The sequence below is a fragment of the Aggregatibacter sp. 2125159857 genome, assembly GCF_017798005.1.
Taxonomy (GTDB): Bacteria; Pseudomonadota; Gammaproteobacteria; order Enterobacterales; family Pasteurellaceae; genus Aggregatibacter.
Genome location: NZ_CP072548.1, coordinates 1785250 through 1841614, shown reverse-complemented (window position 1 = coordinate 1841614; position 56365 = coordinate 1785250). Strand labels below are relative to the sequence as shown.

59 protein-coding genes and 2 pseudogenes (2 of these 61 running past the window's edge) are annotated in these 56365 nt (G+C 43.9%); 29 read left to right on the top strand and 32 right to left on the bottom strand.

Going from position 1 to position 56365, the window contains the following annotated elements; all coding sequences use genetic code 11:
• On the bottom strand, positions 1 to 225 hold the 5' portion of the coding sequence (locus J5X96_RS08995) for a copper chaperone PCu(A)C (protein ID WP_209363227.1). It extends 186 nt beyond the left edge of the window; the window shows 225 of its 411 coding nt (coding positions 1-225); the start codon lies at positions 223 to 225; its stop codon lies beyond the left edge, outside the window.
• A 127-nt stretch (positions 226 to 352) separates the two neighbouring features.
• Between J5X96_RS08995 and hflD the strand changes: the two genes are divergently transcribed.
• Positions 353 to 964 (top strand): high frequency lysogenization protein HflD, encoded by a 612-nt coding sequence (hflD, locus tag J5X96_RS08990; RefSeq protein ID WP_209363225.1) that lies wholly within the window; start codon positions 353 to 355, stop codon positions 962 to 964.
• 27 nt (positions 965 to 991) lie between these two features.
• Positions 992 to 2359, top strand: a complete 1368-nt coding sequence (gene purB, locus J5X96_RS08985; protein WP_209364805.1) for an adenylosuccinate lyase — start codon at positions 992 to 994, stop codon at positions 2357 to 2359.
• Positions 2360 to 2500: 141 nt separating this feature from the next.
• On the opposite strand, the pseudogene J5X96_RS08980 reads toward purB, so the two are convergent.
• Positions 2501 to 2908, bottom strand: a pseudogene (locus tag J5X96_RS08980) (metallophosphoesterase); the annotation flags it as partial.
• Between the two features lie 303 nt (positions 2909 to 3211).
• On the opposite strand from J5X96_RS08980, the gene yedE reads away from it, so the two are divergent.
• From yedE to hemB, 8 genes are all read left to right on the top strand, one after another.
• Entirely contained in the window at positions 3212 to 4423 is a 1212-nt protein-coding gene (yedE, locus tag J5X96_RS08975; protein WP_209363223.1) for a selenium metabolism membrane protein YedE/FdhT, read from the top strand.
• A gap of 51 nt (positions 4424 to 4474) precedes the next feature.
• Complete coding sequence (gene yedF, locus J5X96_RS08970) at positions 4475 to 4744, top strand: sulfurtransferase-like selenium metabolism protein YedF (protein ID WP_209363221.1); 270 nt, start codon at positions 4475 to 4477, stop codon at positions 4742 to 4744.
• Between the two features lie 719 nt (positions 4745 to 5463).
• Positions 5464 to 6714, top strand: a complete 1251-nt coding sequence (locus J5X96_RS08965) for a NupC/NupG family nucleoside CNT transporter (protein ID WP_209363219.1) — start codon at positions 5464 to 5466, stop codon at positions 6712 to 6714.
• Between the two features lie 126 nt (positions 6715 to 6840).
• On the top strand, positions 6841 to 7560 hold the full coding sequence (deoD, locus tag J5X96_RS08960; RefSeq protein WP_209363218.1) for a purine-nucleoside phosphorylase: 720 nt from the start codon (positions 6841 to 6843) through the stop codon (positions 7558 to 7560).
• Positions 7561 to 7851: 291 nt separating this feature from the next.
• Entirely contained in the window at positions 7852 to 8082 is a 231-nt protein-coding gene (gene tatA / locus J5X96_RS08955; protein ID WP_021615751.1) for a Sec-independent protein translocase subunit TatA, read from the top strand.
• Between the two features lie 3 nt (positions 8083 to 8085).
• Positions 8086 to 8739, top strand: coding sequence for a Sec-independent protein translocase protein TatB (gene tatB, locus J5X96_RS08950; protein WP_209363216.1), 654 nt, complete (start codon positions 8086 to 8088; stop codon positions 8737 to 8739).
• Between the two features lie 26 nt (positions 8740 to 8765).
• The gene (gene tatC, locus J5X96_RS08945; protein ID WP_209363214.1) at positions 8766 to 9533 is read left to right on the top strand and encodes a Sec-independent protein translocase subunit TatC; all 768 of its coding nucleotides are present in this window, start codon (positions 8766 to 8768) and stop codon (positions 9531 to 9533) included.
• An 18-nt stretch (positions 9534 to 9551) separates the two neighbouring features.
• Positions 9552 to 10574: a porphobilinogen synthase gene (hemB, locus tag J5X96_RS08940; RefSeq protein ID WP_209363212.1), complete on the top strand. Its 1023-nt coding sequence runs from the start codon at positions 9552 to 9554 to the stop codon at positions 10572 to 10574.
• Positions 10575 to 10751: 177 nt separating this feature from the next.
• On the opposite strand, the gene mog is transcribed toward hemB, so the two are convergent.
• The 6 genes from mog to ppa all read right to left on the bottom strand — a co-directional run bounded on the left by mog (position 10752) and on the right by ppa (position 15102).
• Positions 10752 to 11333 carry a molybdopterin adenylyltransferase gene (gene mog, locus J5X96_RS08935; RefSeq protein ID WP_209363210.1) on the bottom strand — a complete coding sequence of 194 codons (582 nt, stop codon included), beginning with the start codon at positions 11331 to 11333 and terminating at the stop codon, positions 10752 to 10754.
• 77 nt (positions 11334 to 11410) lie between these two features.
• Positions 11411 to 12076, bottom strand: a complete 666-nt coding sequence (locus tag J5X96_RS08930; protein ID WP_209363208.1) for a CDP-alcohol phosphatidyltransferase family protein — start codon at positions 12074 to 12076, stop codon at positions 11411 to 11413.
• A gap of 193 nt (positions 12077 to 12269) precedes the next feature.
• Positions 12270 to 12803, bottom strand: coding sequence for a tRNA adenosine(34) deaminase TadA (gene tadA / locus J5X96_RS08925; RefSeq protein WP_209363207.1), 534 nt, complete (start codon positions 12801 to 12803; stop codon positions 12270 to 12272).
• Positions 12804 to 12866: 63 nt separating this feature from the next.
• Positions 12867 to 13718, bottom strand: coding sequence for a thymidylate synthase (locus J5X96_RS08920; RefSeq protein WP_209363205.1), 852 nt, complete (start codon positions 13716 to 13718; stop codon positions 12867 to 12869).
• 16 nt (positions 13719 to 13734) lie between these two features.
• Positions 13735 to 14505: a M48 family metallopeptidase gene (locus J5X96_RS08915; protein ID WP_209363203.1), complete on the bottom strand. Its 771-nt coding sequence runs from the start codon at positions 14503 to 14505 to the stop codon at positions 13735 to 13737.
• Positions 14506 to 14574: 69 nt separating this feature from the next.
• Positions 14575 to 15102 carry an inorganic diphosphatase gene (gene ppa / locus J5X96_RS08910; RefSeq protein ID WP_006716839.1) on the bottom strand — a complete coding sequence of 176 codons (528 nt, stop codon included), beginning with the start codon at positions 15100 to 15102 and terminating at the stop codon, positions 14575 to 14577.
• Positions 15103 to 15257: 155 nt separating this feature from the next.
• Here ppa and mtr point away from each other — a divergent pair, with 155 nt between their 5' ends.
• Positions 15258 to 16502, top strand: a complete 1245-nt coding sequence (mtr, locus tag J5X96_RS08905; RefSeq protein WP_209363201.1) for a tryptophan permease — start codon at positions 15258 to 15260, stop codon at positions 16500 to 16502.
• 1 nt (position 16503) lies between these two features.
• Complete coding sequence (locus tag J5X96_RS08900) at positions 16504 to 17256, top strand: bifunctional 2-polyprenyl-6-hydroxyphenol methylase/3-demethylubiquinol 3-O-methyltransferase UbiG (RefSeq protein WP_209363199.1); 753 nt, start codon at positions 16504 to 16506, stop codon at positions 17254 to 17256.
• A 96-nt stretch (positions 17257 to 17352) separates the two neighbouring features.
• On the opposite strand, the gene leuD is transcribed toward J5X96_RS08900, so the two are convergent.
• From leuD to J5X96_RS08870, 6 genes are all read right to left on the bottom strand, one after another.
• A complete protein-coding gene (gene leuD, locus J5X96_RS08895) occupies positions 17353 to 17955 on the bottom strand; it encodes a 3-isopropylmalate dehydratase small subunit (protein WP_021615740.1) in 603 nt (200 codons plus the stop codon).
• 10 nt (positions 17956 to 17965) lie between these two features.
• Positions 17966 to 19375 carry a 3-isopropylmalate dehydratase large subunit gene (gene leuC, locus J5X96_RS08890; protein ID WP_209363197.1) on the bottom strand — a complete coding sequence of 470 codons (1410 nt, stop codon included), beginning with the start codon at positions 19373 to 19375 and terminating at the stop codon, positions 17966 to 17968.
• A 43-nt stretch (positions 19376 to 19418) separates the two neighbouring features.
• Positions 19419 to 19712, bottom strand: a complete 294-nt coding sequence (locus J5X96_RS08885; protein WP_209363195.1) for a YciI family protein — start codon at positions 19710 to 19712, stop codon at positions 19419 to 19421.
• Between the two features lie 78 nt (positions 19713 to 19790).
• Positions 19791 to 20867 (bottom strand): 3-isopropylmalate dehydrogenase, encoded by a 1077-nt coding sequence (gene leuB / locus J5X96_RS08880; protein WP_209363193.1) that lies wholly within the window; start codon positions 20865 to 20867, stop codon positions 19791 to 19793.
• Positions 20868 to 21034: 167 nt separating this feature from the next.
• Positions 21035 to 22582, bottom strand: coding sequence for a 2-isopropylmalate synthase (gene leuA, locus J5X96_RS08875; protein ID WP_209363191.1), 1548 nt, complete (start codon positions 22580 to 22582; stop codon positions 21035 to 21037).
• Positions 22583 to 23096: 514 nt separating this feature from the next.
• Positions 23097 to 24881: an ABC transporter ATP-binding protein/permease gene (locus J5X96_RS08870; RefSeq protein ID WP_209363189.1), complete on the bottom strand. Its 1785-nt coding sequence runs from the start codon at positions 24879 to 24881 to the stop codon at positions 23097 to 23099.
• A gap of 225 nt (positions 24882 to 25106) precedes the next feature.
• On the opposite strand from J5X96_RS08870, the gene J5X96_RS08865 reads away from it, so the two are divergent.
• The 3 genes from J5X96_RS08865 (at position 25107) to mreD (ending at position 27882) form a co-directional block, all read left to right on the top strand.
• Entirely contained in the window at positions 25107 to 26162 is a 1056-nt protein-coding gene (locus tag J5X96_RS08865) for a rod shape-determining protein (RefSeq protein WP_021615733.1), read from the top strand.
• A gap of 176 nt (positions 26163 to 26338) precedes the next feature.
• Positions 26339 to 27394, top strand: a complete 1056-nt coding sequence (gene mreC / locus J5X96_RS08860) for a rod shape-determining protein MreC (RefSeq protein WP_021615732.1) — start codon at positions 26339 to 26341, stop codon at positions 27392 to 27394.
• Positions 27394 to 27882 (top strand): rod shape-determining protein MreD, encoded by a 489-nt coding sequence (gene mreD / locus J5X96_RS08855; RefSeq protein ID WP_209363188.1) that lies wholly within the window; start codon positions 27394 to 27396, stop codon positions 27880 to 27882. The genes mreC and mreD overlap by 1 nt, the downstream gene beginning before the upstream one ends.
• Positions 27883 to 27971: 89 nt before the next feature.
• On the opposite strand, the gene ycfP is transcribed toward mreD, so the two are convergent.
• On the bottom strand, positions 27972 to 28517 hold the full coding sequence (ycfP, locus tag J5X96_RS08850; RefSeq protein ID WP_209363186.1) for an alpha/beta hydrolase YcfP: 546 nt from the start codon (positions 28515 to 28517) through the stop codon (positions 27972 to 27974).
• Between the two features lie 14 nt (positions 28518 to 28531).
• The gene (locus tag J5X96_RS08845) at positions 28532 to 29428 is read right to left on the bottom strand and encodes a RimK family alpha-L-glutamate ligase (protein WP_209363184.1); all 897 of its coding nucleotides are present in this window, start codon (positions 29426 to 29428) and stop codon (positions 28532 to 28534) included.
• A gap of 199 nt (positions 29429 to 29627) precedes the next feature.
• On the opposite strand from J5X96_RS08845, the gene J5X96_RS08840 reads away from it, so the two are divergent.
• Both J5X96_RS08840 and J5X96_RS08835 read left to right on the top strand, forming a co-directional pair.
• Positions 29628 to 29888, top strand: a complete 261-nt coding sequence (locus J5X96_RS08840) for a GrxA family glutaredoxin (protein WP_209363182.1) — start codon at positions 29628 to 29630, stop codon at positions 29886 to 29888.
• Between the two features lie 383 nt (positions 29889 to 30271).
• Positions 30272 to 30430: pseudogene (locus tag J5X96_RS08835) on the top strand (IS200/IS605 family transposase); the annotation flags it as partial.
• 135 nt (positions 30431 to 30565) lie between these two features.
• On the opposite strand, the gene ndk reads toward J5X96_RS08835, so the two are convergent.
• The 4 genes from ndk to J5X96_RS08815 all read right to left on the bottom strand — a co-directional run bounded on the left by ndk (position 30566) and on the right by J5X96_RS08815 (position 34993).
• Positions 30566 to 30985 (bottom strand): nucleoside-diphosphate kinase, encoded by a 420-nt coding sequence (gene ndk / locus J5X96_RS08830; protein WP_209363180.1) that lies wholly within the window; start codon positions 30983 to 30985, stop codon positions 30566 to 30568.
• Between the two features lie 11 nt (positions 30986 to 30996).
• Complete coding sequence (pepB, locus tag J5X96_RS08825; RefSeq protein ID WP_209363178.1) at positions 30997 to 32304, bottom strand: aminopeptidase PepB; 1308 nt, start codon at positions 32302 to 32304, stop codon at positions 30997 to 30999.
• Between the two features lie 90 nt (positions 32305 to 32394).
• A complete protein-coding gene (locus J5X96_RS08820) occupies positions 32395 to 34554 on the bottom strand; it encodes a cation-translocating P-type ATPase (protein WP_209363176.1) in 2160 nt (719 codons plus the stop codon).
• A 226-nt stretch (positions 34555 to 34780) separates the two neighbouring features.
• The gene (locus J5X96_RS08815) at positions 34781 to 34993 is read right to left on the bottom strand and encodes a heavy-metal-associated domain-containing protein (protein WP_209363174.1); all 213 of its coding nucleotides are present in this window, start codon (positions 34991 to 34993) and stop codon (positions 34781 to 34783) included.
• A gap of 90 nt (positions 34994 to 35083) precedes the next feature.
• On the opposite strand from J5X96_RS08815, the gene J5X96_RS08810 reads away from it, so the two are divergent.
• Entirely contained in the window at positions 35084 to 35470 is a 387-nt protein-coding gene (locus J5X96_RS08810; RefSeq protein ID WP_209363172.1) for a MerR family transcriptional regulator, read from the top strand.
• A gap of 70 nt (positions 35471 to 35540) precedes the next feature.
• Here the strand turns inward: J5X96_RS08810 and tsaA are convergent, their stop codons facing one another.
• Positions 35541 to 36278, bottom strand: a complete 738-nt coding sequence (gene tsaA / locus J5X96_RS08805; RefSeq protein ID WP_209363170.1) for a tRNA (N6-threonylcarbamoyladenosine(37)-N6)-methyltransferase TrmO — start codon at positions 36276 to 36278, stop codon at positions 35541 to 35543.
• Between the two features lie 110 nt (positions 36279 to 36388).
• Here tsaA and J5X96_RS08800 point away from each other — a divergent pair, with 110 nt between their 5' ends.
• The 6 genes from J5X96_RS08800 (at position 36389) to znuA (ending at position 42595) form a co-directional block, all read left to right on the top strand.
• Complete coding sequence (locus tag J5X96_RS08800; protein ID WP_209363168.1) at positions 36389 to 37294, top strand: 1,4-dihydroxy-2-naphthoate polyprenyltransferase; 906 nt, start codon at positions 36389 to 36391, stop codon at positions 37292 to 37294.
• Between the two features lie 48 nt (positions 37295 to 37342).
• Positions 37343 to 37843: a ribonuclease E activity regulator RraA gene (gene rraA, locus J5X96_RS08795; protein ID WP_209363166.1), complete on the top strand. Its 501-nt coding sequence runs from the start codon at positions 37343 to 37345 to the stop codon at positions 37841 to 37843.
• 188 nt (positions 37844 to 38031) lie between these two features.
• The gene (locus tag J5X96_RS08790; protein WP_021615716.1) at positions 38032 to 39423 is read left to right on the top strand and encodes a DASS family sodium-coupled anion symporter; all 1392 of its coding nucleotides are present in this window, start codon (positions 38032 to 38034) and stop codon (positions 39421 to 39423) included.
• A gap of 145 nt (positions 39424 to 39568) precedes the next feature.
• Positions 39569 to 40687 carry a murein transglycosylase A gene (gene mltA, locus J5X96_RS08785; RefSeq protein ID WP_209363164.1) on the top strand — a complete coding sequence of 373 codons (1119 nt, stop codon included), beginning with the start codon at positions 39569 to 39571 and terminating at the stop codon, positions 40685 to 40687.
• The gene (gene tcdA / locus J5X96_RS08780; RefSeq protein WP_209363163.1) at positions 40687 to 41457 is read left to right on the top strand and encodes a tRNA cyclic N6-threonylcarbamoyladenosine(37) synthase TcdA; all 771 of its coding nucleotides are present in this window, start codon (positions 40687 to 40689) and stop codon (positions 41455 to 41457) included. The genes mltA and tcdA overlap by 1 nt, the downstream gene beginning before the upstream one ends.
• Positions 41458 to 41557: 100 nt before the next feature.
• Positions 41558 to 42595 carry a zinc ABC transporter substrate-binding protein ZnuA gene (gene znuA, locus J5X96_RS08775; RefSeq protein WP_209363161.1) on the top strand — a complete coding sequence of 346 codons (1038 nt, stop codon included), beginning with the start codon at positions 41558 to 41560 and terminating at the stop codon, positions 42593 to 42595.
• A gap of 98 nt (positions 42596 to 42693) precedes the next feature.
• Here the strand turns inward: znuA and rsmD are convergent, their stop codons facing one another.
• A complete protein-coding gene (rsmD, locus tag J5X96_RS08770; protein ID WP_209364804.1) occupies positions 42694 to 43290 on the bottom strand; it encodes a 16S rRNA (guanine(966)-N(2))-methyltransferase RsmD in 597 nt (198 codons plus the stop codon).
• Positions 43291 to 43369: 79 nt separating this feature from the next.
• On the opposite strand from rsmD, the gene ftsY reads away from it, so the two are divergent.
• The 3 genes from ftsY to ftsX are packed head-to-tail and all read left to right on the top strand — an operon-like array spanning position 43370 to position 46488.
• The gene (gene ftsY / locus J5X96_RS08765) at positions 43370 to 44854 is read left to right on the top strand and encodes a signal recognition particle-docking protein FtsY (RefSeq protein ID WP_209363159.1); all 1485 of its coding nucleotides are present in this window, start codon (positions 43370 to 43372) and stop codon (positions 44852 to 44854) included.
• 39 nt (positions 44855 to 44893) lie between these two features.
• A complete protein-coding gene (ftsE, locus tag J5X96_RS08760; RefSeq protein ID WP_209363157.1) occupies positions 44894 to 45544 on the top strand; it encodes a cell division ATP-binding protein FtsE in 651 nt (216 codons plus the stop codon).
• Positions 45545 to 45552: 8 nt separating this feature from the next.
• Positions 45553 to 46488 (top strand): permease-like cell division protein FtsX, encoded by a 936-nt coding sequence (gene ftsX, locus J5X96_RS08755; RefSeq protein WP_021615709.1) that lies wholly within the window; start codon positions 45553 to 45555, stop codon positions 46486 to 46488.
• A 106-nt stretch (positions 46489 to 46594) separates the two neighbouring features.
• Here the strand turns inward: ftsX and J5X96_RS08750 are convergent, their stop codons facing one another.
• Both J5X96_RS08750 and J5X96_RS08745 read right to left on the bottom strand, forming a co-directional pair.
• Entirely contained in the window at positions 46595 to 47350 is a 756-nt protein-coding gene (locus J5X96_RS08750; protein ID WP_209363155.1) for a DeoR/GlpR family transcriptional regulator, read from the bottom strand.
• A gap of 61 nt (positions 47351 to 47411) precedes the next feature.
• Positions 47412 to 48281: a rhomboid family intramembrane serine protease gene (locus tag J5X96_RS08745; protein WP_209363153.1), complete on the bottom strand. Its 870-nt coding sequence runs from the start codon at positions 48279 to 48281 to the stop codon at positions 47412 to 47414.
• Between the two features lie 41 nt (positions 48282 to 48322).
• Between J5X96_RS08745 and J5X96_RS08740 the strand changes: the two genes are divergently transcribed.
• Positions 48323 to 48640 (top strand): DUF5389 domain-containing protein, encoded by a 318-nt coding sequence (locus J5X96_RS08740; protein WP_209363151.1) that lies wholly within the window; start codon positions 48323 to 48325, stop codon positions 48638 to 48640.
• Here the strand turns inward: J5X96_RS08740 and glpE are convergent.
• The 3 genes from glpE to tpiA all read right to left on the bottom strand — a co-directional run bounded on the left by glpE (position 48610) and on the right by tpiA (position 50495).
• The gene (gene glpE, locus J5X96_RS08735) at positions 48610 to 48960 is read right to left on the bottom strand and encodes a thiosulfate sulfurtransferase GlpE (protein WP_209363149.1); all 351 of its coding nucleotides are present in this window, start codon (positions 48958 to 48960) and stop codon (positions 48610 to 48612) included. The two genes, J5X96_RS08740 and glpE, sit on opposite strands and share 31 nt — an antisense overlap.
• Before the next feature lie 25 nt (positions 48961 to 48985).
• Positions 48986 to 49546 (bottom strand): TIGR00645 family protein, encoded by a 561-nt coding sequence (locus tag J5X96_RS08730; protein WP_021615704.1) that lies wholly within the window; start codon positions 49544 to 49546, stop codon positions 48986 to 48988.
• Between the two features lie 157 nt (positions 49547 to 49703).
• Entirely contained in the window at positions 49704 to 50495 is a 792-nt protein-coding gene (gene tpiA / locus J5X96_RS08725) for a triose-phosphate isomerase (protein ID WP_209363138.1), read from the bottom strand.
• Positions 50496 to 50670: 175 nt separating this feature from the next.
• Between tpiA and J5X96_RS08720 the strand changes: the two genes are divergently transcribed.
• On the top strand, positions 50671 to 51117 hold the full coding sequence (locus J5X96_RS08720) for a GNAT family N-acetyltransferase (RefSeq protein ID WP_033002467.1): 447 nt from the start codon (positions 50671 to 50673) through the stop codon (positions 51115 to 51117).
• A gap of 113 nt (positions 51118 to 51230) precedes the next feature.
• Here the strand turns inward: J5X96_RS08720 and rfaD are convergent, their stop codons facing one another.
• The 5 genes from rfaD to J5X96_RS08695 all read right to left on the bottom strand — a co-directional run.
• The gene (rfaD, locus tag J5X96_RS08715) at positions 51231 to 52157 is read right to left on the bottom strand and encodes an ADP-glyceromanno-heptose 6-epimerase (protein ID WP_209363136.1); all 927 of its coding nucleotides are present in this window, start codon (positions 52155 to 52157) and stop codon (positions 51231 to 51233) included.
• 321 nt (positions 52158 to 52478) lie between these two features.
• Complete coding sequence (locus J5X96_RS08710) at positions 52479 to 53408, bottom strand: phosphatidate cytidylyltransferase (protein WP_209363134.1); 930 nt, start codon at positions 53406 to 53408, stop codon at positions 52479 to 52481.
• Complete coding sequence (locus J5X96_RS08705) at positions 53408 to 54040, bottom strand: 1-acyl-sn-glycerol-3-phosphate acyltransferase (RefSeq protein ID WP_209363132.1); 633 nt, start codon at positions 54038 to 54040, stop codon at positions 53408 to 53410. Before J5X96_RS08705 ends, J5X96_RS08710 begins: the two co-directional genes overlap by 1 nt.
• Before the next feature lie 10 nt (positions 54041 to 54050).
• Complete coding sequence (locus tag J5X96_RS08700; protein ID WP_209363130.1) at positions 54051 to 54659, bottom strand: CDP-alcohol phosphatidyltransferase family protein; 609 nt, start codon at positions 54657 to 54659, stop codon at positions 54051 to 54053.
• 17 nt (positions 54660 to 54676) lie between these two features.
• A protein-coding gene (locus tag J5X96_RS08695) for an SLC13 family permease (protein ID WP_209363128.1) crosses the window boundary here: on the bottom strand, positions 54677 to 56365 show its 3' portion. Its footprint extends 174 nt past the window's final position; only the last 1689 of its 1863 coding nucleotides appear in the window; the start codon falls outside the window, past its right edge — the gene reads right to left on this strand; the stop codon is at positions 54677 to 54679.

Below are 56365 nucleotides of genomic sequence, written 5' to 3'. Positions count from 1 at the left end.
GCCATTTTGTGTACCGTGCAAGACCAAATTTGCCGATTCACTGCTTTGTACCATCGCCAGATTCACAGCTTCGTTGCCATCATTATGCAGTTCCATAAAAATTGCGGTGGGTTCACCGGCTTGTTGGGTGGCAAAAATGATTGGGTTTGTCACGGTAACTTTTGCCAATGCGCTAAGAGGCAAAAGTGCAGTCATAAAAAATAATGTTTTGTAAATGCGTTGCATGGTTTTCTCCTTTTTCATCTTTTTTGAGTTTATCGACCTTGCTGATTGCCTTTCCACTATAGCAGAAAAATGCTATATTACCGCTCACTTTTTCGTATTCTTTTTATTCAATTCTCATTAAACCTCAATGGCTAATTATTACGACAGTACACTCGCCCTTTCCGGCGTCTGCCAAGCAGCGAAACTCGTGCAACAACTGGCATTAAATGGCGAAGCGGACTCAACCGCATTAGAAACCAGTCTAAACAGTTTATTAAAAACCGCGCCAAACACCACGCTCGATGTGTTTGGCGACGAGCTAAATAACCTGAAATTGGGGTTAACCACACTTTGCGAACAGCTTAACGGCAGCGAGCCGGAACTGGGTCGTTATTGGCTCAGTCTGTTGGCATTGGCGGCAAAACTCAACAAAACCCCGGAAGCCAAACAAGAATTGGCACGCCGAATTCAATATTTACCCACACAGCTGGAACATTACCACTTACTCGACGAACAGATGCTGTCTAATTTTGCCGGCATTTATGTGGATGTGATAAGCCCATTGGGTCGCCGAATTCAAGTCACCGGCGTTACTCAATATTTACAGCATTTAGGCACACAAAATCGCATTCGCGCCGCGTTATTAGCCGGCATCCGTTCCGCTATTTTGTGGCAACAAGTGGGCGGCACCAAATGGCAATTGCTGTTTTTCCGTGGCAAAATTGCTTCCACGGCACAACACATTCTCTCTTCTCTTTAACTTCTCTAAATAATGGAGCTTTCATCTATGCAACTTAGCGCGCTAACCGCACTTTCCCCGATTGATGGTCGTTATCAAGACAAAACCGCCCGTTTACGTCATATTTTCAGCGAATTCGGATTATTAAAATTCCGTGTTACAGTGGAAGTTCGTTGGTTACAAAAATTGGCAGCGACCGCACAAATCACCGAAGTGCCTTCTTTGTCAAAAGAAGCAAACGATTACCTTAACCAAATTGTCGCTAATTTTGCTATTGAAGATGCCGAGCGCATTAAAGAAATTGAAAGAACGACCAACCACGATGTGAAAGCGGTGGAATATTTCCTTAAAGAAAAAAGCGCAGCATTGCCTGAATTAGCGGCAATCAGCGAATTTATTCACTTCGCCTGCACCTCAGAAGACATCAACAACCTTTCCCATGCGTTAATGTTAAAAACAGCGCGCGAAGAAGTCTTGTTGCCGGAGTGGCAAAATTTAATCGAAAAAATCACCGCACTTGCTGAGCAATATAAAACCATTCCATTGCTTTCCCGCACGCACGGTCAACCGGCATCACCAACCACTGTGGGCAAAGAAATGGCCAACGTGGTATATCGTTTAAGACGCCAGTACAAACAGTTACAACAAATCGATATTCTGGGCAAAATCAACGGCGCCGTGGGCAACTATAACGCCCATTTATCCGCTTACCCGAATATTGATTGGCATACTTTCAGCGAAGAATTCGTGACTTCTTTAGGAATCACATGGAACCCGTACACGACCCAAATCGAACCGCATGACTACATCGCCGAATTGTTTGATTGCGTAGCACGTTTCAACACTATCGTGATCGACTTCGACCGCGACCTGTGGGGTTACATCGCATTAAATCATTTCAAACAACGTACTATCGCCGGTGAAATCGGTTCTTCCACCATGCCACACAAAGTCAATCCAATCGACTTCGAGAACTCCGAAGGCAACCTTGGTTTGGCAAACGCCGTGATGGCACACTTAGGCAGCAAATTACCGATTTCCCGTTGGCAACGCGATTTAACGGATTCCACCGTGTTGCGTAACCTTGGCGTGGGTTTAGGCTACTGCTTAATCGCTTATGCAGCGACCCAAAAAGGCATCAGCAAATTAGAAGTGAATGAAGCCCATTTACGTGAAGAATTGGATCAAAACTGGGAAGTGCTCGCCGAACCAATTCAAACCGTGATGCGTCGTTACGGCATTGAAAAACCGTACGAAAAACTGAAAGAACTCACCCGCGGCAAACGCGTAGATGCCAAAGCGATGTTTGATTTTATTGAGAAATTAGACATTCCGGCAGAAGAAAAAGCACGCTTGCAACAACTCACGCCGGCAAGCTATATCGGCGCGGCAGTACAGTTGGTGGAAAAACTGTAATCGATCAATAACGTTTCAAAAACGCAAAAAATAAGCGTTCCCAAGATAAATGATGAAATTCAATTTCATGGGAACGCTTTTTACGCAAATGCTGAGAATCTTATTCTAATCCAATGATTTCCCAACGTTGATGTGAAAGTCCATCAATTTTGCCTTAATGTCTTTTAAAATTTCATCAAGTGCTTTCATACCAAAATTAAACTCATGATTTCCCAACACAAAAACGTCATATTTCATGGCGTTTAACACTTTAGGTACAGGATGGTCTTTGTAGTATTTTTTCGTTTTAGCGAAAACATCAATTTGGTTGTCTTGAATGGCATCCCCAACATCGACCAACACCACATTTTTATGTTGTTTACGAACGTCGTTCACATAAGTGGCAATTTGTGCATAAGAACCGGATTTGTCAGCGACATCTGCGCCATAACTCCAAGGCACAATACGACCATGCACATCGGAGGTTCCAAGAATTTTAATATTGACTTCTTGTGCCACCGCAGTACTCAATGCTGAAAGTGCAAATAGTGAACAAATGACTTTTTTCATAGAATTTCCTTTTGGTAATAAATACGCGACGAATTATATTTATTTACATCACACAAGCAATAAGGATTCAGCCGAATCATTGAGAAGATTAAAAGTAAGGTGACATACCTAAAAATGTTTAAAAAACAGGCAAACGATTGCCTTTCATGATTTTATTCATTAAACTAACGCCCGCAAATCTAATTTGTAATTTCATTTATATCGCAAGTTTGTGTATAGGAAATGACAAAGCCCTTCTTTTGAGCCTTTTCTCATTGTTATACCTTCCTTGTAATACTTCCATTCACCTTAATAGGATAAAAAATGAACGAAGTTTTACAACAGTTCAAACAACAATATTTGATTAAATATTGGAATCCCGTTATCGCCGTTATTGCCGCCGGTTTAATCTCGGCCTATTATTTCGGCATTACCGGCACGTATTGGGCGGTCACCGGCGAATTTACCCGCTGGGGTGGCCATGCATTAGAAGCCTTGGGCATTGATGTGTCCAATTGGAGCTACTACAAAATCATCGGTATGCAAGGCACGATTTTCACCCGTGTTGATGGTGTGATGATCTTAGGCATGTTTGCTGGTTGTATCTCCGCAGCCTTGTGGGCAAACAACGTAAAATGGCGAAACCAGCCACATAAACGCCGCATTGTACAAGCCTTAATCGGTGGCGCCATTGCCGGCTTCGGCGCACGTTTGGCGATGGGCTGTAACCTTGCCTCGTTATTTACCGGTATTCCACAATTTTCCGTACACGCTTGGTTTTTCACTATTGCCACAGCACTTGGAACTTACGTTGGTGTGAAAGTCACCTTATTACCGATGTTCCGCGTGAAATTGGAATTGAAAAAAGGCGCCGCGAAATTACAAGAAAGCGATCCGAAAAGAGCACAACGCCGTTTTTGGATCGGCATGGTCGTATTCTTCGCTTACTTTATTGCCTCTCTTTATGTAATGACCCAATCCATCAAACTCGGTTTTGCCATGTTGTGCGGTTTAGCTTTCGGTTTACTTATCGAACGTGCGCAAATCTGCTTCACGTCGGCTTTTCGTGATCTTTGGGTAACCGGTCGCGCTTACATGGCAAAAGCCATTATTTTCGGTATTCTTGCCGGCACTATTGGTGTCTTCAGCTACATTCAATTAGGCGTTCCGGCAAAAATCATGTGGGCAGGTCCGAATGCGATTATTGGCGGTTTATTGTTTGGTTTCGGCATTGTATTAGCCGGCGGTTGTGAAACCGGTTGGATGTACCGCGCGATGGAAGGCCAAGTACATTTTATGTGGGTGGGTATCGGCAACGTTATCGGTTCTACCTATCTCGCCTACGCTTGGGATGATTTGGCACCGGCATTGGCGCTTGACTACGAAAAACTGAACTTACTGAAAGAATTTGGTCCGGTGGGCGGATTATTGGTGAACTACGGTTTATTGATCGTCTGCTTAATCGCTGTCGTCTGGTGGGAAAAACGCTTTCTTGCCAAAGCAAAAGCCAAAATCGCCGCTCTCGCACAGGCGTAAAAGTGCGGTTTGATTTAACGTTATTTTTATTTTACAGAAGGAAAACACATTATGGCATTTACCGTTGTGCACAAATTAGATAAAGATCCCAAAGACATCGTTCCGGATTACACCATCGATACCGTGGGCGAACCTTGTCCGTATCCAGCTATTGTTATGTTAGAAACCATGCCGGAATTAAAGGAAGGCGAAATTCTGGAATTACTCAGCGACTGCGCACAATCCATCAACAACATTCCGGTGGATACTAAAAACCACGGTTATACCTTATTAAGCGTGGAACAAGATGGCACAAAATTACGTTATTTGATTCAGCGTTAAGCATTAAAAAAATCCTCTCGATATAATGAACAAGACTGATAACCGAAATTCAACATATAGGAGGATTATTTACCCCCTCGTAGCGTGCAACTTGTTGCACGAATGATTTACCTCGATGCGTAATTCATGATTTCGTGCGTAGCGTGCAACTTGTTGCACGAATGATGAACCCCGATGCGTAATTCACAATATCGTGCGTACCGTGTTCTTGATGCACGCGCAAACCACGCACGGAGCGTTATTTACCCCTTTCGGACATTCACAATTTCGTGCAACAAGTTGCACGCTACTATTCTAAACATTAAAAAAATCCCTAAATCCTCAGGATTTTTTTATAGCCAGCCAAATGGCTTAAGTGATAAGCAGAAAACATCCCCACGATGATATAGTGGACAAGGCTGACAACCGAAATTCAACATATAAGAGGATTATTTACCCCCTCCTAGCGTGCAACTTGTTGCACGAATGATTTACCTCGATGTGTAATTCACAATTTCGTGCGTAGCGTGCAACTTGTTGCACGACTAAACCACGCACGGAACGTTATTTACCCCTTTCGGACATTCACAATTTCGTGCAACACGTTGCACGTTACAATGCTAAGCATTAAAAAATCCCGAAATCCTCGGGATTTTTTTATTCTTGAAAAAATCACTCCCTCTTCGCCACAAAAACAAGTAGAATACGCCAAATTTTTATTTACATCCTTTGAGGTATCTATGGACATTTTAATCAGCATTATCGGTATTTTTGTGCTGTTGGGGATTGCCGTTTTATTCTCTAACAATCGCAAAGCGATCAATTTACGTACTGTGTTTGGCGCACTGGCCATTCAAATCGCTATCGGTGCTTTCGTGCTTTATGTGCCGGCCGGACGTCATGCATTACAAGCGGCATCCGATTTTATCGGCAAAGTTATCGGTTTTGGTAATGAAGGGATTAGCTTTGTTTTTGGTGGATTGACTGACCCAAGCCAAAGTTTCGGTTTTATCTTCGCTATTAAAGTATTACCGGTGATTATCTTCTTCTCTGCACTCATTTCCTTACTTTATTACATCGGTGTAATGCAATGGGTCATCAAACTTATCGGTGGTGGGTTACAAAAATTATTAGGTACCTCAAAAGCGGAATCCATGTCAGCTGCCGCAAACATTTTCGTGGGGCAAACGGAAGCGCCGTTAATTGTTAAGCCATTTATCGGTCGTATGACTCAATCTGAATTATTCGCTGTGATGGTGGGTGGCGTGGCTTCTATCGCCGGTTCTGTGATGGCAGGTTATGCCGGGATGGGCGTGCCGTTAACTTACTTAATCGCCGCTTCTTTTATGGCTGCACCGGGTGGTTTATTATTCGCTAAAATCATGTTTCCACAAACGGAAAAAACTGATGATATGTTAAAAGAGGACGCGGATGTGGAAAAACCGTCCAACGCAATTGAAGCCTTAGCAAACGGTGCGCGTGACGGTATGCACTTGGCACTGAATGTAGGCGCGATGTTAATTGCGTTTGTGTCTGTAATTGCCTTAATTAACTGGATTTTAAGTAGCTTAGGTGGCATTGTTGGTGAACCAAACTTAACTTTACAAGTGATTTTAGGTTGGATTTTCAAACCATTGGCATACTTAATCGGGATTTCTTGGGAAGAATCTGCCATTGCCGGCCAAATGATTGGTTTAAAATTAGCGGTGAACGAATTTGTGGGTTATTTAGAATTTGCTAAATATTTACAACCGGATTCTGCTGTTGTGCTAAGTGATAAAACCAAAGCAATTATTACCTTCGCACTTTGTGGTTTCGCTAACTTCAGCTCCATTGCAATCTTAATCGGCGGTTTAGGCGGTATGGCACCAAATCGTCGCGGTGATGTTGCGCGTTTAGGTTTAAAAGCGGTGCTTGCCGGTTCATTATCTAACTTAATGAGTGCAACGATTGCCGGATTATTTATCGGTTTGAGTGGTGCTGTGCTATAAAGTGCGGTATGATTTCACCACGTTTTTTATGATGACACCACGACCTGTTCGTGGTGTTGTCGTTTATAGGCAACGAAAACGTTTGCGCTAATTTTAGTTCACCATGTCAATAAAGAGGAAAAGACTATGACTCCACATATTAACGCGCCAGCCGGTGCATTTGCCGATGCCGTATTAATGCCGGGCGATCCGCTTCGTGCGAAGTATATCGCAGAAACTTTCTTAGAAAACGTGCAAGAAGTGACCAACGTTCGCAATATGTTGGGCTTTACCGGCACCTATAAAGGTCGCCGAATTTCTGTGATGGCACATGGTATGGGGATCCCTTCCTGTTCCATTTACGCGAAAGAACTCATTACGGAATACGGTGTGGAAAAACTGATTCGTGTCGGTTCTTGTGGTGCCGTCCGCATGGATGTAAAAGTGCGTGATGTGGTTATCGGTCTTGGTGCGTGTACCGATTCCAAAGTTAATCGTATTCGTTTTAAAGACAACGATTTTGCAGCGATTGCCGATTTCGGTTTAACGCAAGCGGCGGTACAGGCAGCGAAGGAATTAGATGTTAAGGTTCGTGTCGGTAATTTATTTTCTGCAGATTTATTCTATACACCGGATGTCGCCATGTTTGACGTGATGGAAAAATACGGCATCCTAGGCGTAGAAATGGAAGCCGCCGGTATTTATGGCGTGGCAGCAGAATACGGTGTGCGCGCATTGACTATCTGTACCGTATCCGACCATATTCGTACTCATGAACAAACCAGTGCGGAAGAGCGTCAGTTGACGTTTAATGAAATGATCAAAGTGGCGTTAGAAACCGTATTAATTGACGATAAGGCTAACTAGTCAACTCCTTGAATGCTGCCTAATTTGCGTCATTTGGCAGCATTCTTTTGAGTGTGTTATCGCGGTATAAAATGAGAGCGACAGTTTGACTTCAAGGGAGTTATTTAAGGCTTAGAAGGAAGCGAGTTGCTATACGATGCTAAGTTAAAATGCAAAGAAGCAAGGTAACCAACGTCAATAAATACGAAAATAATCCGGCTTGGCTATTGTTCAACACGGGTAAAACGAGTATAGTTCTGCACGTTTTTAACAGATAAATTTCATCTCTTAACGCATATCAATGAGGTTTTTATGGGTGGCATTAGCATTTGGCAATTGGCTATTTTGGTTTTAATCATTGTATTGTTATTCGGTACGAAGAAATTGCGTACGTTAGGTACCGATTTGGGCGAGTCTGTAAAAGGCTTTAAAAAGGCCATGAATGAAGAAGCCAAACCGGCTGATGCAAGTTTCGATAAAGTGGAACAAAAGCAAAAGGCACAACCGGAACAAGAAAAAAGCAAAGAAAAAGAACAGGCATAATCCGTGTTTGATATTGGTTTTTCTGAGGTTGTCTTAGTTTGTATTGTGGGCTTAGTGGTACTAGGCCCACAACGTTTACCGGTAGCCATTCGCACGGTCATGTCTTGGGTGCGAACTGTTCGTGGCTTGGCGGCAAATGTACAAAATGAACTAAAACAAGAATTAAAATTGCAAGAGTTGCAAGACAGCATTAAGAAAGCGGAAAGCTTGAATCTTAAGGCGCTGTCTCCCGAATTGGGCAAAACCGTTGAGGAATTAAAAGCCTCTGCAGATAAGTTGCGTGCCGATTTGGAACAAAAAGCAGCACAAAGTAATACTACGTTGCAAGATCAAATCAAGGAAATGAAAAGTGCGGTAGAAAATTCGGATGAAAATGACAACATTCATCCTGGTTCAAATTATCGCAACCCAATGGCTAACTATGACATTCTTGATGTTGAAGATTTTTCCGAACAAAATACAGAAGCCTTAGCCGTTGCAGAAATGTCGCGAAATACGACCGCACTTTCTCCGGCAGAACAGGCGGAGCAAGAAGAAATTGAGCTAGATGACAAACTGGCTTATTACATCAATCAATATGATCCGGATAATCCTTTGCCGGCCAATTCAGAAAATGCCCATTCGGAGAAAACCGAACAATCCTCAAATAAAAGCTAGGGCGTAACCCTCAATTAGGATAATTTATGACCAGCGTTGACGATACTCAACCCCTCATCACTCATCTGGTAGAACTGCGCAACCGTTTATTACGCAGCATTATTTTCGTTGCTGTGGTATTTGTGGCGTTAGTTTATTTTTCCAACGAAATTTATAACTTTGTGGCGGCACCGTTAACCGCAAACTTGCCAAACGGCTCCAGTATGATTGCCACCAATATTGCCACGCCGTTTTTCACCCCAATTAAACTGACCGGCGTTGTCGCTATTTTTATTTCAGTCCCATTTTTGCTCTACCAAATTTGGGCTTTTGTGGCACCGGCATTATATCAGCATGAAAAACGCCTCATTTATCCGCTGCTATTTTCCAGCACGCTGTTGTTTTATCTAGGCGTAGCTTTTGCTTACTATGTGGTATTCCCGTTAGTGTTCAGCTTTTTAACTAAAACGGCACCGGAAGGGGTGGCAATCGCGACCGACATCAGTAGCTACTTAGATTTTGTACTGACGTTATTCTTAGCTTTCGGTGTTTGCTTTGAAGTGCCGGTGGCGATTATTCTGTTATGCTGGACTGGTGTTACCACACCGGAAGATTTAAAAGCCAAGCGCCCTTATATTATTGTCGGTGCGTTCTTTATCGGTATGCTTTTAACTCCGCCGGATGTATTCTCACAAACCTTGCTTGCTATTCCAATGTGTTTGTTATTTGAAGTGGGCGTATTCTTTGCACGATTTTATCGTCCGCGTGAAGAAGACGAAGCCACTCAAGATGAAAACAACACGGCTAATCACTAATTCAATTCGGGAGATAATATGACACAACAAATTTTTACCGGTTTTCCAACCCGCCGTTTACGCCGTATGCGCAAACAGGATTTTAGTCGCCGCTTAATGGCGGAACATAAACTGACTGTTGATGATCTGATTTATCCCGTATTTATTATTGAGGGCGAAAATCATCGTGAAGCGGTGTCTTCCATGCCAAACGTAGAACGTTTAACCATCGACCAACTGTTAATTGAAGCGGGTTTATTGGTGAAATACGGCGTACCGGTGATTGCGTTATTTCCTGTGGTGGAACAGGCGAAAAAATCCTTAATGGCAGAAGAAGCCTATAATCCGAACGGCTTGGTGCAACGCGCAGTAAGAGCGCTAAAAGCCGCCTATCCTGACCTTGGCGTGTTAACTGATGTGGCACTTGACCCTTACACCCTACACGGACAAGACGGTATTATCGATGAAGAAGGCTATGTGCTGAATGACATCACTACTGACATATTAATCAAACAAGCCCTATCCCACGCTGAGGCTGGCGCAGATGTAGTTGCGCCAAGCGATATGATGGACGGTCGCATCGGCAGAATCCGCAATGCCTTGGAAGAAAAAGGCTTTATTAATACCCTCATCATGGCTTACTCCGCCAAATATGCCTCCAACTATTACGGCCCGTTCCGTGATGCTGTTGGCTCTTCCGGCAACTTAAAAGGCGGCGATAAAAAGACCTATCAATTAGATCCTGCTAACAGCGATGAAGGTTTACAAGAAGTGGCATTAGACTTGGAAGAAGGCGCTGATATGGTGATGGTGAAACCGGGTATGCCATATTTGGACTTAGTCTATCGCGTAAAACAACAATTCGGCGTACCTACGTTTGCCTACCAAGTTTCCGGTGAATACGCCATGCACATGGCAGCGATTCAAAACGGCTGGTTGAAAGAAAAAGAATGCATCATGGAATCTTTACTTTGCTTCAAACGTGCCGGTGCCGACGGCATTCTGACTTACTTCGCTAAACAAGTGGCAGAGTGGTTGTATTTGGAAGGGAAGAATAAATAACACATTGTCTTGTGTTTTCATCTCCTATCTATTATTGCCATGCGGTTCGGATATGCGCATGGCGATTTCTTATTAACAAAAAGCACATCTGAAAAGTGCGGTCGTTTTTTCGTACATTTTCAGATGGCTTTTTTAATAACGAAGTCTGCATTTTAGCGCAATATCGCCGCCGTAGTATTATTCACGGCGTGCTGATTTGGGTCTAAAACTGGTGATAATCGCAGGGTTGGTGTCAATGTAGATGCCATTGATTAATTGCAGGCAATAAGGCACCGCACTAAAAATCCCTTGCACAAGGACCTTACCCTCGCTGTCTTTAACGCCTTCTAAGGTTTCTTTGATGGCTTTCGGCTGCCCCGGTAAATTGAGAATAAGGCTATCTTTACGAATCACCCCGACTTGCCGGGATAAAATGGCGGTTGGAACAAAATGCAAACTGACTTGACGCATTTGTTCACCAAAACCGGGCATTTCTCGATCGGCAATGGCTAACGTCGCATCCGGTGTGACATCTCGTTTTGCCGGACCGGTGCCGCCGGTAGTTAACACAAGGTGGCAATGCTGTTCATCCACCAATTCACATAACACTCGTTCGATTTCAGCTTGTTCATCCGGAATCAATCGTTCAACAACGGTAAAAGGATCCACTAAAGCCTGCTCCAACCAATGTTTTAATTCGGGAATGCCTTGGTCAGCATAAACGCCTTGAGAGGCTCTATCTGAAACGGAGACTAAACCAATTTTTAACCGCATGTCCATAATTACTCCTTGTTATAAAAAATAATGCCGTATCATCGTTTCAAGGCAATGACACGGCATAAGGGATTTGTATTGGATTATTTCATTTTTTCTTTTAGTTCTTCTAAAAGCTCTTGATGAATTTCTTCTTGGACTTCCTCTGGAATTGGCGTATTCGCGCGGTTGAGTTTAATTCTAATGATTAGCGTGAGGACTAAACTGGTGACTAATACCCACGGTGCCCAATAAAGTGCTTCATTGAACGGTGCAAAGAGGGCGTATAATATCGCCACTTCGCCAAGTAAGATTGCACGATCGACTTTATCTAACGGCCCGCCATAGGGCTCGTCGTTTTCTTCTTTTTGTTTAGGGAGCAGATTTAAATCCAGTAACGCTGAAAGTAGAATGACTAAACCGATTTGTAGCGGATCAAAAGGCGCAACAAACATAAAAGGAATGTATGCCGCTGTCATGGCAACAACATAGATGATTTTGGTTAAATATCGACTGCAACGAGACGTATGCTCAAAATCATAGATAAGAATATCGGCAAGATTATTCAGCAAGACAAGGTTAATAAATAGCCCAATTGGAATTAACCAAAAGAGCGATTGCCCGCCTAAAAGCACCGTGATGCCAATGACAATAGAGAGGATGCTAGAGAATACCGTAATATAGCTGGCTTTAATGCCCAAACGATCACACTGTGCGGCAATCGGGTATAAAAAATGTTGGAATTTATATTTGAGGTTATTAATACTCATAATGTTTCCTTTAGAACGCATATAAATGGATATTGACTAAGACGGAAATCATGCCAACAAAATAATGAAGGCGATAACTTGCCCAGTGTATCAAAATAAAAGGGAAAATGCCGTAATTTTCTACGATAAAAAGTAATCTTGTGGTTTTATGCTCTTATCTCTCGTACAAAAATAAGAATGATTCTTCCGCACATTAATCTCTATTCATTGTTTCGACATTGGATTTATTCGGGATGGCTAATTTCGCTTCTTTCTGTTGCGCACGACGTTTTTGAAAAAACGCACTGAGTTTTTCACTGCATTCCTGCTGCAGCACCCCACCGGTAATTTCAATGACATGGTTCATTTTATAATCCTCGAAAAAATGAAAACGGGAACCCACTGCGCCGGTTTTATAGTCAGCTGCACCAAACACCAAGCGCTTAATGCGGCTGTGTAAAATCGCCCCTGCGCACATGGTGCAAGGTTCAAGGGTGACGTATAAGGTTGCGTTCAACAAGCGGTAATTTTGCAAGCGCTGGCCGCCTTGGCGTAAAGCCACAATTTCGGCATGCGCTGTGGGATCAGAATCAATGATCGATAAATTCCATCCCTCGCCAAGAATTTCCCCCTCCTCGCTCACTAATACGGCGCCCACAGGAATTTCACCCAAGGCTTCAGCTTTGTCCGCCAACATTAAGGCGTGGCGCATAAATTGTTCATCCAGTTGCTGTTGAGATTCAGTCATGAGGCTATTCAGATAAAAAGTGCGGTGGATTTCAAAAACGTTTCTAAAACCGACCGCACTTTGTTAGACGGAAAACGGATATTTAATCGGCTCGTGGCATTGATAACCCGTTACCTCAAAATCATCCATGGTGACCCAGGTTTCCAGGTCTTCTAAAGATTTAATGTCCGGATTAATTTCCAACTGCGGTGACGGGAAAGGCTCACGTTTTAATTGCACATCACGCATGAGTGCCAACTGGTCTTCATAAATGTGTGCATTCACAATGTGATGGAACGCTTGCCCTGCTTTTTTACCGGTAATTTGTGCCATTAACGCCAAAAGGGTAAATACTTGGATTTGGTTGAAATTCAAGCCAAGCGGGACATCACAAGAGCGTTGGTAACTGGTGAGATATAAGGTATCACCCAGCAAGGAAAACGTATGTGTGTGCATGCAAGGGCGCAAACAACCCAAATCAAATTCACCCGGATTATAGAACGTCAGAATCTCACCGCGGTCATCAATGCCTTTGCTGAGGTTATTGATGATTTTGCGTAGCTGATCGAGATGTTCGCCATTCGGTTTACGCCAACTTCTGCCCTGCACACCATATACGCGCCCCATATCATCCGTGCCTTTGCGGTGCGGATTATTGAGCCAAGCCAGATTTTCATTGGCATTGGCATCCCAGGTTTTGGTGCCAAGATTGCGGAAGTCGGCGGCATTATCATAACCGCGAATATAACCTAGAAGTTCTGCAATCGCGGCTTTCCAATAGCTTTTACGGGTGGTAATCAACGGGAATTGATTGTTTGCCACATCGTAAGTCAAATCGGCGTTAATCACGGTTAAACAGCGTTTGCCGGTACGTTCGTTTTCTACCCAAACGCCTTCATTAACAATGCGTTGGCACAAATCTAAATAAGCTTTCATAGAGATACTATGTCGATTACCCTTTATTTTGTTTATACAGTGCCAAGGCTTGTGGCATCAGACGTAATAAGTTTGCTTGGCGATCTTTATCACTTGGGTGCGTCGAACTTAATTTGTCTAAAATGCCTTGCGAGCCTGTTGAGGCTTTTTGCATTTTATCCCATAAACCCGGTGCGGCTTCCGGGTTATAGCCGGATTTCGCCATTAAGAATAACCCCACTTCATCCGCTTCGGTTTCTGCACTGCGGGAATAAGGTTTGTCCAAGCCCCAGTCTTTTGCTAAGCCTACAACCATAGTACTACCGTCAGAACCGATTTGTGTCGCCAACGCAGCTTGAGCAACACCGGCAATCACATTGGTAAATTGACTAAGGTTTGCTTTCTTTTTACCATGTTCTTTTAAGGCGTGCGCCATTTCATGCCCCATCACAGTCGCAATTTCATCATCTGTGAGGTTTAAAGTTTCCACTAAGCCGGTATAAAACGCCATTTTACCGCCCGGCATTGCCCAAGCATTCAGTTCTTTGGATTTAATCACTTCGATTTGCCAGTCAAAGGCTTGCCCGGTTTGATTTTCGCGATTCGCGTACGGCACCATTTTGTTGAAAATTTTGTGTACCCGTTGCGCCGTTTTGGAGTTACTGTCAATTTGATTTTGGGATTTGGCTTCGTTAATCATATCACGATAGCCCATCGCCGCTTGTTGGTTAATTGAGGCAGAATCTGCACAAGCTGTTAAAATACCGACGATAGAGACGAGTGTTAATGTTTTAGCAAATTTGAACATAAATTTTCCCTCATAGATTTGTGTGTAAAAAAGACCGCACCTTAAAAGCGCGGTCTGTTTAGAATTTTATTATTTTTTCGCACGTTCAAATGAATCAAGGATTTCTTTACGCGCTGCGTCAACGCCTTCCCATCCTTCTACTTTCACCCATTTACCTGCTTCTAACGCTTTGTAGCTTTCGAAGAAGTGTTTGATTTGTGCTTTTAATAATTCCGGTAAATCGCCCACGTCTTTGATGTGGTCGTATTCTTTGCTTAATTTAGTGTGCGGTACCGCAACCACTTTCGCATCACCACCGGCTTCATCGGTCATTTTCAACACGCCTACCGGACGGCAACGAATAACAGAGCCAGGTTGTAACGGGTACGGTGTTGGCACTAACACGTCAACCGGGTCGCCGTCAGAAGATAAGGTGTTGTTCACATAACCGTAGTTTGCCGGATAGAACATTGCGGTTGCCATGAAACGGTCTACAAATAATGTGCCGGTTTCTTTGTCAACTTCGTATTTGATTGGATCAGAGTTTGCAGGGATTTCAATAACAACATAGATGTCATCTGGTAATTCTTTACCTGCCGGTACGCTTTCTAAGCCCATTTGTTATTCCTTCTTGTGAGTTAAATAAACGTGGCAATTATAGCCGTAATCGGCTTCATTTGTCGAGTTGAGGGGACGTTGCGTAATAAAATGCGGTTGTCTTTTGTAGTTGTACTATTATAATAGTCCAAATTTTTTTACTAAAGGATATTACAATGACAATGCAAAAACGCCCTTCATTACTCGGTGGCGCGATGATTATCGCAGGTACGGCAATCGGCGCCGGTATGCTTGCTAACCCAACTTCTACTGCCGGTGTTTGGTTTTTCGGTTCAATTGCGATTCTGATTTACACCTGGTTTTGTATGACCACCTCGGGCTTAATGATTTTAGAAGCCAATTTACATTATCCCACCGGTGCCAGTTTCGATACGATTGTGACTGATTTATTAGGCAAAGGCTGGAACGTCATTAATGGCTTATCCGTCGCCTTTGTACTTTACATTCTTACTTATGCTTACATCACTTCCGGTGGCAGCATCACGGAAAGTTTCTTGAATCAGTTAGGTGAAAACGTGGAAGTGGGCCGTAGTGCAGGCTCTTTGATTTTCTGTTTTGTGTTGGCGGCGTTTGTGTGGTTCTCTACCAAAGCGGTTGACCGTTTTAGTACGGTGTTAATCGCCGGGATGATCATTTCTTTCTTCCTTTCTACCTCCGGTTTGTTGAGTTCGGTGAAAGCCGATGTGTTGCTTAACACCGTGGCACAGGGCGAACAGCAATATTTACCTTATATTTTGACCGCACTTCCGGTGTGTTTGGTGTCATTTGGTTTCCACGGCAACGTCCCGAGTTTGGTGAAATACTATGATCGTGACGGCAAGCGCGTGATGAAATCCATTTTCCTTGGCACCGGTTTGGCGTTGATTATTTATATTTTGTGGCAGCTTGCCGTTCAAGGTAACTTACCGCGTGCTGAATTTGCACCGGTCATCGCCAAAGGCGGTGACGTAGCGGCCTTACTAGAAGCCTTAAACAAATACATCCAAACCGATTATATCGGCATTGTTTTGAATTTCTTTGCTTACATGGCTATCGCCAGTTCTTTCCTTGGTGTCACCTTAGGCTTATTTGATTACATCGCTGACTTGTGTAAATTTGATGACAGCCGCTTAGGACGCACGAAAACGACATTAGTTACTTTCCTACCGCCGTTATTACTGAGTTTGCAATTCCCATTCGGTTTCGTTATTGCCATTGGTTACGCAGGTTTAGCTGCCACGATTTGGGCTGCCATCGTGCCGGCGTTGTTGGCAAAAGCCAGCCGCAAAAAATTCCCGAATGCGACCTATCGTGTACACGGTGGCAACTTTATGGTGTATTTCGTGATTTTATTTGGGTTATTGAATATCTTCGCACAAGTGGCATTGCAGTTTGGTTGGATTGCCGACTTCAAAGGATAATATGCAAGACAAGCAAAGCGTGTATGACAAGGACGGTTTTTTTGACCTGTACCAGAAACTGCGCAGTAACCCGAACAGCTTAAATGAAATCGTTGAAAAGCCCACGATGTTGGGCTTAGTCGGCGGCGTGTCAGGCAAGCGTATTTTAGATTTAGGCTGTGGTTGCGGAGAACATCTCAAGCTCTATTTAGAACGGGGCGCCGCATTTGTTGCCGGTATAGATTTGTCCCAAGCGATGTTGCAGCAGGCGGCAAAAAATCTCGCAGAATTTCGACCGCACTTTTTACTGGAGCAAGCCCCAATGGAACATCTGGAACGGTTAAACGAAAGCAATTTTGATGTCATCACCAGTTCCTTTGCTTTTCATTATGTGCATGATTTTCCTGCCTTATTAGCAAAAATTCATGCCAAACTGAAACCAAACGGACAATTGATTTTCTCTCAAGAACATCCCATTGTGACTTGTTATCAAGGCGGTGAACGTTGGGAAAAAGACGCGCAAAAACAACAAATCGCCTATCGGCTGAATTTCTATCGGGATGAAGGCGAACGCCAGCGCAACTGGTTTAAACAACCTTTTATAACCTATCACCGCACCACGGCGACCATCATCAACAATTTGATTTCTGCCGGTTTTCACATTGAGCAAATGGCGGAGCCCATGCTTGCAGACCAACCGCAATGGCAGGATGAATTTAAAGATTTGCAACATCGCCCGGTGTTGTTGTTTGTTAAGGCGAGAAAAAACACATAAAGTGCGGTCGATTTTTGACGTGTTTTTGAGAAAAGAAGGCGGACAATTTGTCCGCCTTTTAGCGCAGAAAATATCTGCTTTCCGAGTGATAAAAAGTTAGCGCAAGAATGCCGGAATTTTGCTTTCGTATTCTGCGATTTTGTCTTCGTGTTGAAGGGTTAAACCGATATTATCCAAGCCGTTTAACAAACAATGACGGCGGAATTCATCCAGTTCAAAGGTATAAACTTTGTCGCCCACAGTAACGGTCATGGCTTCCAAATCCACATGGATTTGTTTGCCCTCATTTGCCCAAACCCATTGGAAGATTTCTTCTACTTCCTCTTCGCTTAAACGAATCGGTAACATGTGGTTGTTTAAACTGTTGTTATAGAAAATATCCGCAAAACTAGGTGCGATCATCACTTTGAAACCGTAATCGGCAAGCGCCCAAGGGGCGTGTTCACGAGAAGAACCACAGCCGAGGTTTTTGCGTGCTAATAAAATAGTCGCCCCCTGATATTGTGGGTAATTCAGCACAAATTCCGGATTCGGCTTGGTGCCTTCTACATCCAAATAACGCCATTCGTGGAATAAATGTTTGCCGAAGCCTACGCGGGTAATGGCTTGTAAAAATTGTTTTGGAATAATCGCATCCGTATCCACGTTTGCTGCATCCAATGGCACTACTAAGCCTGAAAGTTGTTTAAATCCTGCCATTTTCTGCTCCTTAGTTTAATGTGACGTCACGAATATCAACGAATTTACCGAACATTCCCGCTGCGGCAGCCATGGCAGGACTCACCAAGTGAGTACGACCGTTACGACCTTGGCGACCTTCAAAGTTACGGTTCGAAGTGGAAGCACAACGTTCCCATTCACCTAAACGGTCATCGTTCATCCCTAAGCACATTGAGCAGCCCGGATTACGCCATTCAGCGCCCGCTTCAATAAAGATTTTATCCAAGCCTTCTTTTTCCGCTTGTTCTTTGACTAAACCGGAACCCGGCACCACTAAAATCCGTTTTACGTTATCCGCTTTTTTACGGCCTTTCATCACCGCCGCAGCAGCGCGTAAGTCTTCGATACGCGCATTAGTACAAGAGCCGATAAATACTTGATCCACCGAAATCTCTTTTAAATCAGTATTCGCTTCTAAGCCGATATAATTCAAGGCTTTTTCAGCAGAAGCACGAGTGACGGAATCGGTCATTTCGGCTGGATTTGGCACTAATTGATCGATACCGATCACTTGCCCCGGATTCGTGCCCCAAGTGACTTGTGGTGCGATATCTTTGGCTTCTAATGTGATCACCGTGTCAAATTGCGCATCCTCATCGGATTTTAAAGTTTTCCAATAAGCGACTGCATCATCCCAATCTTTGCCTTTTGGCGCATGTGGACGACCTTTTAAGTACTCGAAAGTGGTTTCATCCGGTGCGATTAAACCGGCTTTTGCACCCATTTCAATTGCCATGTTGCATATGGTCATACGTCCTTCCATGGAAAGATCACGAATGGCTTCACCGCAAAATTCCACCACATGGCCTGTGCCGCCTGCCATAGTGGTTTTACCGATAATGGCAAGAATAATGTCTTTTGCGGTAATGCCCGGAGCGACTTTGCCACGCACTTCAATTTTCATGCTTTTTGCACGGGCTTGTTTTAAGGTTTGTGTCGCTAAAACGTGTTCGACTTCGGAGGTGCCGATACCAAATGCCAAGGCACCAAAAGCACCATGGGTGGCGGTATGGGAGTCACCACAGACGATGGTCATGCCTGGTAAAGTTAAGCCTTGCTCCGGTCCCATTACATGCACGATACCTTGTTCTCTTGTGGTCATATCGAACAATTTGATCCCCGTGGCTTTGGTATTTTTATCAAGCTCTAACACCTGAATTTTCGCTTGGCCTTCAAGTTTATTCACATCGCGTACTTGGGTAGAAATACTGTGATCCATGGTACCGAAAGTTTTGCTCACTTGGCGTACTGGACGACCCGCAACACGTAGCCCATCAAAAGCTTGCGGACTGGTTACTTCATGGATTAAATGACGGTTAATATACAAAATCGGCGTTTCGCCTTCTGCTTCGTATACCACGTGGGCATCGAATAATTTTTCGTAAAGAGTTTTTGCCATAATTTTTCTCAATTCGTTAGGGGCTTTGTTAGAGTAGTAAGTTTTAAATTGTCTGTTGGTATTTTTCTAATCCATTCGCAACTTTAGATGGATAGAACTCTATCACTTGATAATCTGCTATTTGGTGTTGGTGAAATGGATCTTGTTCAATAATTTGATTTACTTCATCAAGATCTTTTGCATTCATAATAATGATCTCACCAGTTCTAGGTTCTTTACGCCCAGACATTAGAAACTTACCTTGTTGATAAAACTTATCTAAAAATGTTCTGTGTTCAGCTAGAAATTCTTCAATTTTCTCTAAAGGTTGAATATAGGTTAATGAAACAATAAACATATAATCTCCTTTTTTCTAGGGACGCTTACTCGCCTTTATTAAATTTGTTGATGGTGGGCAAAAATGCCCACCCTACGATTAGATTGCTTCAGCAATCAATGTACCCATTTCCGCCGTTAAAACAGGGGCAGAGTCATCGGCTAAATCACCGGTACGGTGACCATTGGCTAAGACTTTTTGTACCGCATTTTCAATGGCATCCGCGGCTTCGTTTAAGTTGAAGCTGTAACGCAACATCATCGCCGCAGAAAGAATTTGTGCGATTGGGTTGGCAATGCCTTTGCCTGCGATATCCGGGGCAGAACCACCTGCCGGTTCGTATAAGCCGAAACCTTCTTCATTTAAGCTGGCAGATGGCAACATTCCCATAGAACCGGTGATCATCGCGGCTTCATCAGAAATAATATCGCCGAAAATGTTAGAGCAGAGGAGCACATCGAAAGACTCAGGCGCTTTGATTAACTGCATGGTCGCGTTGTCGATATAAATATGATCTAGGGTGACTTCAGGGTAGTCTTTTGCCACTTCGGTCACGGTTTCACGCCATAAGATTGACGCTTGTAATACGTTGGCTTTATCGACAGAAGTGACGTGTTTACGGCGTTTCATTGCTGCATCAAAAGCCGCACGTGCAATGCGTTCGATTTCATATTTGTAATAAACTTCGGTATCGAATGCTTTGGTTTGTGCGCCTTCGCCTTCGCGACCTTTCGGCTGACCGAAATAAATCCCGCCAGTTAATTCACGTACAACCACCATATCAAAGCCTTTCGCTGCAATATCGGCACGTAATGGACAGAATTTTTCGAGTCCTTTATAAAGGGTAGCAGGACGAAGATTGCAGAATAATTTGAAATGTTTACGCAATGGTAATAATGCACCGCGTTCCGGTTGTTGATCCGGCGGTAAATTTGTCCATTTAGGGCCGCCCACGGAGCCGAATAAAATTGCATCGGCCTCTTCACAGCCTTTTAGGGTATCTGCCGGTAATGGGCAACCGCAATTATCGATTGCAGCACCACCTACATAAAACTCGTTAAAGTTAAGTTTGAAACCGAATTTTTCTTGGACTTTGTTTAATACTTTAATGGCTTCTGCCATCACTTCCGGGCCGATGCCGTCTCCCGGTAGAACAGCGATGTTGTATGATTGCATATTGTTTTTCCTATTTCTTTCACACTAAAGTGCGGTTAATTTTCTCCCCTCTTTTGTAAAGAGGGGCTGGGGGGAGATTTTAACGATATAAATTCACCACTGAGGTTGATGTTACTTCTGCCAAATCTCCCCTAACCCCCCTTCGCTAAAGAGGGGAACTCGATAGATTAATGATGTTTGTGGCTTTTAATATCTGCGACTTTATGTGAACGATAAATCGCATTGATGGCGTGCACTAAGGCAAGCGCAGAGGATTCAACGATATCCGTCGCTAAACCGACACCATGGAATTTACGACCTTCGTGTTCCACCACAATGTCCACCTGACCTAAGGCTTCAGCGCCTTCGCCTTTGGCGGTTAAGTTATAGTGAGACATTTTGATCTCTAAACCGGTCAAATTTAAGATGGCGTTATAAACCGCATCAACCGGGCCGTTACCACCGATTGACGAAGTGCTTAATTTCTCACCGTCTAATTGTAATTGAACAAAGGCTGTCGCCGGATATTCTTTGGTGGAGTGAGCGGAAAGTTTATCTAACACCAAACGATCTTCATCGCCTTGTTGCATATCAATGAACGCCAAGGCTTCCAAGTCATAATCGAACACTTGGCCTTTTTTGTCCGCCAATTTTAAGAAGGCATCATACAATTTATCTAAATCGTAATCTTGCTCGGTGTAGCCCATGTCGGTCATATGACCTTTCACCGCCGCACGGCCGGAACGTGCGGTTAAGTTCAATTTCTCTTTCTTCAAACCGATAGTTTCCGGAGACATGATTTCGTAGGTATTTTTGTTTTTTAACATACCGTCTTGGTGGATACCGGAAGAGTGTGCAAAAGCATTGGAACCCACAATCGCTTTATTAGGCTGAATCGGCATATTACAAAGTTGGCTCACCATTTGACTGACGCGATGAATTTCTTGCGTGTTGATACGTGTATCCACGCCCATAAATTCTTGACGAACTTTCATTGCCATCACCACTTCTTCCAATGCGGTGTTACCTGCGCGCTCGCCGATGCCGTTGATGGTACATTCAATTTGGCGTGCACCGTTTTGTACGGCGGTTAAAGAGTTGGCGGTCGCCATACCTAAATCGTTGTGGCAGTGCACGGAAATCACGGCTTTATCGATGTTTGGTACGCGGTTACGCACTTGAGCAATGATATTGCCGTATTCATTTGGTAAGCAGAAACCAACGGTATCCGGAATGTTGACTGTGGTTGCACCCGCATTAATTGCGGCTTCAACAATACGACAGATATTATCAATACCTGTACGGCCGGCATCTTCGCAAGAGAACTCAACATCATCCGTGTAGTTACGTGCGCGTTTCACTGCCGCCACCGCCATTTCAACCACATCGTCAAAGGTACGTTTTAATTTGGCTTCCACGTGCAAAGCCGAGCTGGCGATAAATGTGTGAATACGGAAAGCTTCCGCCACTTTTAAGGCTTCATACGCCGCATCGATGTCTTTTTCTACCGCACGGGAAAGTGCTGCGACACGACTATTTTTGATATGGCGCGCAATGGTTTGCACAGATTCAAAATCTCCTTGTGAGGAAACCGGAAAGCCCACTTCCATCACATCCACGCCTAAACGTTCAAGTGCTAAAGCAATCTGTAATTTCTCTTTAACGGTTAAGCTTGCTTTTAACGCTTGCTCGCCATCACGCAAGGTGGTATCAAAAATAATAACGCGATCTGTCATAACATTTTCCTTCTTTCAATCACTCAAAGTGCGGTCATTTTTTACGGTATTTTTAAAACGAAAAAACCCGCAAATTAGAGTGCGGGTTTAAATTTTGAGGGTTTTACATTTGACTGTTTTTCATCCACAACTTAGCCGCACAAAGCATGTGAGAGCAGCAGGTTGAGGGAGAAAGAAACAGTGTGAAACATGAAAAATCCTAGTGTATAAAAATCTGTAAACGTGCGTCACATATTACGGATTTAAGCTAGTCTGTCAAATGATAAATCAGCATATTCTCTCTGTTTTTGCCGATTTTATGAAATTTAGTGAGAGATAAACTTTGTATTAAGCATAGATCTTAGAGAAATATTCTAACTTTGATGTTTGAAGCCAGTTTTTATTCTGATAGAAATTTATTTACTGAAAAAATCGACTTTTTTAGTTTAAATCTAAAAAAAAGTGCGGTGTGTTTTTTCAATGTTTTTAAAGACATCGAAAAATCACCGCACTTTAGAGGCGAATCTTGCTGCCACTAATGGGGATTAAATACCCAACTTCCATCCGTGTGCAATTCTAATTGTTGCTGATGTAATGGCACGAGGGTAGAACGATGCCCCACGCTGATAATGGTGGTATTTGGCAATTCTTCACGAATTAAGCGATACATGGCGTGTTCCATACCTTCGTCTAAGCTGGCGCTGGCTTCATCAAGGAAAGCAACTTTCGGTTTGTGTAGTAACAAACGGGCAAACGCCAAACGTTGTTGTTCACCAAGAGAGAGAATGCGGCTCCAGTCTTGTTCCTGTTCTAAACGATCCTGTAAATGAGCTAATTGAACCTGTTCTAATACCCGCGTGATCTTAGCCAAATCCACGTTTTCAGTGGTATCCGGATAATAGAGCGCGGTGAGCAAATTGCCTTGTGGCAAATAAGGGCGTTGCGACAAGAACAAGGTATTGTGTTGCGGGCAGAATATTTTGCCTTCCGCATAGGACCATAAACCGGCAATGGTGCGTAATAAGGTAGTTTTCCCGACACCGGATTGACCTTGAATTAATAACGAATTCCCTTGTGTTAAGGTGAGATTTAAATCTTTAATTAAGATTTTTCCCATAGGCGATTTCACGCTAAGGTGTTGGAAAATCACATCCGTAGGGTGATCAGTAATGTCGGTTTTACTTTGTTTTTGCGCGGCTTCGACGCTGTAGTGAAAGCCAGTTAAACGGTCTAACGTGGCTTTGTATTCGGCGAAACTGTCGTAGGTGTTACGGAAGAAAGAAAGATTGGAATGCAACTTGCCAAAGACTTGCAAGGTTTGCATCAGATCGCCCAATTTAATTTGTTTTTCAAAATAGCGGCCCACTTGAATAAGTAATGGGAAGACCACGGAAATCTGACTGACCACCAAGTTGAATCCTGAGAATTTTAAAGCTCGGAAGACAATATCCCACATGTTATCGATAACGGCGCGGAATTGTTTGTATAACCGACTTTTTTCCACTTTTTCACCGGCGTAGAATGCAATGCTTTCCGCATATTCTTTAACACGGATTAAGGAATAACGGTAATTCGCGTTTAATTTTTCGTTCGCGAAGTTAAGGCGAATTAACGGTTTACCAAGCCAGAAAGCAATCAGCGTGGTGAAAATCACATAAGCGAATACTAAATAGACCATAGCGCGCGGAATTTCTATACCTAGCAAGGTCATTGGCCCTGCTAAGCCCCACAATAAAATCGTGTAAGAAATCATGGAGGTCACGGCATCAATCACACCAGTGCTGAGGGAAAGCGTGGTTTTTACATAAGATTGTATGTCTTGTTGAATCCGTTGATCCGGGTTATCGAGATTGTTGCCGATGTATTGGCTTTTATAATAAGCCCGCTTATCCATCCATTTTTCTAAGAGTTCTGTATTTAGCCATTCAATCCAGTTAATGGAAAAGCGCTGGTTTAAATAATAGCTGATAAGTGCAGCTGCCACAGAAAAGCCGGCAATAAAACAGAACAAAATCATCTGCTCCCAAAAGACGGTTTGGTTAAATTCCTGCAATGCGGTGTACATATTGTTATACCACGTGGAATGCACCAAGCTCAGACGTACACTAAAGAGGGTGAGGGTCACGATCAAGACGAAGAATAATAATGGTTTAATGCTGCGTTTTGGCGAAAGATAACCGCCGGCAAACATCCAAAATTGTTTGCCCCAATGGGTCAGGCGAACTAATAGAAAAATGCCGAGACTGAAGAAAATAACTGTGAGCGCCAGTGTGCGGGCGATCCAAAGTGAAGAGGTAATGATCTCTTGAGTATAATCCATAACGTATTCCCATAGACAAAAGTGCGGTAAGTTTACACGGTGTTTTGATCAAATCAAGAAGATGATGAAGATATGAACAACACTGCAAGCGTATTCTTTCAATGCGAAGATTTTTATGTGATTAGGCTAAAATTTTCTGTTATCAACGCCCATTTTTTGGTAAATTTAGCCCAATTTTTTTAACGCTCAAAAGAGCCATGATTAATACAAATTAGTGGAACACATATGTTATTTAAAAAAATTCGCGGTTTATTTTCTAACGATCTTTCTATTGACCTCGGTACAGCAAATACGTTGATTTACGTCAAAGGGCAAGGCATCGTGTTGGATGAACCTTCTGTGGTGGCGATTCGCCGAGATCGCAGTGGCTCGCTGAAAAGTATTGCGGCAGTGGGTCGCGAAGCGAAACAAATGTTAGGTCGTACTCCAAAAAGCATTGAAGCGATTCGCCCGATGAAAGACGGTGTCATTGCCGATTTCTTCGTGACCGAAAAAATGCTGCAATATTTTATTAAACAGGTACATAGCGGCAATTTCATGCGCCCAAGCCCACGTGTATTGATTTGCGTGCCGGCAGGCGCAACGCAAGTAGAACGTCGTGCGATCAGAGAATCTGCCATTGGTGCCGGTGCACGTGAAGTCTATTTAATTGAAGAACCGATGGCGGCAGCGATTGGGGCGAAGTTACCGGTTTCAACGGCAATCGGTTCCATGGTGATTGATATCGGCGGCGGTACGACCGAAGTTGCGGTGATTTCCTTGAACGGCATCGTGTATTCTTCTTCCGTGCGTATTGGTGGTGACCGCTTTGATGAAGCGATTGTGACCTATGTGCGCAAAAATTTTGGTTCGATTATCGGGGAGCCGACCGCAGAACGCATTAAACAAGAAATTGGTACCGCCTACATTCAAGACGGCGACGAAATTAAAGAAATGGAAGTGCACGGCTCCAACATTGCGGAAGGTGCGCCACGCTCCTTTACGTTAACGTCAAAAGATGTTTTAGAAGCTATTCAACAACCGTTAAGTGGCATTGTGGCGGCAGTACGAACTGCCTTGGAAGAATGTCAACCGGAACACGCCGCGGACATTTTTGAACGTGGCATGGTCCTAACCGGTGGTGGTGCGTTATTGCGTAATATTGATGTGCTACTTTCCAAAGAATCCGGTGTGCCGACCATCGTTGCTGATGAGCCACTTACATGTGTTGCACGCGGTGGTGGTGAGGCATTGGATATGATTGATATGCACGGTGGCGACATTTTTAGTGAAGAAATCTAATCATGTTTAAAAAGTGCGGTGAATCATTTTGATGTTTTTACCCAGACAATGTTAATCACCGGGTAAATCGTTTCATACGATAAAACATAATTATCTCTTAATGCCGGCCTGTTGCTTAACTGACCGGCATTGCCGTTGATATTGACCGCACTTTTGTTTTGAGGAATGCTCTTATCATGAAGCCTATTTTTGGAAAAACCCCGCCTTTAGGACTCAAGCTTTTTCTCGCTGTCATTGCCTCATTAGGATTAATTGCCTCAGATAGACAAACGACAACGATGATTCAAGCCCGTTCATTGTTAGAAACGGCTGTTGGCGGATTGTATTATTTAGCCAATACGCCACGCACGGTGTTGGATGGGGTTTCCGATAATTTGGTCGATACCAATAAATTGCAAATCGAAAATAAAGCATTAAAAGATCAATTACGAGAAAAAAACGCGGATCTTTTATTGCTGGATCAATTAAAAGTCGAAAACCAACGTTTGCGACTGCTCCTAAATTCGCCACTACGGATTGATGAATATAAGAAAATTGCCGAAGTTCTGACGGCGGAGACCGATATTTATCGCCAACAAGTGGTGATTAATCAAGGTGAAAAAGATGGCGCTTATATTGGTCAGCCGGTAATTGATGAAAAAGGCGTGGTCGGACAAATTATTTCGGTGGGCGAGCATACTAGCCGAGTGTTATTAATTACGGATATCGCCCATTCGATTCCAGTTCAAGTGTTGCGCAATGATGTTCGCATGATTGCCAGTGGCACCGGGCATAATGACGAATTGGTTTTAGATAACGTTCCACGATCAGTGGATATTGAAAAAGGCGATTTACTGGTGACCTCCGGGCTGGGAGGACGTTTTTTAGAGGGCTATCCGGTTGCGATTGTCGAATCGGTATCGCGTGACGGACAAAATTATTTTGCTACGGTCACAGCCAAGCCATTAGCCTTTATTGATAAATTACGCTACGTCTTATTGCTGTGGCCGACAAATGAAGATACACGAAAAGCAAGCCCAATCACACCGGCAGATGTGCGTAAAGCGGTTGAGCAACGATTAGCGACACAAGGCAATGAAGCACAAAAAGTGAAAAAAGCCCTTGTTCCTGATGTTCCACCGGCAGAACAGACACCTTCAGAAGCGACATCGGATTTGCCGACAGAGGCACCCCATGAAAATCCTGTAGAAGCCGTGCCAGTAGAGGATAAATCGCCAAGGGAGGAGGATTAATGCAAAGTCGTGTTATTTTTAAATACATTGCGTTAACCGCAATATTTCTACTTGCCTTGGTGATGGAAATCATGCCGTGGCCTAACGGTTTTCAAAGTGTTAAACCGGCGTGGGTCGTGTTGATTTTCATGTATTGGGGATTGTCGATTCCCAACCGTGTAAGTATTGGTTGGGCATTTATGATTGGTATTCTGTGGGATGTGGTATTAGGCACGATCTTGGGCGCGCACGCACTGGTGTTGTCTATCTTTGCCTACTTAATTACCAAAAATCACCTTGTTTTTCGTAATCTTTCACTTTGGATGCAAAGCTTGCTGGTGATTTTCTTTGTCTTTGCGATCCGTTTTAGCATCTTCTTAATTGAATTTTTAGTGCATCGCGCCACCTTCGATTGGCGAGAGATTTTTGGTGCCATGATTAGCGGTATTTTATGGCCGTGGTTATTTTTACTCCTTCGAAGCCTCCGCCGTCGTCTAGGATTAAGTTAACCTACCTTGACGCTTAACAAGGCAATGCACATCCATCATGATAAACGTCATAACGAAAAGGGAGCGTAATTGCTCCCTTTGGTTGTCATTTATAACTCACGTTGTTTAAAGGCATTGATGGCTTGCAAATGATGCGAAATCTGCTTGAATTTGTGCGTTTCTACGGCATCCCAAATCACCTCGTAATAAGGCGATAATACCTCTGCGCTACGTTGGGAATCTAAAACACCGTCTTCCACCGACAAGAACACCAAACAGCGACCTTTATTTTTCAAACGGAAACCTTCCACGCACTTGGTGGCAATGTCTTCATATTCTTCCGGGCGATCGATCTTGCCTCCCATATTTTCCTGCGGAAATAAATTCGGGTTGAAAATCGCCTGCTTAATGCCACATAAAAAACCAATGCGTTCCGCCCAATATCCGCCAAGCCCAACACCGCAAATTAAAGGTTTGTTGTCTTTGGATTCGGAGACCAATTTATGCACTTCGTTTAAAAGAAATTGCATATCATGGCGTGGATGCAATGTGCTGTAGTTAATAAAGCGAACATCATCGTCGATGAATTTTAGTTGTAACACTTTTTCGTGATTGCCCGGACTACTGGAATCAAAACCATGCAAATAAATAATCATTTTATTACTCCAACCTAACAGTGCTTTTGCTCTAAATATAAGATCATCTGCAAGGCAATATCAATGCCACTGGTTTTCTCAATCATCTCAAGCCCCGGACTGGCATTGACTTCCAACACCAACGGACCGTTGGCGGAACGGATTAAATCCACGCCAGCCACATCTAAGCCTAGCACTTTCGTTGCATTTAAGGCAACGTGTTTTTCCTGTTCGGTTAAGATGACTTTTTCTGCGCGGGCACCGCGATGACAATTCGCACGAAATTCACCCGCTTGCCCGATGCGTTGCATTGCCGCGACAATGCGATTGCCCACCACAAAACAACGCAAATCCGCACCTTGAGCCTCTGCAATAAATTCCTGTGCTAACGTCGGCACATTTGCCTGCTTCAATGTTTCCAACATACTGACCGCACTTTGTGGTCGTTCTGCGAGCACCACGCCAATCCCTTGCGAACCACTCAGGGTTTTCAAAATAACCGGTGCGCCAATATGCCGTACCGCATCATTCGCATTGGTTTCCAGCCCACCAAGCAACGAGGTTGGCACTGCAATGCCATTCGCCAGTAATAACTGCAAACTCAACCATTTATCACGCGCTTTGGCAAAACTATCGGCATGATTCAAACAAGGCACATTTAACGCCTGAAAATAATGCAACACCGCACAGCCCATTTGCATACTGCCGGTACCAAAGCGGGGTAACACCGCGTCATATTGGGGTAACAGATAAGGCGGGCTTTCCACATCCGGCTGATAATAAAGCGCAAAGTGCGGTGGATTTTGTTGGAGTTTTATTAAACAACGATTCGGATCGAGAATATCCATGTGATGGCCGTTTGCTTCCGCCGCCTGCTTTAAACGTCGACAGCTATACAAACGTGGCTCACGGCACAACATTAATAGTTTCATAGGGAGTGTTTTTTTACCGTATTTAATTCTCACTGGCTTGTTATCCGATGAGGATAACAAACCTCAATCACATAGCCTAGATTCATTTACCTATTGCTAAATTCACCGCATTCTACCTCAAACACTTGGCGAACTCTTTATTCTTTTGTGTATCCGCTATAAAATTGATGCATTTATTGACAAGACAAAAGGAAACATCATGTTTGTAACTATTTATGGTCGTCTAAGCTGCCCATATTGCGTACGCGCCAAAGCATTAGCCGAAAAGTTGAAAAATTCATTAACAGATTTTGATTATCGTTATATTGATATTATTGAACAAGGCATGAGCAAAGAGGATATTGCAAAAATTATCGGTAAACCGGTACAAACGGTGCCGCAAATTTTAGTGGATGAAAAACCAATTGGAGGCTGCACTGACTTTCAAGCTTTCGTGCGTGAACGATTTGGCGTGGAATAAGTGATTTTATCCACACGGATAAAAAAAACGGATTAGCCTAACAAGCTAATCCGTTTTTCTTATAGCCAGCCAAAGTCTGGCTATAAAAACCATACGCTATGCGTATGGAGTCAAATAGCTTAAGCGATGAACAGAAAAAAATCCTCACTATATAATGAACAAGGCTGACAACCAAAATTCAACATATAGGAGGATTATTTACCCCTCGTAGCGTGCAACTTGTTGCACGAATGATTAAAGCATTAACCTCGATGCGTAATTCACGATTTTGTGCGTAGCGTGCATCTTGATGCACGACCGAATCACGTACGGAACGTTATTTAACTCTTTCTGGCATTCACGATTTCGTGCAACAAGTTGCACGCTACAATTCACTAAAATAGAGATATGAAAATAGACATTTCCGAGTGAAAGGATTTTTTGTCAGCATCGTGGGCTTAAATACAAAAGTTGTGAAGATCTATATAAGGAATCAAGAAAAAGAAGATATGGTTCAAGATAATTTATCAACGAAAGAACATATTGACCCCTTTAAGGGGTAGTCAAGGAAGTCATTAGACACGGTTGTCAGTTTTCACAAGCCCCTTGAGGGGCTTGTGAAGTATAGGCCCTTATAGGGGAGCCTAAAAACCGCACGTTTTACGTGCGGATTGTTATTTGGTTTGAGTGCCATGCAATTAAAAGATTTCTTCCGAGGCAAAGAAATAAGCAATCTCACGTGCCGCGCTTTCCGGGCTATCGGAACCGTGCACGGAGTTTTCCCGTTGGCTTAACGCAAAATCACGACGAATCGTGCCTTCTGCTGCCGTTTCAGGATTGGTCGTTCCCATTAAAGTGCGGTAATCTTGCACGGCATTTTCTTTTTCTAACACACTCACGAATACCGGCGCCGAAATCATGTATTCCACTAATGACTCGAAAAAAGGCTTGCCTTGGTGTTCGGCGTAAAAGCCTTCTGCTTGTTCTCTGTTCAACTGAACCATTTTCGCGGCAGCAATATTGAATCCCTGTTGCTCAAAGCGTGCCAAAATCGCGCCGATTAAATGACGCTTTACGGCATCCGGTTTAATAATAGATAAGGTTCGTTGTAAGCTCATTTCACATCCTCTTACTGTTGTTTTGCTTTAGCTAATAATAAATTGGCAAGGGTTTGCACACCGATACCGGTCGCACCGGTCGCCCATAAGTCGCTTGGGGTTTTGCGATAGGTGGCGGAACAATCAATGTGTAACCAATGTTGTTGATAATTTTTCACGAAATAAGATAAAAATGCCGTTGCGGTGCTGGCACCTGCGCCCACCGGAACTGTGCCGATATTCGCAATGTCAGCGAACGCCGTTTTAATTTGTCCGCGATGTAATTCCGCGAAAGGCAAGCGCCAAAATGGTTCTTGTTCCTGTTCGGCAGCGTGGAATAAATCGGCGACTAACTGATCATCCATGGATAACACACTGTGATAATCATTGCCCACCGCCACTTTTGCCGCACCGGTTAACGTAGCACAATCCACAATAAATTGAGGTTGTTGCGCATCTGCATCAATTAAGCCATCTGCCAATACCAAGCGCCCTTCGGCATCCGTATTGAGAATTTCGACGCTAACGCCATTACGATATTGAATGATATCTCCCAATTTGAAGGCACGACTACTCACTAAATTTTCTGCACAGCAAAGGAATAATTTCACCCGTTGATTTAAACCACGTAAAATTGCCAAGCCTAACGCCCCCGTCAATAACGCGGCGCCGCCCATATCAGTACGCATGGTACTCATGCCATCACTCGGTTTAATGCTGTAACCACCACTGTCAAACGTAATGCCTTTGCCCACTAAACAGGCCAACACCGGCGCGTCCGGATTGCCGGTTGGATTGAAATCCAACTGCAACATGGCCGGCAGATTTTGCGATCCTTTCCCCACCTGCCATAAACCGTGGTAACCACGTTCTAGCAATGCTTCTCGAGAAACGATGGAAAAACTGACCGCACTTTGTTTCGCGGCTTGCTCTGCCGTCTGCCCGATAAACTTCGCCGCGCGTTGGGCAAGCTCTTCCGGCGTTAAAATGGCTGCTGGCAGATTAATGATTTCACGCACGAAATCGCCGCATTGAATGCGATAACTTAGCTCTCGTTGTTGCTCGTCAGATAGCGTCGGAAACTGGAGTTTAAACTGCTTTTTCGCATTGTAAAAACCTTGGTAAAAGGCCCAACAATTTTCCAATTGCCAGCCTTCCCCACTTAACGAAATATCAGAAATCCCCTGATTTTGTAACTTCCGCGCGGCTTTTTGTATAGAAGTGCGGTCGGAAAAATCAGTTAAATGAAGGGTCGCTTTATCTTCATTAAAACTGATGAGTGCCTTTTCACCCCAAGCCGCCGAAGCCGGTTGGTTTGAAAGCAAAACCTGCATAGACATACTTTCTCCTTTCAATATTGAGAATATAACGACTTGTAATATAGCAGTTTTTAGCAAGATTCGTTACGTTTTTATGCTAAGCCATTGTGGTTATGTAATTTTCGTCTTTTTCAAGCGTAATGCATTGCTTAACACGGAAATTGAACTCATCGCCATCGCCGCGCCGGCAACCACTGGACTGAGTAAGCCCAATGCTGCTAGCGGAATGCCTAACACGTTATAAATAAACGCAAAAAACAAGTTTTGTTTAATGTTTTTTAGCGTCGCGCGGGAAATCAGTAAGGCATCCACCAACTGATTGACCGAATGCTGCATCAACGTTGCCGATGCACTGTGTTGTGCCACATCCGCGCCATCGTGCATGGCGAAACTCACATTTGCTGCAGTCAGTGCCGGTGCGTCATTTACGCCATCGCCTACCATGGCGACCACATTGCCATTTTCTTGGAGAAGTTTAACCGCACTTGCTTTATCCCGTGGCGACATATTGCCCTGTGCATGTTGGATCCCAAGCTGATCGGCAATGTATTGCACCACATTTGGGTTATCGCCGCTCATGATATAGACGTCGATATTGTCTGCTTTTAAGCGTTCAATCGCCTTTTGACTATCCGCTTTTAAGGTATCTGCTAACGCAAAGGCTGCAACGGGCTGATCATTTACGGCAACCGCCACAATGCTGGCGATTTGCCATACGGGATCAAGATCGGTCGGTAACGTTAAACCACAATAGGCAGGTTTTCCCACTTTCACCGTGCCGAGATGTTCAATCTCACCTTGAATGCCTTGCCCCACCTCTGCCTGAATATGTTGCACCGCAGGCAACGCCACGCCTCTCATCTCTGCCGCTTGTACAAGGGCTTTTGCCAACGGATGCGTTGCGCTTTGTTCAATGGCGGCGGTTAAGGCATAAATTTCATCTTCAGAATAGACCGCATTTTTTGCCTGCCAAAAAGCCACCACTTCGGGTTTGCCTTCCGTGAGCGTGCCGGTTTTATCCAACACCACTGCGTTCACATGAGCGGCTTCTTCCATAGCAGCGGCATCTTTAAACCAGATGCCCTGTTTCACGGCTTTGCCCATACCCACCATGATCGCTGCTGGCGTTGCCAAGCCCAACGCACAAGGGCAGGCAATCACCAATACCGCAACCCCATGAATCAACGCCGTCACTACATCTTGTTGAAGCCACCAAGTGAGTAAAAACGTCAGCAAGGCAATGCCGATCACCATTGGCACAAACACCGCCGCCACTTTGTCGGCAAAACGGGCAATGGGCGCTTTGCTGCCTTGTGCTTCAGAAAGGGCGTTCATCATATCGCCAAGCAACGTTTGGCTGCCAAGCTGTTGCGTGCGATAAACCAAACTGCCGTCCGTCACCATCGCCCCTGCCAACACTTGGCTTCCCAATTTCTTCATTTCCGGCACGGATTCGCCGGTTAAATGGCTTTCATCACACCAACCCGAACCTTCTTCCACCACGCCATCCGCCGCAATGCGCTCACCTTGGTTAGCGCGTAACCGTTCGCCCACTTGGATTTGATTTAACGGCACGGTTTGCCATTCTCCGTTACGTTGCACGCGCACTTGTTTTGGTGTCAGCTGTAACAATAAACCCAGGCTATTTAGGCTGTGCTTTTTGGTGCGATCTTCTAAGAATTTTCCCAAACTCACAAACCCCAACACCATGACGGACGCTTCAAAATAAACATTCGCCGAGCCATGTTCATGGTTCATATGCGGCAGATAAAACAGCATAAAGACGGAATAAAAATAAATGGTAAGCGTGCCAAGACTGACCAACACATCCATATTTGCCAAGCCACCTTTAATGCTACCCCAAGCGCTTTTATAGAAGGGAATCGCTAGGCCGAATTGCACAATCGTGGCTAACACCATTTGCCACATCGGCGGCAACATCCAATCATGCCGTCCCAGCATCATGCCGAGCATACCGATTAAAAACGGCACGTTAATCAGCCATAACAAAATCAACCGCCACGAGAGTTTACGTTCTTGCGGCAATGCTGTCTGTTCTTGCTTTAATTGGGCGGCGAAACCGGTTTTTTGAATAATTTGGATCAGTTGTTCAACGGAAGTTTGCTTTTCGTCAAAAGTAACCTGTGCTTCCTCACTGGCGAAATTGACGCCCGCCTGCTGCACAAAATCCTTTTTATTCAACACTTTTTCAATCCGACTGGCGCACGACTGGCACGTCATACCGCCAATTTGAATGGAGACTTTTTGCATAACATCCTCTTTTTTATTTCCTTTCACAGAAAAGTGCGGTGGGTTTTGGAAATGTTTTTTATCATCGATATTAAACGACAGCTAGCACAACAGCTAGCGCAAGCGTCCACGCTTGTGCTTATTCATAATCATAGCGCGCGTCTCCCGACGCCTGCTTACAACAAAGCAACAATCAAAAGGCTGTATCAGGAGACGCCGCCATCAATGAATAAGCAATAAACAAAACTCATACCACTGCCGCATCAAACCCTGCATCTTCCACCGCTTCCACCAACGTGGCAGGTTGCACTTTATTTTCATCAAAACTCACGACCGCTTGCGCTTTTTCCAAACTGACGTCAGCTTGCGCTACACCGTCCAATTCGCTCAATACGCGAGTCACGCTTTTCACACAACCACCACAGGTCATGCCATCAATTTTTAAGGTTACGTTTTGCATTATTTGCTCCTTTGTTAAGTTAAACCTTGCCGACCTTGGTCAGTAAGATTACTATAAACCTTAACATTAGGTTAAGGTCAAACACTTTTTATGAACATCAGTCAAGCAGCCAAACTTACCGGCTTATCAGCTAAACAAATCCGTGATTATGAAAAACGAGGCTTACTCAAAGCGGGCACACGCACCCTTTCAGGTTATCGCTATTATGAAGAGAGCGATCTTGCCCGTTTACGCTTTATCCGCCACTCACGAGACGTGGGTTTTTCCCTGCAACAAATCGCCCAATTACTCCAATTACAAGACAACCCACATCGCAACAGCCGTGAAGTGAAACAACTTACGGCACAACATATCGAAACCCTCAACGCGCAAATTCAGGCATTACAAAACATGGTGGCTGAACTCCAACGTTGGCACGACAACTGCCAAGGCAACGACTGCCCGGAATGTTCGATTTTGGCGGGGTTGAGTGAATAGGAAAGCGGAAAAGTGCGGTGAGAATTTAAAATATTTTCTCATCAGAAATACACTTCAAAAAGTCCGCTGGTTAATCTTCCTGATGATTTACTAAGGTTTCAATTTGCACGATTTCCGCCACATCCACCGTATCCGCTTTAATCCGCCATTTCACATTCAAGTCATACAACGAAATGCCGTAAAGGCGATCGGTGGCTTTGCCTTGTTGATACGCCGGGCGGGGATCTTGTTGGATCACCTCGGTAATAAAACGTTGTAAGTGCGGTCGATTTTTGCTGTGTTTTTTGACCGCACTTTCCGCTTCCGCAGTAAATTCTATGCGTAGCAACGGTTTCGGTTCGCTTTGGGCGAAACCGGAAATCGCGTTCGGTTCACTGTCCGCGTAGGTAAGATAAGGTTTGATGTCGAGAATCGGTGTGCCGTCCACTAAATCTACGGCGCCGAGATGTAATAAAACCTTGCCGTTTTTACATTCTATGTGGCGCAATTCCACTTTGGATAACCCAATGGGATTCGGGCGATGTGTCGAGCGCGAGGCAAACACGCCAACCCGCTGATTGCCACCTAAACGGGGTGGGCGCACGGTAGGATGCCACTTACCTTGCGGAATGTGATCAAATTGAAAAATCAGCCAAAGGTGGCTGAATTGCGCTAAACCGCGTACAGCTTCCGCTTGGTTATAAGGGGGCAACAATTCGACAATGCCAGTGCCATCCTGCACCAAATTGGGTTGACGCGGTACCGAAAATTTTTCTTTGTAAGGCGTGTGAATCACAGCCACGGGCTGCAATGTGAGAGAATCGGACATATTTTCCTTAAAACAGTTAAAATCTGCAGAATAACCTTGTAGAATGGCGCCTATTTTAGCTAAAAGTGCGGTAAAAAATCGCCTTATTTTTCGTTATTCGAGTAGCCATTATGACAAAAAATACAATAAAAATGTGGATTGAGACGGCACGGCCGAAAACTTTGCCGTTAGCCTTAGCAACGATTTTAACCGGTTCTGCGCTTGCCTATTGGGCGGGCAGTTTCCATTGGGGAATCACGGTGTTATGTTTACTCACCACGTTGTTTCTGCAAATTCTCTCCAACTTCGCCAATGATTACGGCGATCATCAAAAAGGCTCCGATACGGCAGAACGTATTGGGCCGTTACGCGGCATTCAACAAGGCGCGATTTCTGCGGCACAACTGAAAAAAGGGCTTTATGTAATGATCGCCTTGAGTTTTCTTTGTGGCGCACTCTTAATCAGCATGGCTTACCAAAATATCAGTGATTTAATTGCGTTTTCCATGCTCGGCATATTGGCTATTGTGGCAGCTATCACCTACACCGTGGGCAGCAAGCCTTACGGCTATTTGGGCTTAGGCGATATTTCCGTGTTAATTTTCTTTGGGTTATTGGGCATCGGCGGCACCTATTATCTTCAAGTACATGATTTCTCTGCTGTCATTTTACTGCCTGCCATTGCCAGCGGATTACTTGCGACAGCTGTATTAAATATCAATAACTTGCGTGATATTGAACAAGATCGCAAAGCTGGCAAAAACACCCTTGCCGTGCGCTTAGGTCCGCATAATGGGCGGGTTTATCATTGCTTGCTGCTTTCCATTGCTGCGTTGTTTTATCTCTTGTTTGCCCTCATGAATTTGCGTAATCCGTTGAGTTTCGTCTTTTTGCTCACTTATCCGCTCTTGTTCAAACATGCTTATTTTGTTTTCTCTCATAAAGAGCCGGTAGCCTTGCGCCCGATGTTAGCGCAAATGTCGTTGATTGCGTTACTGATCAATGGGCTATTTAGTTTTGGCTTGCTTCTAGGCTGAAACGGACTATACTAGCTCGCAGTATTTATCTTAAAAATAGGGTCTTTTATGTACATTGATACTTCTGAACTTTGTGATATTTATCTCGATCAAGTCGATGTTGTCGAACCTGTTTTCTCAAGTTTCGGCGGGTTAAGTTCTTTTTATGGCAAAGTCACCACCGTAAAATGCTTTGAAAATAACGGGTTAATAGCTGAAATTTTAGAAGAAAACGGTGAAGGACGCGTATTAGTCGTTGATGGCGGCGGTGCAGTACGTCGTGCATTAATTGATGCGGAACTCGCACAATTAGCCGCAGACAATCACTGGGAAGGCATCATTGTTTATGGTGCAGTTCGTCAAATCCAGCAGTTGGAAAATATCGACATCGGCATTCATGCCTTAGCGCCAATTCCGGTGGGCGCGGATGAAAGCAATCATGGCGAAACCGATGTTCCGGTCAACTTTGGTGGGGTAACCTTCTTCCCGGAAGATTTTGTTTATGCTGATCTCACCGGCATTATTCTGTCGCAAGAGCCGTTAGATTTAGACGATCCGGAACAAGAATAGACAGAAGCATTAAATTCTCCTCAGTGCGGTTGAAATTTTTATTATTTCAACCGCACTTTTTTTTGCGCTACTTCACAAATCCACAAAAAAGGCGTTGCTTTTTATTTATACAATGATAGTTTTCTAACATATTGTTTACATTGTTAGGCAATATGTCGATCTTCTATTTTATTTAAAAGGATGAAACCATGAGCAACACAACACTAAATAAAAATGGGATCAACAAGCGCGTGATTATCTTGATTTCTGCAGTTATTCTCTTTTTTGTCTTACTCAATACACTGCCTTTTGATAAAAATGCCAATGGTGGGTTGGCATTATTGGCTTTGGTTGCCATTTTGTGGTTAACAGAAGCCTTACACGTCACGATCACGGCGTTAATTGTTCCGCTACTTGCCATTTTCTTAGGATTAGTCAAAACCAGTACGGCACTAGCCACCTTTGCCGATCCGAATATCTTCTTATTCTTTGGGGGCTTTGCTTTAGCGACAGCGCTTCATATTCAACAGTTAGATAAAATGATCGCCAACAAAATTATGGCCTTGGCGAAAGGCAATTTATTTGTCGCGGTGATGTATTTATTCTCCGTTACCGCATTTTTATCCATGTGGGTAAGTAACACCGCGACCGCAGCCATGATGTTACCCCTTGCCATGGGCGTGCTCAGCCGTTTAGATCGTAATTCAGAACATAACACCTATGTGTTCGTGCTGTTAGGGATTGCCTATAGTGCCAGTATTGGTGGTATGGGAACCTTAGTGGGAAGCCCACCAAACAACATCGTTGCAACGCAATTGCACCTCACCTTCGCTGATTGGTTGTGGTATGGCTTGCCTATCATGATTATCTTAATGCCAATCATGATCGGAACGCTGTATATTGTCTTCAAACCAAAACTCAATATTCGTTTTGACCAACAATTTGAAGCCATTCCAATGAATAAACAACGTTGGATTACCTTAGCGATTTTCGTCTTTATTGCATTGAGCTGGGTTTTCAGTAGCCAAATCAACCCGATTCTTGCAGGCGCATTAGGATTAGAGGGGAAAATTGCCAGCTTCGATAGCGTGATTGCTTTATCTGCCGCTGTTATCCTTTGTGTTGCCGGTGTAACAAACTGGAAACAAATTCAAGACAACACCGATTGGGGCGTATTAATGCTGTTTGGTGGCGGCTTAACTTTAAGTGCGGTCTTAAAAAATTCCGGCGCAAGCAAAATCTTGGCTGACGGCATCGTATTCCTGATTGAAGGTGGTCACTTCTATCTCATCGGTTTATTGGTCGCTGCGTTCATTATTTTCTTAACGGAATTCACCTCCAACACTGCCAGTGCAGCCTTGTTAGTGCCGATTTTCATTTCTATCGCACAATCTCTTGGTATGCCGGAAATTGGCTTAGCCTTAATCATCGGTTTAGGTGCGTCTTGTGCCTTCATGTTGCCGGTGGCAACACCGCCGAATGCCATTGTGTTCGGTACCGGTGAAGTGAAACAAAGTGAAATGGTCAGAGCCGGTATTCTTTTAAATATCGTGTGTATCTTTGTTATCGCAACCTTCGGTTACCTCTTCTGGTTGCAATAGTCAAAGGACACTTTATCGCATACGTACGCCTATTTTGTCGGAAAAAACGACCGCACTTTATACGCTTGGATGTTCCCCGTGTTCATCCAAGCGAAATTAGGGTAGAATTCGGCCTTTATTTTTCGTTTATTCTAGGATGTTGTGTATGCGATTGAATCAATCTTCTCTTTATAAACTTCTAGCGCTTTCCGTGGCGGTGATATTAGCCGGGTGTTCACCAACGGAACATCAAAATACTTCAAAACGCAGCGCTCAATCAACGAGTACGGATATTGATCCGCAAAAATTCGGTGCGATATACAAAGGACGGACCTATCAACAAGCAATCTTTAGTCCGGTATCTCGTGTGGAAAATCAAAGTGCGGTGGTAAATCAAGGCGATTTTTTAACCCAACTTTCCAATGTGAATACGTACTCCGGCAAACTCAGCCGCAATTTTGCGCCAACTTATGAAAAAATTACCGCGTGGGTATTAGCCGGTGCCAATGTGAGCGAACTTATTGATTTCGGCATTAATCCGCAAGTGATGAAAGGCTTCGATGGCTATCAAAACGTGTTAATGACAGGCTATTATTCCCCGGTGATTCATGCGCGCCGTACACAGCAAGGCAAATATAACCAACCGATTTATGCGCTGCCGTCACAAAAGCGTTTTTCTCGTGCTGAAATTTATGCCGGCGCATTGAAGGGAAAAGGATTGGAGCTGGCGTACAGTGATTCCATGATCGATAACTTCTTGCTTGGCGTGCAGGGCAGTGGTTACGTCGATTTTGGTGAAGGCAATTTGAATTATTTTGCGTATGCCGGTCAAAATGGTTACCCGTACGCCGCCGTGGGTCGCTTGTTGGTGGAAGACGGTGAGATTCCGAAAGAAAAAATGTCTATTCAGGCGATTCGTGATTGGGCGAATGCAAATCCATCTCGGGTTCAAGGTTTGCTTGAACGCAATCCGTCTTATGTCTTCTTTAAAAATGATCCGAATGGCAAAGTGAAAGGCGCGGCAGGCGTGCCATTAGTGCCAATGGCTTCGGTGGCCTCTGACCGTGGTGTGATTCCGTTAGGCAGCGTATTGCTTGTCGAAGTGCCGCAAATTGACAATGAGGGTAATTGGACGGGTGAACATAAACTGCATTTGATGGTGGCATTAGATGTAGGCGGTGCGGTAAACGGACACCATTTCGATTTATATCGTGGTATCGGTGATCAGGCGGGGCATATTGCCGGCTTGTCAAAACATTATGGTCGCGTTTGGGTGTTACGCTAATGGCTCGCGTAGATAATTACGAACAACGTTTCGGCGGTATTGGTCGTTTATATGGCATCGAGGCTTTAGCCCGTTTACGCCAAGCACATATTTGTGTTATTGGCATTGGCGGTGTGGGCTCTTGGGCGGTAGAAGCGCTCGCTCGCTCAGGCGTGGGAAAAATCACGATGATTGATATGGATGATATTTGCGTGACGAATATTAACCGCCAAATTCATGCCTTGACAGGCAATATCGGTCAGCTCAAAACAGAGGTCATGCAGCAACGGGTGAAATTGATTAACTCCGAATGTGATGTCAATGTCATTGATGATTTTATTTCTGCGGAGAATTTATCCCAATACCTTCGTGCTGAGTATGATTATGTCATTGATGCCATTGATAATGTGAAAACGAAAGCGGCGTTAATTGCTTATTGTAAACGTCACAAAATCAAGATGATCACCGTGGGGGGCGCCGGCGGGCAAACAGATCCCAGTCAAATTCAAATTGCCGATTTAAGTCGCACCATTCAAGACCCGCTGTTAGCAAAAGTGCGGTCAGTTTTACGCAAGGATTATCATTTCACGCAAAATCCAAAACGGAAGTTCGCCATTGAGGCGGTATTTTCGACTCAGCCACTGATATTCCCTCAAATGGGCGAAAGCTGTTCTACGTCAGCCACCATGAATTGCGCCAATGGGTTTGGTGCGGCAACGATGATTACCGCGACCTTTGGATTTTTTGCGGTTTCTCGTGTTATTGACAAGTTATTGCAGAAAAATAGCTGACTTATTTTTTTTCATAAAAAAAGATAGTCATCTAAACAAAAAAAGAGTAACCTAGTCGCGTTTTGTTCAATTTATCTGTCCCATTATAAAAGGAAATACAATGACTCAATTCGTACAAGGTTTGAAAAAAACGGCAATTGCCGCAGCGATTCTTTCTTTCTCCGCCGTGGCTTCTGCAACCATCGTAACTTCTGTTAAACCCTTAGGTTTTATTGCTTCCTCGATTGCCGACGGCATTACCGACACGGAAGTGTTAGTCCCAGCCGGTGCGTCACCACATGATTACAGCTTAAAACCCTCTGATGTGCAAAAACTCAAATCAGCCGAAATGGTCGTTTGGATCGGCGAGGATGTGGATGCCTTTTTAGATAAATCCATTGATGATCTTGACTATAAAAAAGTCTTAACCATCAAAGACATTGCCGCCATTGAACCGTTCTTATTAAAAGGTGAACACCATCACCATCATCATGGCGAAGGCGAAGCCCATGAGGATCATGATCATGCCCACGAAGGACATCACCACGATCACGAGAAACATGAGCATAAACACGAAGAACAGGATCACAAACATGAACACGCCGGACATGAACATCATCATGATCACGATCATGAAGACTTAGGCGTAAATTGGCACGTTTGGTATTCTCCTGACATCAGTAAATCCGTTGCACAACGCATTGCGGCAAAACTGCTCAAACAATATCCGGAGAAAAAAGAACAAATTGAAAAAAACGTGGCGGAATTTAACCGCACTTTAGATGAGCAAAGCGCGAAAATCAAAACTCAATTAGAAAGCGTAAAAGATAAAGGTTTCTATGTGTTCCACGATGCTTACGGTTATTTCAACCAAGCCTATGGGTTGAACCAAACCGGTTATTTCACCATTAATCCGTTGGTGGCACCGGGTGCAAAAACCTTGGCAAAAATTAAAGAAGAAATTGCCGAACACAAAGTCAACTGCTTATTTGCTGAACCACAGTTCACGCCAAAAGTGATTGAAAGTTTAAGCAAAGGGACACAAGTGAATGTCGGTCGTCTTGACCCGATGGGCGATGCCGTTAAACTGGGTGTTAATTCTTATGCCGCGTTCCTTCAATTTACCGCAGATAGCTATGCACAATGCTTAGCAAAATAATGAACACTTTTCTTAACTAAACGGATGCCGCCCTCACATGGTAAAGCAGATTGAGGGCGGCGTTTTTGTTTAGGTACGTTCTGAATAACGGCGTTTAGTCAGACTACCGTATTTTCAACTTGATAGAGTCGATAACTCACTTGCCCGCTGTCTTTTTGTTTTAATACATGCCAGTTTTCCGGTACGTTCGGATTTTTGCCTTTTTCCGTTTCTACATAGACCAAGGCTTGCGGACGCAGCCAGTTGTTTTGCGCTAACAAGGCAATGGCTTGCTCGGCTAAATTAAAATGAAAGGGGGGATCGAGAAAGACCACATCAAAGTGCGGTTGTTTTTGCGGCTGATTTAAAAAGTGCAGGCTATTTTGATTCACGATTTGCGCACGATCAGCACATTTCAAGGTTTGAATATTCTTGCTTAACTGCTGTGCCACGGCTTTTTCCAATTCCAAAAAGGTAACTTTTGCCGCTTGGCGCGAAAGCGCTTCAAAGCCAAGAGAACCGCTACCGGCAAAACAGTCTAAGCATTCACTGTCAACAATGTAGGGCATTAGCCAGTTGAACAGGGTTTCTTTTACACGATCACCGGTAGGGCGCAAACCTTGAGATGGTAGCACAGGTAATTTTCGCCCGCGCCATAAACCGGCGATAATGCGCACTTCGCCTTTTGTGCTTTGTTGTGTTGTTGCTTTTTTCATATAAATCGGCAGGAAAATGATGTGTTTTTTTGCTAGAATGAGCGGCATTTTATCAAGTTTAAACAAGAGTGGGCAATTTATGTCAGATGAAAAGAAAAAAGGCGGATTTTGGTCTTGGTTCGGATTAGGCAAAAATAAACAGGAAACATCAACAGAACCGAAAGCACCGGAATCACAAAAACCGCTTTCTCATGAACCCGAAACGCAAGATGTAGCGCAAGAAACGGCAGAAAAAACGACCGCACTTTCAGATGAAGCAGAGACCGAAAATACATTAACGGAAGATACATCAATGGCGCAAGCGTCCACGCTTGTGCCTGAACTTCATGAAGTTCAATCTGAAATAACGCAATCGGAAGAAGGTGGGGCACACGCTGTGAAGCGTGCGCCATCAGTTGAGGTAGAGACCTCTCAAGAGGAAAACTTAACGGCACAAGCGTGGACGCTTGCGCCATCAGATGAGTCAACTCAATCTATTGAAGAAACGCTAGAAAATTCAACCGCACTTTCTGAGAGCGAAGCAGAAGTACAAGTCGAAAGTGCGGTGGATATTGAAGATGGATCTGTCGTGGAAACGGAAGAACACGAAGAAGAAAGCGCCGTTGCCGACATCGTAGAAACACAGGAAAAGCCAAGCGAAGGTGGTTTCTTTAGCCGATTACTCAAAGGCTTGGTAAAAACCAAACAAAATATTGGGGCAGGCTTCCGCAGTTTCTTCCTCGGTAAAAAAATCGACGATGAATTGTTTGAAGAATTGGAAGAACAACTTCTCATTGCTGATATCGGTGTGCCGACCACCACAAAAATTATCAACAACTTAACGCAACATGCGACCCGTCAGCAGTTACAAAACGCAGATACCTTATACCAACAACTTAAATTGGAAATGGGTGAGATCTTAAAACCGGTGGCGCAACCATTACGTATTGATGGCAGTAAAAAGCCTTATGTGATTTTAATGGTGGGGGTGAATGGCGTAGGGAAAACCACCACCATCGGAAAACTGGCGCGTAAATTCCAAATGGAAGGTAAATCCGTCATGTTGGCGGCGGGCGATACTTTCCGAGCCGCCGCAGTAGAGCAGTTGCAGGTGTGGGGCGAGCGTAATCACATTCCGGTGGTGGCACAAAGCACCGGATCCGATTCGGCATCGGTAATTTTTGATGCGATGCAATCGGCGGCGGCACGTAATATTGATGTGCTCATTGCCGACACCGCCGGTCGTTTACAAAATAAAAATAACTTGATGGACGAGCTGAAAAAAATCGTGCGCGTGATGAAAAAATACGATGAAAGCGCACCGCATGAAATTATGCTCACCCTGGATGCGGGCACCGGTCAAAATGCCATTAGCCAAGCTAAGTTATTTAACGAAGCCGTTGGGCTTACCGGCATTAGCTTAACCAAATTGGATGGTACCGCAAAAGGCGGCGTGATTTTTGCCATCGCCGACCAGTTTAATTTGCCGATCCGCTATATCGGCGTAGGCGAAAAAATTGAAGATTTACGCGAATTTAACGCAGAAGAATTTATTGACGCTTTATTTGCTCATGAAGAGGAATAAAGTGCGGTTCAAAAATGACGTGTTTTTTAGAGAAGAAAAATGATTCGATTTGCAAATGTGAGTAAAGCGTATTTGGGCGGAAAACCGGCGCTGCAAGGGTTAAGCTTTCATTTATCGGTGGGCAGTATGACCTATTTGGTGGGGCATTCCGGTGCGGGGAAAAGTACCCTGCTGAAATTAATTATGGGCATGGAACGTGCCAATGGCGGGCAAATTTGGTTTAACGGACACGACATTACCCGTTTATCCCGCCATGAAGTGCCGTTTTTACGCCGCCAAATCGGCATGGTGCATCAAGATTATCGCTTATTGTCTGATCGTTCCGTCTTGGATAACGTGGCGCTGCCGTTGATTATTGCCGGACAACACCCGAAAGATGCCAATAGCCGTGCGTTGGCGGCATTGGATCGTGTGGGATTGCGTGATCGCGCGCATCATTCCACGGCGCATTTGTCGGGCGGCGAGCAACAACGGGTGGATATTGCCCGCGCTATCGTGCATAAACCGCAATTATTGTTAGCCGATGAACCGACCGGCAATTTAGACAGCGCACTGTCTTTTGAGATTTTCAATTTATTTGAAGAGTTTAATCGTCTTGGCATGACCGTCTTAATTGCCACGCACGACATTAGCATTGTTCAACAAAAACCTAAGCCTTGCCTTGTGCTTGAGCAAGGTTATTTGCGTTAGGAGGTAACATGAATTCTCGTCGTTTTAGTTTGCCTTTTGGCGCCCAAGCCCTGTATTCCCTGCGTGCCGTGTTTGCCGATTTATATCAACGTAAATTTGCCACGCTCATCACCGTGTTAGTGATCGCTGTGTCGTTAACGATTCCAACGGTAAGCTACCTGCTTTGGAAAAATATTCATGACGCCACTACGCAGTTTTATCCGGAAAGTGAACTGACCGTGTATTTACATAAAAACTTGTCAGAAGACGATGCCAATTTGGTGGTGGAAAAAATCCGTCAGCAAGAGGGCGTAGAGTCGCTCAATTACATTTCCCGCAAGGAAAGCTTAAGCGAGTTTCGTCAATGGTCGGGTTTTAACGAAGAACTGGATGTGTTAGATGACAATCCATTGCCGGCGGTAGTGATGATTAAACCAACTAAAGCTTTTAACGAGTCGCAAAAACGCAATGAATTACGGGAAAACTTGGATAAAATCAAAGGCGTCCAAGAAGTGCGTTTAGATAACGATTGGCTGGAAAAATTGACCGCACTGACATGGTTAGTGGCGCATGTGGCGATTTTCTGTACGCTACTGATGGCAGTTGCCGTTTTCTTGGTGATCGGCAACAGCATTCGTGCTGACGTTTACAGCAATCAAGCGAACATTGAAGTGATGAAATTGCTCGGTGCGACCGATCAATTTATCCTCCGTCCATTTCTTTATACCGGCATGATTTATGCAGTGTTAGGTGGTATTTTGGCGGCGATTTTCAGTAGCTTGGTGATTGGCTATTTCACCGGTGCGGTGAAATATGTGACTGACATTTTCGCCGTGAGCTTTCATTTAAACGGCCTCAGTTTTGCCGAATTTCTTTTCTTGCTGATTGTTTGTATGATGATGGGCTATATCGGCGCATGGTTATCGGCAACACGTTATATTCGTTTGTTAGATAAGAAAGGTTAGACGATAAAAACACAAAAGAAAAAGACCGCACTTGATAAAAAGTGCGGTCTTTTTCATGGCTATTTTCTCTGCGTGTCTCGCCGAATTTCTAGGGGAGGATGTCGCATTAACAAATCACAAGATTGACGTTTTTATTTTTTAATAATTCATCAATACCTGACGGCACATCTGCGTCGGTGAACACATATTCGACATCCGTAATCGACCCCAGTTTCACCATCGCGCGGCGACTAAATTTAGAATGATCGGTGACTAATAAGGTGTTGCGGGAATTATCAATAATGGCACGTTTCACTTGCACTTCGTGATAATCATAGTCCAATAAGGTACCGTCTAAATCAATGGCGCTAATGCCTAACACGCCAAAATCTAAGCGAAATTGCGATAAAAATTCCACAGTGGATTCGCCGATAATGCCCCCGTCTTGGCGTAGGGAGCCACTGGCGATGGTAATATCAAAGGAATCATTTTGCATCAGAATGTGTGCGGCATTAAGATTGTTGGTCACAATGCGTAATCGTTGATGCCCTAATAATGCAAAGGAAACGGCTTCGGAGGTAGTGCCGATGTCAATGAATAACGATGCACCGTTTGGGATGAGCTGTACAACCTGTCTTGCAATACGGTTTTTTTCTTGAGAAAAAAAGTGTTTGCGATCGTGATAATCGCTATTTTCCGCCGTAGAAGGCGAGGCTGCGCCACCGTGATGACGGCGGATAAAGTTGGTTTCCGCCAGTTCGTTTAAATCTCGCCGAATGGTTTGCGGACTCACACCAAATAAAGCCACTAATTCCTCTGTGCTTAAATAGCCTTTTTGTTTGACCAGCTCAACAATTTTCTGATGACGAAGAGATTGTTTCATAATCACTTTTCCTTCTTTCGCAAGATTTTGCGTGCCAATGTAGCGTATTTAATGGGGGAAATCACGACTTAATGCGAATTTTTCGATCCATCCAAGCAAGTCCCATGCCCACCAACAATCCTGAAATATGTGCCGTATTGCCGATTTGAATGTCGATTAACGGGCCGGCAAAGCCGATTAAAATCCCGACGAGCAACATATTGAAAAAACCGTCCGGCAATGCAAAAGCAGTTTGTTTATGGATTTTATCCAACACAAACACATAGCCTAACACCGCATAGACAACACCCGATAAGCCGAAAAATGCCGGGCCGCTGACAAGATTTTGCGCTATGCCGCTTATCACGCCGGCAAAGAAGTAAATTTGCAGCAGTTTTAAAGAACCTAATTGACGCTCAATGGCACCACCAAAAATCCACCACCAAGTAAGATTAAACAAAATGTGCATATTGGATAAATGCACTAAGGTGTGTGTGAAATAACGCCAAACTTCACTTTCTTGCGTCGTCTCTTCGGGGAAATGGGTTGCCAACAAAATGGGTTCGGCAAAACCGAAAAGCATAAAAAAATAAATGACGACACAAAGTGCGGTGATGATCACAGTGATTTTTTGTTGTTGAAGATAAGAAAAAATAGAAGCCTTATTTAAGTGAGAGGAGGGATGTGATACCGCATGAACGTGAGTGTTGTCGTTACTTTGTTGCCATGCACGGGCGTTTTGTTGTGCCAACCATGCCTGTAAGAAGCTTTCGCTTTCCGCAATGATGGCGTCAAAGTGCGGTGAATTTTGTGGGAGAAATACATCATAAACCACATTGCCTTGTGCATCTTGAGTTTCTTGAATGACGAGTTCAACGTGATATTTTTTTGCAATTTCATCACGGAAATGCTGTGCTAACGACGGGATTTCACTACCAAACAAATGCTGCATTTGCTATATTCCTGTTCCAAAATTTTACGTATGGAGAAAAAATGAGAAATCAAAATTTGCCATCAGGGTTCAGCCCCTTTACGTGGGCAATTGCGGCCTTTTGTTTCCCGATATTCTTGTGGCCGTTGGCGATGCTAATTTCACCGCACTTATTGAATAACACGCATCTCAGCGACAACCAAATCACCGCCATGTCCGTTTTTCTTTGGGTCTATCCTTTTCTCCTTGGCATCGTGGCGCGCGTTTTCTATAAACTCCATCAACGCCGCCCAGCTTTTGCCCGTAGAGGTTTGGCGTTAAGTGCTGTCATTTTTTACGGCGTTTTCTATTACATCGCCTCTGTTGGGTTTAACGCATAACCTGTCTCTAACGGCAGGTTCGCCTTTTCCCACGCGGCGAAACCGCCCTGCAGACTATACACCTTTTCATAGCCGTTACGCAGTAAAAAGGCTGCCACGTTACGGCTACTAATACCATGATAGCAACTGAGAATGATCGGCTGATCGTAATCATACAACGCCTCAAAGTTTGGCCAAGTGGCTTCCGTTAAATTGAATGCGCCCTTGGGATGGGCATAACTAAAGGTTTGCGCATCACGCACATCGGCTAATATAGCCGCATCGTCATGTTGAAGCATTTCCCAAGCTTGTTGTGGCGTAATTTCAATACATTCCGTCATTCGTCTTACCGTTTTTTTTGATTTATTAATGTGATTTGTGGCTTGTACTATAAAGAATTTTATCCGTATATGCCATGGCAATCGCTGACGCCAAGAAACCTAAATGCAACAATAACTGCCACATCATCGTTTTTTCCGGCATATTCGTTGCGTTAACGAAGGTTTGTAACATATGAATAGATGAAATACTGATGATCGACATGGCTAATTTGACTTTCAACACGGAGGCGTTGACATGGCTCAACCATTCCGGCTGATCCGGGTGTCCGCGTGTGCGGAGTTTGGAGACAAAGATTTCATAACCGCCGATAATCACCATGACTAATAAATTCGCAATCATTACCACATCAATCAGGTTTAACACCGCTAGCATGATGGTATTGGAATCCATTTCGTTCAGGTTGACAATTAACTCCCATAACGATTTCATGAATTTATACGCATAAATCCCCTGAACGATAATTAAGCCAAGATAAATTGGTAGTTGTAACCAACGGCTGGCAAAAATAATTTTGCTGATTGCGGTTGGCTCATAATGCGATTTGGTTTGTTGTGTATCTGTTTGTTTTATCGTGGTTTGTTGCATGATTTTCCCCTAAAATAGAAATAAATTCAAAAGGGCGCAAAATTAACCGTTTTTTGCTAAGTTTTCAATATTTTTTGTGTTTTAAAATAAAAAAGAACCGCACTTTAAATTCAATTAACGTGCGGTTCTTTCGCGATTTTCTTTTAGCGAGAATAAATTAATTCTTCGCGTTTGCTGCGGCTTTTACGATTGCGGCAAAGGCAGGGGCTTTTAAGGACGCGCCACCCACTAATGCACCGTCAATATCCGGTTGGGTAAACAATTCTGCCGCATTCGCATCATTTACAGAACCGCCGTATTGAATGATCACTTGATCAGCAACGACTTGGGATTTTTTCGCAATGTGACCACGAATGAAGGCATGCACAGCTTGCGCTTGTGCCGGAGTGGCAGATTTGCCGGTACCGATAGCCCAAATTGGCTCATAAGCGATAACCGCACCATTAAAGGCTTCTACGCCCAAGAGATTGATGACGGCATCAATTTGACGTGCGCAGACTTCTTCGGTTTTACCCGCTTCGTTTTCCGCTTCAGATTCCCCGATACATAATACCGGCACTAAGCCTGCTTCTTTTAATGCACCGAATTTTTTCGCCACAAATTCATCGCTTTCTTTGTGATAAGTACGACGCTCGGAGTGACCGATAATGATGTATTTCGCGCCGAAATCTTTTAACATTTCAGTGGAAATGTCACCGGTGAAAGCACCTTTTACATTCACATCCACGTTTTGTGCGCCTAATTGGATGATATTTTGACCACCGCAACTGCAGCCACAGTTAGATAATAATTTTTCTGCTTCCGCTAAATACATGACCGGTGGGGCAATTGCCACATCGCAACCGGTCACACCGTGTAATGCTTCTTTTAAGCCGGTGATCAATTCACGAGTGAAGGCTTTGCTACCGTTTAATTTCCAGTTACCCATAACGAGAGGACGACGAGCCATTTTGTTTCTCCTTAATCTGATTGAATAAAAACTGTGGCTACTATAGCAAAAAAATCCCTCTTTTTCGGTAAAAAAGAGCGTCGTTCTAAAAAATTTTCTTAGTAACAGATGATTCTTTTGCACTAAAAAGATACAATCTACTGTATAAATTTAACAAAAAATGACCGATTTTCTCATGATTAAAATTTTTAAAGCTGAACAATGGAACCTAGAAATTCTGCTGCCGTTATTTGAAGAATATCGTCTGGCTCATGGCATGGCAGAAAACCCTGAGCGCACATTGGCTTTCTTAACCAATCGCATTCGTTTTAGTGAAAGCATCTTTTTCTTGGCTTTAGATCAAAATGAGCATGCGGTCGGTTTTATCCAGTTATATCCCCGCCTATCTTCTTTGCAATTACAACGTTATTGGCAATTAACGGATATTTTTGTTCGTCAGAGTGAGAAAACGAATGAAATTTATACCGCACTTATCGCCAAAGCCAAAGAATTCGTCAGTTATACGCAGTCCACAAGGCTCACCGTAGAACAGGATATTCAACAACATCATTTGCTGGAAGATGAAGGGTTTAGGGCGATTCCACACAAAATGGTGTTTGAGTTAGAAGTTGCGTTAGCATAAAGCATTCATTGATATTTAATGCCATCACGCCTATTGAGATGATGCACGTTGTGCAATTTTACGGAAATAATTCTCGTGCTACGTTTTACAGACGTAGCACGATTTTTTATCTATTATCGACGATTTAGCCACGCCATATATTCTGCTACGCCTTCCGCGACGGTTTTAAACGGTTTGTCGTAGCCGGTAGCTCGGAGTTTGGTTAAATCCGCTTGGGTGTATTCTTGGTAGCGGGATTTTAAATGTTCCGGGAATGGGATGGTTTCCACTTCGCCTTTGCCGTGGAATTTAATCACCGCTTTGGCTACTTCAGCAAAAGACTCGGCGTTACCGGAACCGCAGTTGAAAATGCCGGAGATGCCGTTTTGCCAGCACCAAATATTTACTGCAGCGACATCGCCTACATACACGAAATCACGGCGGAAGTGTTCGCTACCGGCGAAGAGTTTCGGATTTTCACCTTTGAGAATTTGATTATTTAAGTGGAACGCGACACTTGCCATAGAGCCTTTGTGGCCTTCACGTGGGCCGTACACGTTGAAATAACGGAAGCCGCACACCGGTGATTGGGCTTCAGGTAAAATCGCGCGCACATATTGGTCAAATAAGAATTTGGAATAGCCATACACGTTCAACGGACCTTCAAATTCGCGTTCTTCGCGGAATTCGGTTTTGTCGCCGTAAGTGGCGGCACTGGAGGCATAGAAGAATGGAATTTGGCGATCTAAGCAGTAATGCAACAACTCTTTGGAATATTCGTAGTTGTTATGCATGATGTATTTGCCGTCCCATTCGGTGGTAGCGGAACAGGCACCTTCATGGAAAACGGCATCAATGTGACCTAAATCATCGCCAGCGATAATGGAGGCGATAAAGTCTTCTTTGTCGCAATAATCAGCGATGTCTAAATCCACCAAATTAATGAACTTTGTGCCGTCTTTTAAGTTATCTACCACTAAAATGTCTTTACGACCCATGTCGTTTAATGCTTTGACGATATTGCTACCAATAAAGCCTGCGCCGCCGGTTACGATAATCATAGTTGTGTCCTTTTATGAAATAAAAATGGAACGAAACGAAAAGGAATCATTCCTCTCACTGAAATGAAAGTGCGGTAAAAATTTACCGTATTTTTTAACCGCACTTTTAGCGTAAATATGAACGCGATTTAGCCAACTTGCGATCTCAATGGCAATACATTGCTCACCATATTTTCGCTTGTTCATGCTTCATACGCGTATATAAATAAAACGGTAACCTATTGTAACGAAAAAGGGAAAGGCGCTCAATGTACCGACAAACGTTGCCGATAGCCTTTCCTCAGCATACACAACCAAACCTAAAGCATGAAATTTAACGTGCTAAGCCCAATAATATCTCACCACATGGAAGAAAATCGGCGCAGCAAAGCAAAGGGAATCCATGCGATCTAGCATACCGCCGTGGCCACTAATCATATTCCCCCAGTCTTTTACCCCCATGCTGCGTTTCATAGCGGACATCACTAAGCCGCCTAAAAAGCCCATGAGGCAGATTAATAAGCTCATTAACACCGCTTGAACCGGGTTAAACGGAGTAAGCCAATAGAGTAAGCCTCCCAGCACACTAGCGCTGACGACACCGCCTACAAAGCCTTCTACGGTTTTGGATGGCGAGAGTTTTGGCGCAATTTTGTGTTTGCCGAATAACTTGCCCCATACGTATTGCAACACATCACTGGATTGCACCACTAAAATCAAGAAAATCATCAATAGCAGTTTTTTATCTTCAAAACCTTCAATGTCTAATGTCAGGATTGCCGGGATATGGGAAATGCAGAAGACGCTGATCATCAATGCCCATTGCACTTTGGTGGAACGATCTAAGAAATGCGCTGTGTCGCCCAACAAGGCGGAAAGGATTGGCAAAAACAGGAAGCCATACACCGGAATGAAGATGGTGAACATACTGAACCAGTCAATTGCCACTAAAAAATATTGAAGAGGCAGAATGACGTAAAAACAAGCGGCAAGTGCGAGATGATCGCCACGACGAATATAAAGCAACGATAAAAATTCACGCAATGCCATGAAAGAAATGACAAAAAATAATCCGATCACACCATAAAAACCCAATGCCGCGGCGGCAAAGATGATCAGAATCATCACCCACCAGGCATTAATGCGTGCGTTAAGATTATCAATTACCGCATGAGGGGTGGAAAAGCCGACTTTGAATTTCAATCCATAACCGATTGATGACGCAATAATTAAGGTGATGATTAACCCGCCAAACAGTTGCCATATTTCCATTATGCTTTCCCTTTTTCGGTTAAATTTAAACTTAATAATACCTGTTCGGCACGGATTAAGAAATCGGCCTTATCTTCCCCTTCACGGTAGAAGAGCGGCTCTCCCATATATAAATCACACAACAACGGAATCGGCACTACAAAGCCCTTTGGCAACACATTATGCATGTTGCTAATCCATACCGGTACAAGTTCTAATTGTGGGTTTTGCTTTGCGACGTAATACAAACCACTTTTGAACGGTTGTAGCGCCACATCGTCATCCATTTTACGGGTGCCTTCAGGGAAAATAATCAGAGAATGATGTTGCAGGGCATCGCTAATTTGTTCGGTAATGGCTTGCGGATTATTGCCGCCCCGCTCAATCAACAACATATTGAATACTTTGTATGCCAAGAAACGACGAATCGGCCCTTTCGTCCAATAATCAGCATCGGCAACCGGGCGGGTGTTTTTGCGCACTTGATACGGCAAAGAGACCCACAACAAAATAAAATCACCGTGGCTGTTATGGTTGGCAAAATACAAACGATGTTTATCCGCGGATTGCTGTTCCACATTTTTTTGCGGACGCACACCGGTGATAAAGGAGGTGAAACGACATAAGAGAAAATCAATCAATTTGGCTAACATAATGACGCTCCTATTTATTACCCACTTCAGCTAAGCCAGACTTCACACGTTTGACACAGGTGACAATTAACAGAATGATGGCAACCCAAAGCAGCCAATAGAGAAAATCCGGCAAAGTAGGGACAAAAACATAAACCAAGCCCAATACACCGAACAAAAATGCCCGATCACTTTTGCCTAACGGGCCATCATAACGACGCGTTTTTCCTTGCACTTGCCCGAGCACACCACAAAATTCCGTCAATGCCGACAACCAAATGATCAAGCCGATTTGTAACGAATCAAAAGGATGGACAAAAGCAAAAGGCAAATATAATGCAGCGTCAGACACGACATCGGTGATTTCATTTAGGTATCCGCCCAAACGAGATTTTTGGTTAAATTCACGCGCCAACATACCATCAATGGCATTAAGTGCCATGCGCACGAACAACCAAATAGGAATCAAAATAAAAAGCCAGTGATAGCCGGAAAGTGCGGTCAAAATTAACCCTAAAATGACAGAAATGGCACACGCGGTTAAGGTGACTTGATTGGCAGTCACACCACGTTGTTCCAGCCTTATCACGAGAGGCCGTAATAGATTTTGGAATTTGGGTTTCAGATCATAAATGCTCATCACATTCTCCTTAAATCTTAAAAAGGAAAGAGTAAAGGAATAAGAAACACGCTCACCAACATGACTAAAAGAGTGAACGGCACACCGACTTTGACAAAATCGGCAAATTTATAACCACCGGGGCCGAAAACCATGGTATTCACCGGTGAAGATACCGGCGTCATGAACGCAGCTGAAGCAGCGATGGCCACCACCATCGCAAATGGCATCGGGGATAAATTGAGTTGGTGCGCCATCGTAATGGCAATCGGTGCGATCAAAATTGCGGTAGCCGTGTTAGAAATGAATAAACCGACAACGGCAGTGAGAATAAATAGGCTAATTAAAATCCAATGCTTACCCATGCCGCCCACTAAATTCAGCATTAACTCGACAATTACCGATACCCCGCCGGTTTTCTGTAAAGCCAACGAAAATGGCATCATCCCGACAATCAGCACAAGGCTTGACCAGTGAATTGAATCATAGGCGCTTTTGCTATCCACGCAACGGAAGTAGCCTATCATTAAGCAAGCAATGAGAGCAGCCACCACATTTGGCACGACACGGGTTACCATCAGCACCACCATCACTAAAATGCTCAATAAGGCATAAGGTGCTTGGCTTTGCGCCGGCACCGCACGGGTGATTTCACTTGGGTAATTCAACACAAAAAAATCTTTGCTGTGGCTACGCATTTGCTGGATGAGTTTCCAGTCGCCAATCACCAGCAATAAATCCCCTGCTTTATAGGGGGTTTCGACAAAATGCCCACCAAGTACTTCACCGTCACGCTTAATGCCCACAACGTTCAAGCCGTATTTGGAACGGAAAGCTAGTTCTTCAGTCGATTTTCCGATACAGTCGGAATCCGGCACTAAAATCAATTCCGCCATGCCAATCGAACTGGCTTGTTCCGAAAAAAACTGCGCACGAATTTCCGCCCGCTCTAAATGATATTCCTGACAAAAGGTTCTCAAATTAAATTCAGGATCGCTGCTATCCATTAATAAAATGTCTTTCTCACGGACTTCTGAGGAACCAAGCGCAGCAATAAATATCGGGCGAAAACGCTTCCAACGCTCAATTGCTAACACGTTCAAACCAAATTTAGAGCGTAAATGTAATTCATCCAGATTTTTACCAATAAGCGGTGAACCTTTTCTTACCACAAAACGCTGCGTGCGTTGTTGCAAACCATATTCATGAATCAAATCACTCATGGAACGTTTATCCATGCTGTTGGTTTCATTTTCTTTATCGGACTTTAACCAACGACGGGCAACCAGCATATAGCCGATCCCCATAAACAAAATCACCAAGCCAATAGGCGTAAAATCGAAGAATTTCAAACGCATATCCGTTTCGCGTACCAACTCGGCATTCACCACTAAGTTGGGCGCTGTCGCAATCAAAGTCAACATGCCGCTGATAAGCCCGGCAACGCTCAGTGGCATCATCAAACGTTTCGGAGAGATATTCATTTGGCTGCAAATCATCAGTACCACGGGAATGAAAATAGCAACAACCCCCGTGGAACTCATGAAAGCGCCTAACCCTGCCACGGCTAACATCATGAAAACCAATACACGTGCTTCACTGTTATGAGAAGCTTTTAACAGCCATTCGCTCACTTGATACGCCACACCGGTGCGAACCAAACCTTCCCCAACAATGAACAATAAGGCAATTAGAATAATATTGGGGTCACTAAAACCGGCAAACAC

What these genes read in the sequence shown, in the direction of transcription:
- hflD (WP_209363225.1), top strand. Translation starts at nt 353, where the DNA reads ATGGCTAATTATTACGACAGTACACTCGCCCTTTCCGGCGTCTGCCAA.
- purB (WP_209364805.1), top strand. Translation starts at nt 992, where the DNA reads ATGCAACTTAGCGCGCTAACCGCACTTTCCCCGATTGATGGTCGTTAT.
- yedE (WP_209363223.1), top strand. Translation starts at nt 3,212, where the DNA reads ATGAACGAAGTTTTACAACAGTTCAAACAACAATATTTGATTAAATAT.
- yedF (WP_209363221.1), top strand. Translation starts at nt 4,475, where the DNA reads ATGGCATTTACCGTTGTGCACAAATTAGATAAAGATCCCAAAGACATC.
- J5X96_RS08965 (WP_209363219.1), top strand. Translation starts at nt 5,464, where the DNA reads ATGGACATTTTAATCAGCATTATCGGTATTTTTGTGCTGTTGGGGATT.
- deoD (WP_209363218.1), top strand. Translation starts at nt 6,841, where the DNA reads ATGACTCCACATATTAACGCGCCAGCCGGTGCATTTGCCGATGCCGTA.
- tatA (WP_021615751.1), top strand. Translation starts at nt 7,852, where the DNA reads ATGGGTGGCATTAGCATTTGGCAATTGGCTATTTTGGTTTTAATCATT.
- tatC (WP_209363214.1), top strand. Translation starts at nt 8,766, where the DNA reads ATGACCAGCGTTGACGATACTCAACCCCTCATCACTCATCTGGTAGAA.
- hemB (WP_209363212.1), top strand. Translation starts at nt 9,552, where the DNA reads ATGACACAACAAATTTTTACCGGTTTTCCAACCCGCCGTTTACGCCGT.
- mog (WP_209363210.1), bottom strand. Translation starts at nt 11,333, where the DNA reads ATGGACATGCGGTTAAAAATTGGTTTAGTCTCCGTTTCAGATAGAGCC.
- J5X96_RS08930 (WP_209363208.1), bottom strand. Translation starts at nt 12,076, where the DNA reads ATGAGTATTAATAACCTCAAATATAAATTCCAACATTTTTTATACCCG.
- tadA (WP_209363207.1), bottom strand. Translation starts at nt 12,803, where the DNA reads ATGACTGAATCTCAACAGCAACTGGATGAACAATTTATGCGCCACGCC.
- J5X96_RS08920 (WP_209363205.1), bottom strand. Translation starts at nt 13,718, where the DNA reads ATGAAAGCTTATTTAGATTTGTGCCAACGCATTGTTAATGAAGGCGTT.
- J5X96_RS08915 (WP_209363203.1), bottom strand. Translation starts at nt 14,505, where the DNA reads ATGTTCAAATTTGCTAAAACATTAACACTCGTCTCTATCGTCGGTATT.
- ppa (WP_006716839.1), bottom strand. Translation starts at nt 15,102, where the DNA reads ATGGGCTTAGAAAGCGTACCGGCAGGTAAAGAATTACCAGATGACATC.
- mtr (WP_209363201.1), top strand. Translation starts at nt 15,258, where the DNA reads ATGACAATGCAAAAACGCCCTTCATTACTCGGTGGCGCGATGATTATC.
- J5X96_RS08900 (WP_209363199.1), top strand. Translation starts at nt 16,504, where the DNA reads ATGCAAGACAAGCAAAGCGTGTATGACAAGGACGGTTTTTTTGACCTG.
- leuD (WP_021615740.1), bottom strand. Translation starts at nt 17,955, where the DNA reads ATGGCAGGATTTAAACAACTTTCAGGCTTAGTAGTGCCATTGGATGCA.
- leuC (WP_209363197.1), bottom strand. Translation starts at nt 19,375, where the DNA reads ATGGCAAAAACTCTTTACGAAAAATTATTCGATGCCCACGTGGTATAC.
- J5X96_RS08885 (WP_209363195.1), bottom strand. Translation starts at nt 19,712, where the DNA reads ATGTTTATTGTTTCATTAACCTATATTCAACCTTTAGAGAAAATTGAA.
- leuB (WP_209363193.1), bottom strand. Translation starts at nt 20,867, where the DNA reads ATGCAATCATACAACATCGCTGTTCTACCGGGAGACGGCATCGGCCCG.
- leuA (WP_209363191.1), bottom strand. Translation starts at nt 22,582, where the DNA reads ATGACAGATCGCGTTATTATTTTTGATACCACCTTGCGTGATGGCGAG.
- J5X96_RS08870 (WP_209363189.1), bottom strand. Translation starts at nt 24,881, where the DNA reads ATGGATTATACTCAAGAGATCATTACCTCTTCACTTTGGATCGCCCGC.
- J5X96_RS08865 (WP_021615733.1), top strand. Translation starts at nt 25,107, where the DNA reads ATGTTATTTAAAAAAATTCGCGGTTTATTTTCTAACGATCTTTCTATT.
- mreC (WP_021615732.1), top strand. Translation starts at nt 26,339, where the DNA reads ATGAAGCCTATTTTTGGAAAAACCCCGCCTTTAGGACTCAAGCTTTTT.
- mreD (WP_209363188.1), top strand. Translation starts at nt 27,394, where the DNA reads ATGCAAAGTCGTGTTATTTTTAAATACATTGCGTTAACCGCAATATTT.
- ycfP (WP_209363186.1), bottom strand. Translation starts at nt 28,517, where the DNA reads ATGATTATTTATTTGCATGGTTTTGATTCCAGTAGTCCGGGCAATCAC.
- J5X96_RS08845 (WP_209363184.1), bottom strand. Translation starts at nt 29,428, where the DNA reads ATGAAACTATTAATGTTGTGCCGTGAGCCACGTTTGTATAGCTGTCGA.
- J5X96_RS08840 (WP_209363182.1), top strand. Translation starts at nt 29,628, where the DNA reads ATGTTTGTAACTATTTATGGTCGTCTAAGCTGCCCATATTGCGTACGC.
- ndk (WP_209363180.1), bottom strand. Translation starts at nt 30,985, where the DNA reads ATGAGCTTACAACGAACCTTATCTATTATTAAACCGGATGCCGTAAAG.
- pepB (WP_209363178.1), bottom strand. Translation starts at nt 32,304, where the DNA reads ATGTCTATGCAGGTTTTGCTTTCAAACCAACCGGCTTCGGCGGCTTGG.
- J5X96_RS08820 (WP_209363176.1), bottom strand. Translation starts at nt 34,554, where the DNA reads ATGCAAAAAGTCTCCATTCAAATTGGCGGTATGACGTGCCAGTCGTGC.
- J5X96_RS08815 (WP_209363174.1), bottom strand. Translation starts at nt 34,993, where the DNA reads ATGCAAAACGTAACCTTAAAAATTGATGGCATGACCTGTGGTGGTTGT.
- J5X96_RS08810 (WP_209363172.1), top strand. Translation starts at nt 35,084, where the DNA reads ATGAACATCAGTCAAGCAGCCAAACTTACCGGCTTATCAGCTAAACAA.
- tsaA (WP_209363170.1), bottom strand. Translation starts at nt 36,278, where the DNA reads ATGTCCGATTCTCTCACATTGCAGCCCGTGGCTGTGATTCACACGCCT.
- J5X96_RS08800 (WP_209363168.1), top strand. Translation starts at nt 36,389, where the DNA reads ATGACAAAAAATACAATAAAAATGTGGATTGAGACGGCACGGCCGAAA.
- rraA (WP_209363166.1), top strand. Translation starts at nt 37,343, where the DNA reads ATGTACATTGATACTTCTGAACTTTGTGATATTTATCTCGATCAAGTC.
- J5X96_RS08790 (WP_021615716.1), top strand. Translation starts at nt 38,032, where the DNA reads ATGAGCAACACAACACTAAATAAAAATGGGATCAACAAGCGCGTGATT.
- mltA (WP_209363164.1), top strand. Translation starts at nt 39,569, where the DNA reads ATGCGATTGAATCAATCTTCTCTTTATAAACTTCTAGCGCTTTCCGTG.
- tcdA (WP_209363163.1), top strand. Translation starts at nt 40,687, where the DNA reads ATGGCTCGCGTAGATAATTACGAACAACGTTTCGGCGGTATTGGTCGT.
- znuA (WP_209363161.1), top strand. Translation starts at nt 41,558, where the DNA reads ATGACTCAATTCGTACAAGGTTTGAAAAAAACGGCAATTGCCGCAGCG.
- rsmD (WP_209364804.1), bottom strand. Translation starts at nt 43,290, where the DNA reads ATGAAAAAAGCAACAACACAACAAAGCACAAAAGGCGAAGTGCGCATT.
- ftsY (WP_209363159.1), top strand. Translation starts at nt 43,370, where the DNA reads ATGTCAGATGAAAAGAAAAAAGGCGGATTTTGGTCTTGGTTCGGATTA.
- ftsE (WP_209363157.1), top strand. Translation starts at nt 44,894, where the DNA reads ATGATTCGATTTGCAAATGTGAGTAAAGCGTATTTGGGCGGAAAACCG.
- ftsX (WP_021615709.1), top strand. Translation starts at nt 45,553, where the DNA reads ATGAATTCTCGTCGTTTTAGTTTGCCTTTTGGCGCCCAAGCCCTGTAT.
- J5X96_RS08750 (WP_209363155.1), bottom strand. Translation starts at nt 47,350, where the DNA reads ATGAAACAATCTCTTCGTCATCAGAAAATTGTTGAGCTGGTCAAACAA.
- J5X96_RS08745 (WP_209363153.1), bottom strand. Translation starts at nt 48,281, where the DNA reads ATGCAGCATTTGTTTGGTAGTGAAATCCCGTCGTTAGCACAGCATTTC.
- J5X96_RS08740 (WP_209363151.1), top strand. Translation starts at nt 48,323, where the DNA reads ATGAGAAATCAAAATTTGCCATCAGGGTTCAGCCCCTTTACGTGGGCA.
- glpE (WP_209363149.1), bottom strand. Translation starts at nt 48,960, where the DNA reads ATGACGGAATGTATTGAAATTACGCCACAACAAGCTTGGGAAATGCTT.
- J5X96_RS08730 (WP_021615704.1), bottom strand. Translation starts at nt 49,546, where the DNA reads ATGCAACAAACCACGATAAAACAAACAGATACACAACAAACCAAATCG.
- tpiA (WP_209363138.1), bottom strand. Translation starts at nt 50,495, where the DNA reads ATGGCTCGTCGTCCTCTCGTTATGGGTAACTGGAAATTAAACGGTAGC.
- J5X96_RS08720 (WP_033002467.1), top strand. Translation starts at nt 50,671, where the DNA reads ATGATTAAAATTTTTAAAGCTGAACAATGGAACCTAGAAATTCTGCTG.
- rfaD (WP_209363136.1), bottom strand. Translation starts at nt 52,157, where the DNA reads ATGATTATCGTAACCGGCGGCGCAGGCTTTATTGGTAGCAATATCGTC.
- J5X96_RS08710 (WP_209363134.1), bottom strand. Translation starts at nt 53,408, where the DNA reads ATGGAAATATGGCAACTGTTTGGCGGGTTAATCATCACCTTAATTATT.
- J5X96_RS08705 (WP_209363132.1), bottom strand. Translation starts at nt 54,040, where the DNA reads ATGTTAGCCAAATTGATTGATTTTCTCTTATGTCGTTTCACCTCCTTT.
- J5X96_RS08700 (WP_209363130.1), bottom strand. Translation starts at nt 54,659, where the DNA reads ATGAGCATTTATGATCTGAAACCCAAATTCCAAAATCTATTACGGCCT.